Origin of the sequence: Burkholderia sp. HI4860, from assembly GCF_002223045.2 — a bacterium.
Lineage (GTDB): Bacteria > Pseudomonadota > Gammaproteobacteria > Burkholderiales > Burkholderiaceae > Burkholderia.
Genome location: NZ_NKFO02000003.1, coordinates 2594272 through 2651172 on the forward strand (window position 1 = coordinate 2594272; position 56901 = coordinate 2651172).

The 56901-nt window shown below is 67.1% G+C and carries 51 protein-coding genes (2 of these 51 cut by a window edge); 23 read left to right on the forward strand and 28 right to left on the reverse strand.

Translation table 11 applies throughout. From position 1 onward, the window contains the following. Nucleotides 1-853, forward strand: partial view of a site-specific tyrosine recombinase XerD gene (xerD, locus tag CFB34_RS27315; protein ID WP_089440875.1) — the 3' portion only. 98 nt of this gene lie to the left of the window's left edge; only the last 853 of its 951 coding nucleotides appear in the window; its start codon lies off the left edge, out of view; it ends in the stop codon at nt 851-853. Nucleotides 854-901: 48 nt separating this feature from the next. On the opposite strand, the gene CFB34_RS27320 is transcribed toward xerD, so the two are convergent. After that, complete coding sequence (locus tag CFB34_RS27320) at nt 902-2464, reverse strand: AMP-binding protein (protein ID WP_089440874.1); 1563 nt, start codon at nt 2462-2464, stop codon at nt 902-904. A 239-nt stretch (nt 2465-2703) separates the two neighbouring features. Between CFB34_RS27320 and ybaK the strand changes: the two genes are divergently transcribed. After that, a complete protein-coding gene (gene ybaK / locus CFB34_RS27325) occupies nt 2704-3195 on the forward strand; it encodes a Cys-tRNA(Pro) deacylase (protein WP_027789278.1) in 492 nt (163 codons plus the stop codon). A 108-nt stretch (nt 3196-3303) separates the two neighbouring features. Continuing rightward, complete coding sequence (gene plsY, locus CFB34_RS27330; protein ID WP_089440873.1) at nt 3304-3942, forward strand: glycerol-3-phosphate 1-O-acyltransferase PlsY; 639 nt, start codon at nt 3304-3306, stop codon at nt 3940-3942. Nucleotides 3943-4021: 79 nt separating this feature from the next. Here plsY and CFB34_RS27335 read toward each other — a convergent pair whose 3' ends face one another. Next, entirely contained in the window at nt 4022-4507 is a 486-nt protein-coding gene (locus CFB34_RS27335; protein ID WP_039368282.1) for a YajQ family cyclic di-GMP-binding protein, read from the reverse strand. Nucleotides 4508-4644: 137 nt separating this feature from the next. On the opposite strand from CFB34_RS27335, the gene murB reads away from it, so the two are divergent. After that, nucleotides 4645-5694 carry a UDP-N-acetylmuramate dehydrogenase gene (murB, locus tag CFB34_RS27340; protein ID WP_089440872.1) on the forward strand — a complete coding sequence of 350 codons (1050 nt, stop codon included), beginning with the start codon at nt 4645-4647 and terminating at the stop codon, nt 5692-5694. Between the two features lie 95 nt (nt 5695-5789). Here murB and argF read toward each other — a convergent pair whose 3' ends face one another. Next, nucleotides 5790-6719, reverse strand: a complete 930-nt coding sequence (gene argF / locus CFB34_RS27345) for an ornithine carbamoyltransferase (protein ID WP_006482207.1) — start codon at nt 6717-6719, stop codon at nt 5790-5792. Nucleotides 6720-7132: 413 nt separating this feature from the next. On the opposite strand from argF, the gene CFB34_RS27350 reads away from it, so the two are divergent. Beyond that, nucleotides 7133-7453: a DUF3579 domain-containing protein gene (locus CFB34_RS27350; protein ID WP_089440871.1), complete on the forward strand. Its 321-nt coding sequence runs from the start codon at nt 7133-7135 to the stop codon at nt 7451-7453. A 112-nt stretch (nt 7454-7565) separates the two neighbouring features. Here the strand turns inward: CFB34_RS27350 and CFB34_RS27355 are convergent, their stop codons facing one another. Next, a complete protein-coding gene (locus CFB34_RS27355) occupies nt 7566-8888 on the reverse strand; it encodes an IS4 family transposase (protein WP_242808691.1) in 1323 nt (440 codons plus the stop codon). 155 nt (nt 8889-9043) lie between these two features. Next, a complete protein-coding gene (gene rpsT / locus CFB34_RS27360) occupies nt 9044-9316 on the reverse strand; it encodes a 30S ribosomal protein S20 (protein WP_006482211.1) in 273 nt (90 codons plus the stop codon). Nucleotides 9317-9620: 304 nt separating this feature from the next. Between rpsT and murJ the strand changes: the two genes are divergently transcribed. Beyond that, entirely contained in the window at nt 9621-11171 is a 1551-nt protein-coding gene (gene murJ / locus CFB34_RS27365) for a murein biosynthesis integral membrane protein MurJ (protein ID WP_069248688.1), read from the forward strand. Between the two features lie 8 nt (nt 11172-11179). Further along, nucleotides 11180-12022, forward strand: a complete 843-nt coding sequence (locus CFB34_RS27370) for a SirB1 family protein (RefSeq protein ID WP_089426643.1) — start codon at nt 11180-11182, stop codon at nt 12020-12022. Between the two features lie 64 nt (nt 12023-12086). On the opposite strand, the gene CFB34_RS27375 is transcribed toward CFB34_RS27370, so the two are convergent. The 5 genes from CFB34_RS27375 to lpxK all read right to left on the reverse strand — a co-directional run bounded on the left by CFB34_RS27375 (nt 12087) and on the right by lpxK (nt 16114). Then, the gene (locus CFB34_RS27375) at nt 12087-12845 is read right to left on the reverse strand and encodes an SDR family NAD(P)-dependent oxidoreductase (RefSeq protein WP_089440870.1); all 759 of its coding nucleotides are present in this window, start codon (nt 12843-12845) and stop codon (nt 12087-12089) included. A gap of 296 nt (nt 12846-13141) precedes the next feature. Then, nucleotides 13142-13804: an adenylate kinase gene (adk, locus tag CFB34_RS27380; RefSeq protein WP_011352990.1), complete on the reverse strand. Its 663-nt coding sequence runs from the start codon at nt 13802-13804 to the stop codon at nt 13142-13144. Nucleotides 13805-14012: 208 nt separating this feature from the next. Beyond that, complete coding sequence (kdsB, locus tag CFB34_RS27385; protein WP_089440869.1) at nt 14013-14798, reverse strand: 3-deoxy-manno-octulosonate cytidylyltransferase; 786 nt, start codon at nt 14796-14798, stop codon at nt 14013-14015. Between the two features lie 112 nt (nt 14799-14910). After that, nucleotides 14911-15105: a Trm112 family protein gene (locus CFB34_RS27390; protein WP_010090898.1), complete on the reverse strand. Its 195-nt coding sequence runs from the start codon at nt 15103-15105 to the stop codon at nt 14911-14913. Next, nucleotides 15086-16114, reverse strand: a complete 1029-nt coding sequence (gene lpxK, locus CFB34_RS27395; RefSeq protein WP_089440868.1) for a tetraacyldisaccharide 4'-kinase — start codon at nt 16112-16114, stop codon at nt 15086-15088. The genes CFB34_RS27390 and lpxK overlap by 20 nt, the downstream gene beginning before the upstream one ends. Before the next feature lie 450 nt (nt 16115-16564). Between lpxK and xseA the strand changes: the two genes are divergently transcribed. Next, nucleotides 16565-17947, forward strand: coding sequence for an exodeoxyribonuclease VII large subunit (xseA, locus tag CFB34_RS27400; protein ID WP_089440867.1), 1383 nt, complete (start codon nt 16565-16567; stop codon nt 17945-17947). Between the two features lie 227 nt (nt 17948-18174). Next, nucleotides 18175-18753, forward strand: coding sequence for a superoxide dismutase [Fe] (sodB, locus tag CFB34_RS27405; RefSeq protein ID WP_089440866.1), 579 nt, complete (start codon nt 18175-18177; stop codon nt 18751-18753). Nucleotides 18754-18857: 104 nt separating this feature from the next. Here the strand turns inward: sodB and chrA are convergent, their stop codons facing one another. Beyond that, nucleotides 18858-20069, reverse strand: a complete 1212-nt coding sequence (gene chrA / locus CFB34_RS27410; RefSeq protein ID WP_089440865.1) for a chromate efflux transporter — start codon at nt 20067-20069, stop codon at nt 18858-18860. Nucleotides 20070-20155: 86 nt separating this feature from the next. After that, a complete protein-coding gene (locus CFB34_RS27415) occupies nt 20156-20863 on the reverse strand; it encodes a Crp/Fnr family transcriptional regulator (RefSeq protein WP_089440864.1) in 708 nt (235 codons plus the stop codon). An 81-nt stretch (nt 20864-20944) separates the two neighbouring features. Here CFB34_RS27415 and CFB34_RS27420 point away from each other — a divergent pair, with 81 nt between their 5' ends. From CFB34_RS27420 to CFB34_RS27430, 3 genes are all read left to right on the forward strand, one after another. Then, complete coding sequence (locus CFB34_RS27420) at nt 20945-21469, forward strand: Mpo1-like protein (RefSeq protein ID WP_046544574.1); 525 nt, start codon at nt 20945-20947, stop codon at nt 21467-21469. Next, on the forward strand, nt 21462-22508 hold the full coding sequence (locus CFB34_RS27425) for a 2-dehydropantoate 2-reductase (RefSeq protein WP_089440863.1): 1047 nt from the start codon (nt 21462-21464) through the stop codon (nt 22506-22508). Before CFB34_RS27420 ends, CFB34_RS27425 begins: the two co-directional genes overlap by 8 nt. 101 nt (nt 22509-22609) lie before the next feature. Continuing rightward, entirely contained in the window at nt 22610-23248 is a 639-nt protein-coding gene (locus CFB34_RS27430) for a methyltransferase domain-containing protein (RefSeq protein WP_089440862.1), read from the forward strand. On the opposite strand, the gene CFB34_RS27435 is transcribed toward CFB34_RS27430, so the two are convergent. Next, nucleotides 23235-24509: an EAL domain-containing protein gene (locus CFB34_RS27435; RefSeq protein WP_089440861.1), complete on the reverse strand. Its 1275-nt coding sequence runs from the start codon at nt 24507-24509 to the stop codon at nt 23235-23237. The genes CFB34_RS27430 and CFB34_RS27435 overlap by 14 nt on opposite strands. Nucleotides 24510-24701: 192 nt before the next feature. Next, complete coding sequence (gene mdtD / locus CFB34_RS27440) at nt 24702-26138, reverse strand: multidrug transporter subunit MdtD (RefSeq protein WP_089440860.1); 1437 nt, start codon at nt 26136-26138, stop codon at nt 24702-24704. Between the two features lie 220 nt (nt 26139-26358). On the opposite strand from mdtD, the gene CFB34_RS27445 reads away from it, so the two are divergent. Together CFB34_RS27445 and CFB34_RS27450 are read left to right on the forward strand one after the other, a co-directional pair. Next, nucleotides 26359-26682 (forward strand): DUF2917 domain-containing protein, encoded by a 324-nt coding sequence (locus CFB34_RS27445; protein ID WP_089440859.1) that lies wholly within the window; start codon nt 26359-26361, stop codon nt 26680-26682. 450 nt (nt 26683-27132) lie between these two features. Then, on the forward strand, nt 27133-28524 hold the full coding sequence (locus tag CFB34_RS27450) for a CoA transferase (RefSeq protein WP_089440858.1): 1392 nt from the start codon (nt 27133-27135) through the stop codon (nt 28522-28524). A 36-nt stretch (nt 28525-28560) separates the two neighbouring features. On the opposite strand, the gene CFB34_RS27455 is transcribed toward CFB34_RS27450, so the two are convergent. Then, nucleotides 28561-29307: a GntR family transcriptional regulator gene (locus CFB34_RS27455; protein ID WP_089440857.1), complete on the reverse strand. Its 747-nt coding sequence runs from the start codon at nt 29305-29307 to the stop codon at nt 28561-28563. A 166-nt stretch (nt 29308-29473) separates the two neighbouring features. On the opposite strand from CFB34_RS27455, the gene CFB34_RS27460 reads away from it, so the two are divergent. After that, nucleotides 29474-30319 (forward strand): aldo/keto reductase, encoded by an 846-nt coding sequence (locus CFB34_RS27460; protein WP_089440856.1) that lies wholly within the window; start codon nt 29474-29476, stop codon nt 30317-30319. Nucleotides 30320-30346: 27 nt separating this feature from the next. On the opposite strand, the gene CFB34_RS27465 is transcribed toward CFB34_RS27460, so the two are convergent. The 6 genes from CFB34_RS27465 to CFB34_RS27490 all read right to left on the reverse strand — a co-directional run bounded on the left by CFB34_RS27465 (nt 30347) and on the right by CFB34_RS27490 (nt 37496). After that, entirely contained in the window at nt 30347-31957 is a 1611-nt protein-coding gene (locus CFB34_RS27465) for a hypothetical protein (RefSeq protein WP_242808706.1), read from the reverse strand. Between the two features lie 298 nt (nt 31958-32255). Then, entirely contained in the window at nt 32256-33266 is a 1011-nt protein-coding gene (locus CFB34_RS27470; protein ID WP_179243655.1) for a HoxN/HupN/NixA family nickel/cobalt transporter, read from the reverse strand. Nucleotides 33267-33427: 161 nt separating this feature from the next. Next, complete coding sequence (gene fusA, locus CFB34_RS27475) at nt 33428-35539, reverse strand: elongation factor G (protein ID WP_089440853.1); 2112 nt, start codon at nt 35537-35539, stop codon at nt 33428-33430. A 217-nt stretch (nt 35540-35756) separates the two neighbouring features. After that, nucleotides 35757-36257, reverse strand: a complete 501-nt coding sequence (locus tag CFB34_RS27480; protein WP_089440852.1) for a DUF192 domain-containing protein — start codon at nt 36255-36257, stop codon at nt 35757-35759. Between the two features lie 163 nt (nt 36258-36420). After that, nucleotides 36421-36636: a hypothetical protein gene (locus CFB34_RS27485; protein WP_011352970.1), complete on the reverse strand. Its 216-nt coding sequence runs from the start codon at nt 36634-36636 to the stop codon at nt 36421-36423. 281 nt (nt 36637-36917) lie between these two features. After that, the gene (locus CFB34_RS27490) at nt 36918-37496 is read right to left on the reverse strand and encodes a pseudouridine synthase (protein ID WP_046544582.1); all 579 of its coding nucleotides are present in this window, start codon (nt 37494-37496) and stop codon (nt 36918-36920) included. Between the two features lie 277 nt (nt 37497-37773). On the opposite strand from CFB34_RS27490, the gene icd reads away from it, so the two are divergent. Both icd and CFB34_RS27500 read left to right on the forward strand, forming a co-directional pair. Continuing rightward, the gene (gene icd, locus CFB34_RS27495; RefSeq protein ID WP_006478026.1) at nt 37774-39030 is read left to right on the forward strand and encodes an NADP-dependent isocitrate dehydrogenase; all 1257 of its coding nucleotides are present in this window, start codon (nt 37774-37776) and stop codon (nt 39028-39030) included. A 282-nt stretch (nt 39031-39312) separates the two neighbouring features. Further along, the gene (locus CFB34_RS27500) at nt 39313-41541 is read left to right on the forward strand and encodes an NADP-dependent isocitrate dehydrogenase (RefSeq protein WP_089440851.1); all 2229 of its coding nucleotides are present in this window, start codon (nt 39313-39315) and stop codon (nt 41539-41541) included. A 123-nt stretch (nt 41542-41664) separates the two neighbouring features. Here the strand turns inward: CFB34_RS27500 and CFB34_RS27505 are convergent, their stop codons facing one another. Beyond that, nucleotides 41665-41889, reverse strand: coding sequence for a hypothetical protein (locus CFB34_RS27505; RefSeq protein WP_006490888.1), 225 nt, complete (start codon nt 41887-41889; stop codon nt 41665-41667). Nucleotides 41890-42559: 670 nt separating this feature from the next. Between CFB34_RS27505 and CFB34_RS27510 the strand changes: the two genes are divergently transcribed. After that, nucleotides 42560-44176, forward strand: coding sequence for a multicopper oxidase family protein (locus CFB34_RS27510; RefSeq protein ID WP_089440850.1), 1617 nt, complete (start codon nt 42560-42562; stop codon nt 44174-44176). 184 nt (nt 44177-44360) lie between these two features. Here the strand turns inward: CFB34_RS27510 and CFB34_RS27515 are convergent, their stop codons facing one another. Continuing rightward, nucleotides 44361-44564: a cold-shock protein gene (locus CFB34_RS27515; protein WP_006478030.1), complete on the reverse strand. Its 204-nt coding sequence runs from the start codon at nt 44562-44564 to the stop codon at nt 44361-44363. 545 nt (nt 44565-45109) lie between these two features. Between CFB34_RS27515 and clpS the strand changes: the two genes are divergently transcribed. The 4 genes from clpS to CFB34_RS27535 all read left to right on the forward strand — a co-directional run bounded on the left by clpS (nt 45110) and on the right by CFB34_RS27535 (nt 50113). Further along, nucleotides 45110-45424, forward strand: a complete 315-nt coding sequence (gene clpS, locus CFB34_RS27520; protein ID WP_006398529.1) for an ATP-dependent Clp protease adapter ClpS — start codon at nt 45110-45112, stop codon at nt 45422-45424. Next, nucleotides 45421-47721 (forward strand): ATP-dependent Clp protease ATP-binding subunit ClpA, encoded by a 2301-nt coding sequence (gene clpA, locus CFB34_RS27525; protein ID WP_089440849.1) that lies wholly within the window; start codon nt 45421-45423, stop codon nt 47719-47721. Before clpS ends, clpA begins: the two co-directional genes overlap by 4 nt. A gap of 104 nt (nt 47722-47825) precedes the next feature. Then, nucleotides 47826-49205 (forward strand): amino acid permease, encoded by a 1380-nt coding sequence (locus CFB34_RS27530; RefSeq protein ID WP_089441318.1) that lies wholly within the window; start codon nt 47826-47828, stop codon nt 49203-49205. Between the two features lie 137 nt (nt 49206-49342). After that, complete coding sequence (locus tag CFB34_RS27535) at nt 49343-50113, forward strand: hypothetical protein (RefSeq protein WP_089440848.1); 771 nt, start codon at nt 49343-49345, stop codon at nt 50111-50113. A 52-nt stretch (nt 50114-50165) separates the two neighbouring features. Here CFB34_RS27535 and dut read toward each other — a convergent pair whose 3' ends face one another. From dut to CFB34_RS27560, 5 genes are all read right to left on the reverse strand, one after another. Beyond that, nucleotides 50166-50612 (reverse strand): dUTP diphosphatase, encoded by a 447-nt coding sequence (gene dut / locus CFB34_RS27540; protein WP_057926079.1) that lies wholly within the window; start codon nt 50610-50612, stop codon nt 50166-50168. Between the two features lie 55 nt (nt 50613-50667). Next, nucleotides 50668-51879, reverse strand: coding sequence for a bifunctional phosphopantothenoylcysteine decarboxylase/phosphopantothenate--cysteine ligase CoaBC (gene coaBC / locus CFB34_RS27545; protein WP_089440847.1), 1212 nt, complete (start codon nt 51877-51879; stop codon nt 50668-50670). A 67-nt stretch (nt 51880-51946) separates the two neighbouring features. Next, nucleotides 51947-52447 (reverse strand): signal peptidase II, encoded by a 501-nt coding sequence (gene lspA, locus CFB34_RS27550; protein ID WP_039368190.1) that lies wholly within the window; start codon nt 52445-52447, stop codon nt 51947-51949. A gap of 2 nt (nt 52448-52449) precedes the next feature. Continuing rightward, a complete protein-coding gene (gene ileS, locus CFB34_RS27555) occupies nt 52450-55287 on the reverse strand; it encodes an isoleucine--tRNA ligase (protein ID WP_089440846.1) in 2838 nt (945 codons plus the stop codon). Nucleotides 55288-55391: 104 nt separating this feature from the next. Continuing rightward, nucleotides 55392-56384: a bifunctional riboflavin kinase/FAD synthetase gene (locus tag CFB34_RS27560; RefSeq protein WP_089440845.1), complete on the reverse strand. Its 993-nt coding sequence runs from the start codon at nt 56382-56384 to the stop codon at nt 55392-55394. A gap of 122 nt (nt 56385-56506) precedes the next feature. On the opposite strand from CFB34_RS27560, the gene purN reads away from it, so the two are divergent. Continuing rightward, nucleotides 56507-56901, forward strand: the 5' portion of a protein-coding gene (gene purN, locus CFB34_RS27565) for a phosphoribosylglycinamide formyltransferase (RefSeq protein ID WP_089440844.1). It continues 268 nt past the right edge of the window; the window shows 395 of its 663 coding nt (coding positions 1-395); the start codon lies at nt 56507-56509; its stop codon lies beyond the right edge, outside the window.

Genomic DNA, 56901 nt, shown 5'->3' on the forward strand with positions numbered 1-56901 from the left:
TGCGCTATGGCTCGAGCACGGGCTGGCGCGCAACACGCTCGATGCGTACCGGCGCGATCTGGTGCTGTTTTCACAATGGCTGGCCGAGACGCACGACGCGTCGCTCGATTCGGCCGACGAAGCGATGGTGACGGGCTACATCGCCGCGCGCAGCGACGGCAAGGCGACGTCGTCGAACCGGCGGCTGTCCGTGTTCCGGCGCTATTACGGCTGGGCCGTGCGCGAGCATCGCGCGAGCGCCGACCCGACGCTGCGGATCACGTCCGCGAAGCAGGCGGCCCGGTTTCCGTCGACGTTGTCGGAGGCGCAGGTCGAGGCGCTGCTCGGTGCACCCGACATCGGTACGCCGCTCGGCCTGCGCGATCGTACGATGCTCGAGCTGATGTATGCGAGCGGGCTGCGCGTGAGCGAGCTCGTGATGCTGAAGACCGTCGAGGTCGGGCTCAACGAGGGCGTCGTGCGCGTGATGGGCAAGGGCTCGAAAGAGCGGCTCGTGCCGTTCGGCGAAGTCGCGCAAGGGTGGATCGAGCGCTACCTGCGTGAGGCGCGGCCGGCGCTGCTCGGGGCGCGCGCGGCCGACGCGCTGTTCGTGACCGCGCGCGGCGACGGGATGACGCGCCAGCAGTTCTGGAACATCATCAAGCGCCACGCGCAGCACGCGGACGTACGCGCGCACCTGTCGCCGCACACACTGCGGCACGCGTTCGCGACGCACCTGCTGAACCATGGCGCCGACCTGCGTGTCGTGCAGCTGCTGCTCGGTCACAGCGATATCTCGACCACGCAGATCTACACGCACGTCGCACGCGAGCGGTTGAAGACGCTGCACGCGGAACACCATCCACGCGGTTAGCGCATCCGGCGCGGCGCGGGTCGAGTCGCACGCACCGGCCCGCGTGCGTCAGATCAGCTCGCGCAGCTTGTGCTTCAGCACCTTGCCCGTCGATGCGGCCGGCAGCGCGTCGAGTACGCGGATGTGTGCGGGGCGTTTGTAAGGCGCGAGCCGCTCCGCACACCACGCGTGCAACGCCGCTTCGTCGGCCGTCGCGCCGGGCACTAGCTCGACGAACGCGAGCACTTCCTCGTTGCCTTCGACCGCGCGGCCGATGACGGCCGCCTGCACGACGTCGGGATGCGCGTTCAGCACCTGCTCGACTTCGACCGGATAGACGTTGAAGCCCGACCGGATGATCAGCTCCTTGCTGCGGCCCGCGATCGTTACCGCACCGTCCGCCTCCTGCCGCGCGAGATCGCCGGTGCTCAGCCAGCCGTCCGGCGACACGGCCGCGTGCGTGGCGTCCGCGTTGCGGTAGTAGCCGAGCATCACGTTCGGCCCGCGCACGCGGATCTCGCCGACTTCACCCGGCGGCACGTCGGTGCCGTCCGGTGCGACGATCCGCATCTCCACGCCGGGAATCGGCACGCCGACCGAGCTGTCGGTGCGCGGCGCGTCGAGCGGCGTCTGCGTGATCGTCGGGCTGCTTTCGGTCATCCCGTAGCCGTTGTGCAGCGGCACGCCGTACAGGCGCTCGACACGCGCCTTCAGGTTCGCGTCGAGCGGCGAGCCGCCCGAGTACGCGAAGCGCAGGCGCGGTGCGCGCCACGCGTGGCCGTGCGTGTGCAGGTGTTCGAGCAGCTTCGCGTGCATCGCGGGCACGCCCTGGAAGATCGTGACGCCTTCGTCGGCGAGCGCGACGCGCACGGCTTCCGGCGAGAATCGTGGCGCGAGCCGCAGCGTCGCGCCCGCATACAGGCTGCCGAGGCAGACCGACGCGAGCCCGTACACGTGCGACACGGGCAGCACCGTGTAGACGACATCGTCGGGCGACACACGGCGCAGCATGCTCGACGTCGCCGCGATGAACAGCAGGTTGCGATGCGACAGCATCACGCCCTTCGGCGTGCCGGTCGTGCCGGTTGTGTAGATCAGCGCCGCGCATTGCGCGGCGCCGTCGGCGGCGACCGGTTCGCCCGGCGCGCTCGCGTCGACGTGGTACGACCACGCGCCGATGTCGACCGGCAGTGCGCTGGCGGGTGTCGCACCGTGCCGTTCGGCATGCGTGCGCGCGTCGGGCGAGGCGTCGGTGGTGAACGCGATCAGCTTCGGCCGTGCGTGCGCGGCGATCGCGTCGAGCTCGCTGGCGGACAGCCGCGCGTTCGACACGAGCGCCCACGCGTCGAGGCGGGCGGCCGCAAACAGCAGCACGATCTGCGCGACGCAGTTTTCGGCGACGATCATCACGCGGTCGCCGCCTTGCACCCCGAGGTTGGCGAGCAGCGCGGCGGCTGCATCGACGGCCTGCGACAGCTCGCCGTACGACAGGCGGCGCGCGTCCTCGATCAGCGCCGGATGCGCGGGCGCCAGCGCGGCCCGGCGTGCGGGCACGTCGGCGATGCGGCGAGGCAGCGCGGCGAGCAGGGCGTCGACGTCGAGCGGCTCGGATGAACGGCGGGACGAGGGCATGGCGTCTCCAGAAGAAGGGCGGGCGGCGGCTGACGAGGTTGGCGAACGATCGTGCCACGGCGGCGCGCGCGCCACAATCGGCCATTCGGGCAATAGCGCTTCGCGATGTCCGCAATGATGATGGACGGAATCGTTGCGGCGACGCAGCAGGCCGCCCGGCGAAAAACGGGCCGCGAGTATACCGCCGGTGCGAGCGCACGATTGCGCGCGCGCCGGTCGTTCACCCTTAAAATGCCGCCATGAGCAAATCCAGGCATGTGTCCGAAACCCCCGCGACCCAGTTGCTGCGCCGCCACGGCGTTGCATTCGGCGAGCATCCGTACGACTACGTCGAGCACGGCGGCACCGGCGAATCGGCGCGCCAGCTCGGTGTCGACGAGCACAGCGTCGTGAAGACGCTCGTGATGGAAGATGAACACGCGAAGCCGCTGATCGTGCTGATGCACGGCGACCGCACCGTATCGACGAAGAACCTCGCGCGGCAGATCGGCGCGAAGCGCGTCGAGCCGTGCAAGCCCGAGGTCGCGAACCGCCATTCGGGCTATCTCGTCGGCGGCACGTCGCCGTTCGGCACGCGCAAGACGATGCCCGTCTACGTCGAGGCGACGATCCTCGAGCTGCCGACGATCTACCTGAACGGCGGGCGTCGCGGCTACCTCGTCAGCCTCGCGCCGGCCGTGCTCACGTCGCTGCTCGGCGCGCAGCCCGTGCAGTGCGCCAGTGTCGACTGAGGGTTTCACCTTCGTGGCAGGCGGCGCGCGTTCGGTAGAATGGGCGCCGTTTCGGCGTGCCGCGCGCAGCCGTCCCTTTACCGATACGTTGAAAGAAGAGTCCTCCGCATGCAGATCCTGCTCGCCGCCCTCGTTGCCTACCTGATCGGTTCGGTGTCGTTCGCCGTCGTCGTCAGTGGCGCGATGGGCCTGGCCGACCCGCGTTCGTACGGGTCGAAGAATCCCGGCGCGACCAACGTGCTGCGCAGCGGCAACAAGAAGGCCGCGATCCTGACGCTCGTCGGCGATGCATTCAAGGGCTGGATTGCCGTCTGGCTCGCCCGGCGCTTCGGCCTGCCGGACGTCGCGGTCGCATGGGTCGCGATCGCCGTGTTCCTCGGCCACCTGTATCCGGTGTTCTTCCGCTTCCAGGGCGGCAAGGGCGTCGCGACCGCGGCCGGCGTGCTGCTCGCGGTGCACCCGGTGCTCGGGCTCGCGACTGCGCTGACCTGGCTGATCGTCGCGTTCTTCTTCCGCTATTCGTCGCTCGCGGCGCTGGTGGCGGCCGTGTTCGCGCCGGTGTTCGACGTGTTCCTGTTCGGCACGGGCCACAACCCGGTCGCGTGGGCCGTGCTCGCGATGAGCGTGCTGCTCGTGTGGCGCCACCGCGGCAATATTGCGAAGCTGCTGGCGGGGCAGGAAAGCCGGATCGGCGACAAGAAGAAGGCGGCCGCGGACGGCGGCGCGCAGGACGGCGGGAAAGCCTGAGAAAGTGCGGCGCCTGGCCGCAGCCGGGCGCGCCGCGTATGCGGGGCCCGGCGGGATGACGTGACGGATCGTCCGGCGATTAGTCGCGGAAGTTGTTGAAGTCGAGCGGCGTGTCGGTCACGTCCTTGCGCAGCATCGCGATCACGCTCTGCAGGTCGTCGCGCTTCGTGCCGTTCACGCGCACGGCGTCGCCCTGGATACTCGCCTGCACCTTGATCTTGCTGTCCTTCACGAGGCGCACGATCTTCTTCGCGAGATCGCCGGTCACGCCCTTCTTCACGGTGACGATCTGCTTGACCTTGTCGCCGCCGATCTTCTCGACCTTGCCGTAGTCGAGGAAGCGCACGTCGACGTTGCGCTTGGCCAGCTTGCCGATCAGCACGTCCTTGACCTGGCCCAGCTTGAAATCGTCATCGGCGAACAGCGTCAGCTCGCGTTCCTTCTGCTCGACGCGCGCGTCGGAGCCCTTGAAGTCGAAGCGCGTCGAAATTTCCTTGTTCGACTGCTCGATGGCGTTCTTCACTTCGATCATGTTCGCTTCGGAAACGACGTCGAACGATGGCATGGCATTCCTCCCTTGAGATGCGGGCACCCGGCTCGCGCGCGGGCACTCGCTATAATTGCGGACTGTTTGCCATTTTACCGATGCCCCTCCGTTTGCCCAAGGCCGGCCATGCGCCGCTCGGGCGAACGTGACCGCGAATGCCGATGCCTCCTGACGATTCCGCCCTGTCGCTGTTTCCCGACCATCCGCTCGCCGCGCACAACACGTTCGGCATCGCCGCGACCGCGCGCTTTGCCGCGCGCATCACGCATGCGTCGCAGTTCGAGGCGCTCCATCGCGACCCGCGCATCGCGAACCTGCCGCAACTCGTGCTCGGCGGCGGCAGCAACGTCGTGTTCACGCGCGACTTCGACGGCGTCGTGCTGCTCGACGAGATCGCGGGCCGCCGCGTCGTACGCGAGGACGACGACGCGTGGTACGTCGAGGCCGGCGGCGGCGAGAACTGGCACGCATTCGTCGCATGGACCCTCGAGCACGGGATGGCAGGCCTCGAGAACCTCGCGCTGATTCCGGGCACCGTCGGCGCCGCGCCGATCCAGAACATCGGCGCATACGGCCTCGAGATGAAGGCGTATTTCGACTCGCTGGTCGCGGTGGAGCTGGCGACGGGGCGCAGCGAGCGTTTCGACGCCGCGCGCTGCGCGTTCGGCTATCGCGACAGCTTCTTCAAGCGGGAAGGGCGCGGCCGGTTCGCGATCGTGTCGGTGACGTTCCGGCTGCCGAAGCAGTGGGCGCCGCGGCTCGGCTACGCGGACGTCACGCGCGAACTCGACGCCCGCGGCATCGCACCCGATGCGGCCACGGCGCGCGACGTGTTCGACGCGGTCGTCGCGATCCGCCGCGCGAAGCTGCCCGATCCGTTCGTCCTCGGCAACGCGGGCAGTTTCTTCAAGAATCCGGTGATCGATGCCGCGCAGTTCGATGCGCTGCGCGCCCGCGCGCCGGAAGTCGTGTCGTATCCGCAGCCGGACGGGCAGGTCAAGCTCGCGGCCGGCTGGCTGATCGACCGCTGCGGCTGGAAGGGGCGCGCGCTGGGCGCGGCGGCCGTGCACGACCGCCAGGCGCTCGTGCTCGTCAATCGCGGCGGCGCGACGGGGGCCGACGTGCTCGCGCTGGCACAGGCGATCCAGGCCGACGTGCGCGCCCGTTTCGGCGTCGAACTCGAGCCCGAACCGGTCTGCCTGTAACGCGGGTTCAGCACCGCTTTTCCCGCGCCCAAACAAAAAGCGCCGATCGTCGATCGGCGCTTTTTTCATGGGTTGGCGGGCGGGTTGCCGGCGCGTCAGTGCTTGAGGCGGCCGAGCAGCAGGAACTCCATCAGCGCCTTCTGCACGTGCAGGCGGTTTTCCGCTTCGTCCCACACGACGCTCTGCGGGCCGTCGATCACGCCGGCCGTCACTTCCTCGCCGCGGTGCGCGGGCAGGCAGTGCATGAAGAGGGCGTCCGGGTTCGCGTGCCCCATCATTTCCTCGTCGACGCACCAGTCGGCGAACGCCTGCTTGCGGGCCTCGTTCTCGGCCTCGAAGCCCATGCTCGTCCACACGTCGGTGGTGACGAGGTCGGCGCCCTTGCACGCTTCGTTCGGATCGTCGAACACTTCGTAGAACGGCGCGCTGTCGGGCGACACGAGCTTCATGTCGAGCGCGTAGCCGGGCGGCGTGGACAGGCGCAGCTTGAAGCCGAGGATCTGCGCGGCTTCGATCCACGTGTAGAGCATGTTGTTCGCATCGCCGACCCAGGCAACGGTCTTGCCGGCGATCGGGCCGCGGTGCTCGTAGTACGTGAAGATATCGGCGAGCACCTGGCACGGGTGGTACTCGTTCGTCAGGCCGTTGATCACCGGCACGCGGGAATTCTGCGCGAAGCGCGTGATCACGTCCTGCTCGAACGTGCGGATCATGATGATGTCGACCATGCGCGAGATGACCTGCGCGGAATCCTCGACGGGTTCGCCGCGGCCGAGCTGCGTGTCGCGCGTGCTCATGAAGACGGCGTGGCCGCCGAGCTGGAAGATCCCGGCCTCGAACGACAGGCGCGTGCGCGTCGAACTCTTCTCGAAGATCATCGCGAGCGTGCGGTCGTGCAGCGGGTGATAGGTCTCGTAGTTCTTGAACTTGCGCTTCAGGATACCCGTGCGCTCGAGCACGTACTCGTAGTCTTCCAGCGAGAAATCCTTGAACTGCAGGTAGTGACGAATGGTTTTGGCGGTCATGAAGCGAAATACGGCGGGTTGCACCCGGCAGCAAGGCCGGACGGCGCCGCCGTCGGGTGTGGATAACTCAAAGCAGCATAAAGGATTTTCTGTGCTTTGACGAGCCGCGGAGAGAAGCGGGGCAGGATCGCCGCGCGCGGCAAGCGACGCAGGAGGCGGGGTGTCGGGACGGCGCGCGATGGCGCGCTGCGGTATAATTCAAAAGTTTTCTCCAGCCCGGCAGGCAAGCCTCCTCGCGCTCTGCCGGACACAAGCCGTGCGCTGCACAAATCCGGTGCAGTCCGCCGGTGGCGCGCGCCGACGTCCTGTTTTCGGGATATCGGAATGCTTGTGCCGCCGTCCGTTTCAGCTTTGTGTTCGCGTATCCAGGCGCCGTTGCCTGGACATCGCCGGGCCGTCACTTGGGTAACCACATGGCTGAAACCCCTCCGACCGAATTCTTTATCCAGGGCATCACGAAAGACGGGAAAAAGTTTCGCCCGAGCGACTGGTCGGAACGTCTGGCCGGTGTGATGGCCTGCTTCGGGCCGGGGGCGAGCGGGCCGAACGCGCGCCTCAAGTATTCGCTCTACGTGCGTCCGACGATGCTCGGCGACCTGAAATGCGTGATCCTCGACTCCCGGCTGCGCGACGTCGAGCCGATGGCGTTCGATTTCGTGCTGAATTTCGCGAAGGACAACAATCTCGTCGTGACCGAGGCGTGCGAACTGCCGGACTACGACGTGAAGAAGTGATGCCGGCGCGGGCGAGCGCGCTTGCCGCGCCCGCCCTCGTGGCAACCGTCACCGGCCCGCAAGATGCGCCGGCGACAGGCAACAAAAAAGCCCGCCTAGGCGGTAATGCCGTTCAGTTAAGGTCTTTCCGAAGATATCGAACGGCATAACGAGCCGGAAGGGATTTGACGGCCCGATCGCATTTACGATCGGGCCGTTTTACGTTGATGAGCAGTTTGAGGTGCTCACGTAGTCGTTTCAGAACGGCGGGGAGCTTTGCCAATGCTGGCGTACGCGCGGCCCACATCATCTCGTGCTGGATAAGGTGGAAGGAGCGCACGAAACTGAGTTCGGTTGGCTCGCACTTGGCCTCGAAGGCAGCGCAGGCCATTTCGCGACGGATCAGGTTGTAGGCGATCAAAGCGCCCCAGATTTCCTGATAAAGGCCTTCGACAGTCCGGCTGCGTAGCGTCAGTGCGCTGCCAAGCATGGATTGCTTGAGCTCGCGATAGCTGGTTTCAACCTGCCAGCGACGTTCGTAGCAGGCATTCAAATCCGCCACCTTGAATCGACGTCGATCGGTCAGCGAAGTCAGCAGCACCCGCTCACGGCCCGCCGCATCAAGCACGCGAATCGCGCGAGCCATCCACCATTCAGGCAACTCCGGGCACTTCTGCCGCGCCTGCGGTGAAACACGCATTCGCACCAAGGCATCCTCGGATTTGCCAGACACGACTTCCCAGCGCGTATTGGATTTGGCGGGAATCAGGAAGTGGCGATTACGTTCGCCTGCGCTCAGGCCGCACAGGATCTCGGCGGATAGAAAGCCCTTGTCGAAGACCGTCAGCGAATGATCCGGAATCTGTTCCAGCAATTGCTTGGCATACAGCATCTCATTCGTGTCGTAGCGACCAAACGCAATGTTTGCAACGAGGTGAGTCGGAAGCGAGGTCAGGGTCACGGCTCGCACCTGCGGATAGCTCGCCACCTTGCCGCTGGCATAGCCCTGAGCGCCGAAGTGTTCGCGATTGGCCGGACTGTCTGGCGTGCGTAACGTGGTGCCATCCATGGCCCACAAGCTCAACCCCTTGAAGGCGTGGCGTGCCGCGTCTTGCTGGCACCAGGCTTGCGCGGTTCGCTCGAACAACCACGCCATGGGCGCATCACCCAATCGCTGCCGAGCCTGAGCGATGGCGCTCTTGCTGACGAACGTCGCTTCGTTGGGCAACACCAGATCCAGGCTATCGACCACCTCACTGATGGACCAGTGGCGGTAGATCGCCAGCGCGATGACCAACCACACGACTTGTTCGGCCGGTAAGCGTCGGCGACGAATGCTGGCCGTGCCCGTGGCATCAATGGCTTGCTCGATCCACTCCTGCGGCAGATGCTCGCCCAGCCGACTTAGGTCGGCGGGCGCTGCATCCAACAGGAAGGTCAGGTGGTCGCTTAGCATCGCGACCAAAGTTAACAGCTTGCCGCCCCGTTTACAACTCCAAACCCCGAAAACAAAAATGCCGTTCAGGTCTTAACTGAACGGCATTACCGCCTAGGCGGGCTTTTTTGCGATCGCAGGAAACAGGAACGCCCGCGTGAGCGGGCGCACCGGATTTACGCTGCTGCCTGCAGACCCTTGACGGCTGCGGCCAGGCGGCTCTTGCTGCGAGCGGCCTTGTTCTTGTGAACGATCTTCTTGTCGGCGATCGTGTCGATCGTCTTCACGGCAGCCTTGAACAGCTCGGCAGCCTTTGCCTGGTCGCCGGCTTCAACAGCCTTGCGAACCGACTTGATCGCGGTACGGAATTTCGAGCGCAGCGCCGAGTTGTGCGAGTTTGCCTTCGCGGCCTGGCGGGCGCGCTTGCGTGCTTGTGCGGAGTTAGCCATGACGGTTCCTTATCCTGTCCTGTTTCCAGAGCTTGGAGCCTGACGGCCAAGCGCTGCTTTTCGATCCGTCCCCTGAGAACGATTGCCCAGGGGCGCATAAAAAAACGGTGATTTTAACCGGGGCAGGGACATGAAAACGGCAGTTGCCGTGCATGTACGAGCCCAGAAACCGGCGATTATAGCAACAAAATCAAGCGCGTGGCAAGTTCAACGTGACACCGGCTGAGGACGGCGCCGGACGCGTGCGCGCTTTTCGGCATCGGCCGCTGGCCGGGCCACGCAACGTCCGTATAATAAGCGCCCCATGAATCTATTCCGAGCCCTGCTGACGGTCAGCGGCTTCACGCTGCTGTCGCGCGTGACCGGACTGGCCCGCGAGACGCTGATCGCCCGTGCGTTCGGCGCCAGTCAATACACCGACGCGTTCTACGTCGCCTTCCGTATCCCGAACCTGCTGCGCCGCCTGTCTGCCGAAGGCGCGTTCTCGCAGGCGTTCGTGCCGATCCTTGCCGAGTTCAAGAACCAGCAGGGGCATGACGCGACGAAAGCGCTCGTCGACGCGATGTCCACCGTGCTCGCGTGGGCGCTTGCCGTGCTGTCGGTGGTCGGGATCGCCGGCGCATCGTGGGTCGTGTTCGCCGTCGCGTCCGGCCTGCACACCGACGGGCAGGCGTTCCCGCTCGCGGTCACGATGACGCGGATCATGTTCCCGTACATCGTGTTCATCTCGCTGACGACGCTCGCTTCCGGCGTGCTGAACACGTACAAGAGCTTCTCGCTGCCCGCGTTCGCGCCGGTGCTGCTCAACGTCGCGTTCATCGCCGCGGCCGTGTTCGTCGCGCCGCACCTGAAGGTGCCGGTGTTCGCGCTCGCGTGGGCCGTCATCGTCGGCGGGGTGCTGCAGTTCCTCGTGCAGCTGCCGGGCCTGAAGAAGATCGACATGGTGCCGCTGATCGGCCTCAACCCGCTGCGCGCGCTGCGCCACCCGGGCGTGAAGCGCGTGCTCGCGAAGATGGTGCCCGCGACGTTCGCGGTGTCGGTCGCGCAACTGTCGCTGATCATCAACACCAACATCGCGTCGCGGCTCGGGCAGGGCGCCGTGTCGTGGATCAACTATGCCGACCGCCTGATGGAATTCCCGACGGCGCTGCTCGGCGTCGCGCTCGGCACGATCCTGCTGCCGAGCCTGTCGAAGGCGCACGTCGATGCCGATTCGCACGAGTATTCGGCGCTGCTCGACTGGGGCCTGCGCGTCACGTTCCTGCTCGCGGCGCCGAGTGCGCTCGCGCTGTTCTTCTTCGCGACGCCGCTCACCGCGACCCTCTTCAACTACGGCAAGTTCGACGCGCACACCGTCACGATGGTCGCGCGCGCGCTGGCGACCTACGGGATCGGCCTCGTCGGCATCATCCTGATCAAGATCCTCGCGCCGGGCTTCTATGCGAAGCAGGACATCAAGACGCCCGTGAAGATCGCGATCGGCGTGCTGATCGTCACGCAGATCTCGAACTACGTGTTCGTGCCGCTGATCGGCCACGCGGGCCTGACGCTGAGCATCGGCGTCGGCGCGTGCCTGAACTCGCTGCTGCTGTTCATCGGGCTGCGCAAGCGCGGCATCTACCAGCCGTCGCCGGGCTGGCTGCGCTTCTTCGTGCAGCTGATCGGCGCGGCGCTCGTGCTCGCCGGCCTGATGCACTGGCTGTCGATCAGCTTCGACTGGACCGGGATGCGTGCGCAGCCGCTCGACCGCATCGCGCTGATGGCCGCGTGCCTCGTGCTGTTCGCTGCACTATATTTCGGTATGTTGTGGGTGATGGGCTTCAAATACGCTTATTTCAGAAGGCGCGCCAAGTGACGACCGCAATGACCCGCGTCCTCGACTACTTCAGCACGCTCGTGGCAGACGACGACAGTCTGCCCGTCACGGAAGCGGCGCTGTCGCTGGCGCAGGACGCGTATCCCGACCTCGACCTGCAGGGCACGCTGGCCGAACTCGACATGCTGGCGGCGCGGTTGCGCCGGCGGCTCACGGACGATGCGGACCTGAAGGGCCGCGTCGCCGCGCTGAACGATTTCTTCTTCCGCGAGCTCGGCTTCGCGTGCAATCACAACGATTACTACGACCCCGATAACAGCCACCTGAACGCCGTGCTGAAGCGGCGGCGCGGGATCCCGATCTCGCTGTCGGTGCTGTACCTGGAGCTTGCCGAGCAGATCGGCGTGCCGGCGCGCGGCGTGTCGTTCCCCGGCCATTTCCTGCTGCGCGTCACGCTGCCGGACGGCGACCTGATCATCGATCCGGCCAACGGCCATTCGCTGTCCGAAGCCGAGATGGTCGAGATGCTCGAGCCGTACGTCGCGCGGGCGGCCGGCGCGGTCGACAGCGCATTGCGCGCGCTGCTGCAGCCGGCGACGAGCCGCGAGATCATCGCGCGGATGCTGCGCAACCTGAAGACGATCTATCTCCAGACGGAACGCTGGCAGCGCCTGCTCGCGGTGCAGCAGCGGCTCGTGATCCTGTTGCCCGAGCACCTCGACGAAGTCCGCGACCGCGGTTTCGCGTATGCGCGGCTCGATTACCTGCGGCCCGCGCTCGAGGATCTCGAACTGTATCTCGGCGAGCGGCCGGACGCGGACGACGCGACCGTCGTCGAGTCGCAGGTGACCGAATTGCGGCAGCGGATGCAGCGCGACGGCGAGGATTGAGCCGCCGTCACGCTGCCGGAACCCTGAATGAAACGACGCCCGCATCGCGGGCGTTTTTTCGTGCCTATTTCGGCTGCATCCGGATCGCGCCGTCGAGGCGGATCACTTCGCCGTTGAGCATCGGATTCTCGACGATCTGGCGCACCAGCAGCGCGTATTCGGCCGGTTTGCCGAGCCGCGGCGGGAACGGCACCATCGCGCCGAGCGCGTCCTGCACGTCCTGCGGCATGCCGAGCAGCATCGGCGTCTCGAACAGGCCGGGCGCGATCGTCATCACGCGGATGCCGCTGCGCGACAAGTCGCGCGCGATCGGCAGCGTCATGCCCGCGACACCGGCCTTCGACGCCGCATACGCGGCCTGGCCGATCTGCCCGTCGAACGCGGCAACCGACGCGGTGCTGACGATCACGCCGCGCTCGCCGTCCGCGGTCGGCGCGGTGGCCGCCATCGCGGCGGCCGCGAGCCGGATCATGTTGAACGTGCCGACGAGGTTCACGTTGATCGTCTTCGCGAACACGTCGAGCGGATGCGCGCCGTCCTTGCCGACGGTCTTCGCGGCGGGCGCGATGCCCGCGCAGTTCACGAGGCCGCGCAGCGTGCCGGCTTGCGTTGCGGCGCTGACGGCCGCCTGCGCGTCGGCTTCGCTCGACACGTCGCAGTGCACGAAAATGCCGCCCAGTTCGGTCGCGAGCGCGGCGCCCGCCGCGTCGTTCAGGTCGGCGAGCACGACCGTGCCGCCTGCCTGCGCGAGCATCCGCGCGGTGCCGGCGCCGAGGCCCGATGCGCCGCCCGTGATCAGAAACACGTTGCCGCGAATTTCCATGACTGTCTCCGTTGTTGAGCGCCCGTGGCGCTTCAGCGCTCAGGGCACGGCCGTCTCCAAGGTGGTCACCGCTATCGGCGCTTCGGCGCGGGTTGCGGTTCCGCGCAAAGCGGTTGCCTGGTTCAATGCCGCGCGATGGGTTGAAATGCCGGCGCCCGGGTAGCGCGCGCGCCCGCACCCGACCGATTGTACGGGGCACGCTCGCGCGACGGCGGGACCAGAACGGTCGTGCCAATTCCCACCGGGCAAAAAAATGCCGCCCGGAAAGGGCGGCTTGCGGGTGCGCGATGCGCTGCTTACTTCAGTGCGCCAAACGCGCGCTCGCGGATTTCCTCGACGCTGCCGAGGCCCGAGATCTTGCGATACTGCGGTGCCTTCAGGCCGTTTTCCTCGCCGCGCTGCGCCCAGTCGCCGTAGTACGTGATCAGCGGCTTGGTCTGCGCTTCGTACACTTCGAGACGCTTCTTGACGGTTTCTTCCTTGTCGTCGTCGCGCTGGATCAGCGGCTCGCCCGTCACGTCGTCATGGCCTTCGACCTTCGGCGGGTTGAACTTGACGTGGTACGTGCGGCCCGATGCCGGGTGCGTGCGGCGGCCGCTCATGCGCTCGATGATTTCCGAGAACGGCACGTCGATCTCGAGCACGTAGTCGATCGCGACGCCGGCTTCCTTCATGGCGTCAGCCTGCGCGATCGTGCGCGGGAAACCGTCGAACAGATAGCCGTTCGCGCAGTCGGATTCCTTCAGGCGCTCCTTGACGAGGCCGATGATCAGCGCGTCCGGGACGAGCTTGCCGGCGTCCATGTAGCCCTTCGCCTCGACGCCGAGCGGCGTGCCGGCCTTCACGGCCGCGCGCAGCATGTCGCCCGTCGAGATTTGCGGGATGCCGAATTTTTCCTTGATGAAGTTTGCCTGGGTGCCCTTTCCCGCGCCGGGCGCGCCCAACAGGATCAAACGCATGGTGATATCTCCAGTATGTAGATTCGTGTGGCGAGACGAAAAAAGCGCCGGCGACGGTGTGCGCGGGGCTTGCCTGGCGCGTGGCGGACCGGTCTGATGCGGCGCGTCGGGTTGGGCGACGCGCGGCTGCCGGCAGGGCCGCGGGCGGGGTCAAGCGAGGACGCGCTGGTCGCGGACGGCTCGCACAATCGCCTGATTATGCCACGGGTTATTTTGATGACGGCTGAAAAAGGGCCTGCACGCGTGCGAGATCGGCCGGCGTGTCGATGCCGGCTTCCGGCGCCGACTCGGTGATCAGCACGGCGATGCGCTCGCCGTGCCAGAGCGCGCGCAGCTGTTCGAGCTGCTCGGCCTGTTCGATCGGCGCCTGCGCCAACGTCGGATAGGTGCGCAGGAAACGCGCGCGATACGCATAGAGGCCGATGTGCCGATAGACCGGGAAGGCCGGTGCAGGCATGGCCGCGACGTCGGGCCAGTGCGGCTGGTACGCGTCCCGGCTCCACGGAATCGGCGCGCGCGAGAAGTACAGCGCGACGCTCTGCGCGTCGAGCGCGACCTTCACCACGTTCGGGTTGAACACGTCGGCCGCGTCGTGGATCGGGTGGGCGGCCGTCGCAATCGCGCAGCCCGGATGCGCGGCGAGGTGCGACGCTACGTCGCGCACGAGCACCGGGTCGATCAGCGGCTCGTCGCCCTGTACGTTGACGACGACGGTGTCGTCGCTCCACCCGAACGTCGCCGCGACTTCCGCGAGCCGGTCGGTGCCGGACGGATGGTCGGCGCGTGTCAGCACCGCTTCGAAACCGTGATCGCGGGCCGCATCGAGCACGCTCTGCGCGTCGGACGCGACCAGCACCTGCTGCGCGCCCGCTTCGCGCGCGCGCTCGGCGACGCGCACGACCATCGGCTTGCCGCCGAGATCGGCGAGCGGCTTGTTCGGGAGCCGCGTCGACGCGAGCCGGGCGGGAATGACGGCGATGAAGGGTTGAGTCATCGGGGAGGACGGTGAGGAAAGCAGAGCGGGCGGCGCGTCGGGTGCGGGCCGCCCGGCGGGTTCTCGGCGCCCTTGCCGCGGACACGCCGCGGCAAGGGCCGGGTCGGGCGGCTTAGCGGCCGGCCGGGTCGACCGGCGTGCCTTCGACGGTCTGGCGCGCTTCGTCGACCAGCATCACGGGGATGCCGTCGCGGATCGGGTAGGCGAGCTTGTCCGCGTTGCAGATCAGCTCCTGCGCGGCACGGTCATAGTGGAGCGGGCCTTTGCAGATAGGGCACACAAGGATTTCAAGCAGGCGAGCGTCCACGGAGTTTCTCCACAACGAGGGCAATGAGGCGAGGGTCGAGCGCGGCTTCGACGGGGACCACCCACAGTCGGGCGTCGCGCCAGGAAGCGCCCAATTTTACTGCATCCTTCTCGGTGATCAGGATCGCATCGACGGCGTCGTCGACGAACGGATTGTCGGCGAACGCGTAGTGGTCGGGCAGCGCGCGCGTCGCGGGCGCGAGACCGGCCGCGCGCAGCGTCGCGAAGAAGCGTTCCGGCGCGCCGATGCCGGCCGCGGCGAGCACGCGCTCGTTCGCGAATTGCGACAGCGGGCGGCGCAGCGCGGGCTGGTCGAGGTGCCACGCGGCGCCCGGCGTGAGCGCGAGCGAATAGGTGTCGGGCCACGGCGGCAGCGCGCCGCTGTACGGATCGTTGACGAGCGTGGCGTCGCGGTGCCGCGACAGCGGCTCGCGCAACGGCCCGGCCGGCAGCAGGAAGCCGTTGCCGCCGAGCCGGTGGTCGAACACGACGAGTTCGACCGTGCGTGCGAGGCGGTAGTGCTGCAGGCCGTCGTCGCTGACGATCACGTCGACGTCCGGATGCGCGGCGCGCAGCGCCTGCGCGGCCGCGACGCGATCCGGGCAGACCCAGACGGGCGCACCGGTGCGGCGGGCGATCAGGAGCGGTTCGTCGCCGCCCGCGCTGGCGCGCGATGCGGGCGTGACGGCGGTCGGCGCCTTCACGTTCGCGCCGTAGCCGCGCGACACGACGCCGGGCGTAAAGCCGGCCGCGCGCAACGCGTCGACGAGTGCGATCACGGTCGGCGTCTTGCCGGTGCCGCCGACAGTCACGTTGCCGACCACGACGACGGGCACGCCGACGTCGACCGGCTTCTTCCAGCCTTGCGCGTAGGCGGTGCGCCGCAATGCCGCGCACAGGCCGAACACGCACGCGAACGGCGTGAGCGCCCACGCGAGCGCGCCGCGGCGCTGCCATTCGCGCGTCAGGCGGGCTTCGAGCCGGGCGAGCGGGCCGTCGGGCGCGCTCATCGGGCCGGGCGCGGCAGGTCGTGCGCCGCGGCGTGGGACGGATTCGTCAAGGCGGATTCTCCGTTGGGCGGCGCATGCCGCGGGGTCTGCGGAAGGCGGCACTCTAGCGCGCCGCGCCCGGGCGCGGCAAGCGCGACCGGCCGCCGCGGCCTGCGGGGCCGGATCGCGGCGGCTTGTGGATAACTCTGTGAAGAACTCCCTGCTCGATGGCGTCAAACGCCCGCCGGGTGGGCTTCGAATCGGATGAGAATCATTCAGAAAGATTTAAAAATATATAAATATCAATGGGTTAGGGTGAATCGTCTGGATTTTTTAGCGGTTTTCGCGCGTTTTAGGCCGATGATTGCCAAAGTGTGGACACCTTCCGAACGTCACGGTACATGCGCCGGGCGCTGGACGTCGCGTGCGTGTCGGACTATCGTGTCGCCGCCAGCATTCATTCGACCGTCCATGCCTTCCGACTCCCCATTTGCCGCACCGGGCGCGACCCGCGGCGGCGACGAAGTGATTCCCGTTTCGGCGCTCAATCGCGCGATTTCGACGATGCTCGAGCGCTCGTTTCCGCTGCTGTGGATTTCGGGCGAAGTGTCGAATTTCACGCGCGCCGCGAGCGGGCACTGGTATTTCTCGATCAAGGACCAGCAGGCGCAGATGCGCTGCGTGATGTTCCGCGGTCGCGCGCAGTACGCGGAGTTCACACCGCGCGAAGGTGACCGGATCGAGGTGCGCGCGGTCGTCACGATGTACGAGCCGCGCGGCGAAGTGCAGCTCAACGTCGAGGCGGTGCGGCGCACCGGGCAGGGGCGCCTGTACGAGGCGTTCCTGCGGCTGAAGGCGCAGCTCGAGAGCGAAGGACTGTTCGCGCCCGAGCGCAAGCGGCCGCTGCCGGCCCATCCGCGCGCGATCGGTATCGTCACGTCGCTGCAGGCGGCAGCGCTGCGCGACGTGCTGACCACGCTCGCGCGCCGTGCACCGCACATTCCGGTGATCGTCTATCCGGCACCCGTGCAGGGCGCCGGGTCCGCCGAAAAGCTCGTCGCGGCCGTCGAGACCGCGAATGCGCGCCGCGAGGTCGACGTGCTGCTGGTCTGTCGCGGCGGCGGCTCGATCGAGGATCTGTGGTCGTTCAACGACGAGGCGCTGGCGCGTGCGATCGCGGCGAGCGAACTGCCGGTCGTCAGCGGCGTCGGGCACGAAACCGATTTCACGATCGCGGACTTCGCGGCCGACGTGCGCGCGCCGACGCCAACCGGCGCGGCCGAACTCGCGAGCCCGCAGCGCGCGCTGCTGCTGCGCGAGGTCGGCGAGCGCCAGCGTGCGCTCGCGCGCGGCATGGAGCGCCGGCTGGAGCAGCGCGCGCAGCAGCTCGACTGGCTCGCGCGCCGGCTGGTGAGCCCGGCGGAGCGGCTGCAGCGGCAGCGCACGCACGTCGAGCAGCTCGCGGTGCGGCTCGCGTCGGCGGCGTCGCGGCCGGTGCGCGACGCGCGCGCGCGGTTCGCGCTCGCACAGCTGCGCTGGCAGCGCGCACGGCCTGATCCGTCACAGGCGCGCCAGGCGCTCGCGGGGCTGTCGCAGCGTCTTGCGCTGGCCTCGCAGCGCCGTCACGAACGCGACACGGCTCGCGTGTCAGCCTGTGCGGCACGGCTCGAGGTGCTGAGCCCGCAGCGCACGCTCGAGCGCGGCTATGCAGCGCTGATCGATGCGCAGACGGGCCGTGCGGTGCGCACGCCGAACGCGCTGAAGCCGCAGCGCCGCCTGACCGTGCATCTCGCGGAAGGCTCGGCCGACGTGTCGATCGCCGACGTGCAGCCGCGGCTGACCGATACGATCTGACGTAACGGGTACGAGCGACGCGAAGGTTGTTGCAACGGACGCATCGTGCACGGGAACGGATGCTGCTCATCGTCGGGTTCGTCCTGCCGGACGTTGCGCAAACATCGCTTTTCCGCATACCGCGGATAAATGGCCCGTGAGTTTGCGGGGTTATTCGTCCTCGCCTACAATCGGACGCTCGGCAGCATCCAACACAGCCTCCCTACATACTCAACGAAGGAATCGCCATGGCTCATACGCTCCCGCCGCTCCCGTACGCTGAAGACGCACTCGCGCCGACCATCTCGAAAGAGACGATCGAGTACCACTACGGCAAGCACCATCAGGCTTATGTGACGAACCTGAACAATCTGATCCCGGGCACGGAATTCGAAAACCTGTCGCTGGAAGAGATCGTGAAGAAGTCGTCGGGCGGCATCTTCAACAACGCCGCGCAAATCTGGAACCACACGTTCTTCTGGAACAGCCTGTCGCCGAACGGCGGCGGCGCACCGACGGGCGCGCTGGGCGACGCGATCAACGCGAAGTGGGGTTCGTACGACGCATTCAAGGAAGCGTTCACGAAGGCCGCAGTCGGCACGTTCGGCTCGGGCTGGGCATGGCTCGTGAAAAAGGCTGACGGTTCGCTCGACATCGTGTCGACGAGCAACGCAGCAACGCCGCTGACGACCGCCGACAAGGCACTGCTGACGATCGACGTGTGGGAACACGCGTACTACATCGACTACCGCAACGCACGTCCGAAGTTCGTCGAAGCGTTCTGGAACATCGTGAACTGGGACTTCGCAGCGAAGAACTTCGCGTAAGGTCCGGCGCCTGCGCGCCGCTATGGCGCGCGGCACCCAGCAAAAAGCCCTCGAAACGAGGGCTTTTTGTTTTTGACGCAGTGGAACGTGCCGCGTCTACCGGGTCAGGCCAGAAGGCCGAGCCCCCAGCCGAGCGCGGCGCTCGCGATCACGACGGCCCACGGCGGTACACGCCAGAACACCAGTGCGACGAATGCGACGAGCGCGGCGGCCAGATCGCGCGGCGCCACGATCGTGTCGGTCCAGACCGGGTGATAGAGCGCGGCGACCAGCAGCCCGACGACGGCCGCGTTCACGCCCGCGAGCGCGGCGTGCATGCGCGTGCTGCGGCGCAGGCGTTCCCAGAACGGCGCGGTGCCGGCCACCAGCAGGAACGACGGCGCGAAGATCGACACCAGCGCGATCGTGCCGCCGAGCCAGCCGTTCGGTGCGTTGTGCAGCGACGCGCCGAGGAACGCCGAGAACGTGAACAGCGGCCCCGGCACGGCCTGCGCGACGCCATATCCGGCCAGGAACGCCGCATCGCCGACCCAGCCGGGCGCGACCACGGCCGCCTGCAGCAGCGGCAGCACCACGTGCCCACCGCCGAACACGAGCGCGCCCGTGCGGAAAAATGCATCGACGACGGCGAGCGTATCGGAGCGCAGCGTACGGGCCGCGAACGGCAGGATGGCGAGAAGCGCCGCGAACAGCGCGAGCCACAGCACGCCCGCGCGAGGCGACACGTGCAGCGGCAGTGGATCATGCGCACCACGCGGCGGCTGCGGCAGCAGCACGAGGCCGGCCAACCCGGCCGCGACGATCACCGCAACCTGGGTCCACGCGGCCGGTGCGAGCAACGCGACGCAGGCGGCCGCGGCCATCAGCGTGACGCGGCGGGCATCCGGGCACAGCGTGCGCGCCATGCCCCACACGGCTTGCGCGATCACGGCGACCGACACGATGCGCAGCCCGTGCAGCGCACCGGCTTCGATCGGCGCGCCTGTTGCATGCACGCCGAGCGCGAACAGCATCATCAGCAGCGCCGACGGCAGCGTGAAGCCGAGCCACGCGGCGAACATGCCCGCGTAGCCGGCGCGCGCGAGGCCGATCGCCATCCCGACCTGGCTGCTCGCGGGCCCCGGCAGGAACTGGCACAGCCCGACGAGGTCGGCGTACGTGCGCTCGGTGAGCCAGCCGCGCCGCGTGACGAATTCGGTGCGGAAGTAGCCGAGATGCGCGACCGGGCCGCCGAACGACGTGAGGCCGAGCCGCAGGAACGCGATGAACACAGGCCACGGATGGCGGGAGGGAGCGGAGACGGTCGACGTACTCAAGGCGGTGCGGGCGGATGAACGGACGAGCCGCCACGATAGCGCAACGCGGTGACGGCGGGGAGGTCGCGTGGCGGCGGTGCCGAACCTCAGCGCAGGCCGTCGGGCAACCCGCTCGCGCGCCGCAGCGCATCGACGTCGACGAGCTCGATCTCGCCGACGTGCAGCCGCACGACGCCGTCGGCCTGTAGCGCCTTCAGCAACTGGTTAGTGGTCTGTCGCGTCAGCGACAGCATCGCCGCGAGCTTTTCCTGCGACAGCCGGATACGGGTGCGGCCGGCGCTGATTCCGCCGTAGCCGTCGGAGATCATCAGCAGCCGGGCGGCGAGCCGCTGCGCGGCCGGCATCACGCTCATCGATTCGACGGTCAGGAAGCTCAGGCGCAGTTTCTGCGCCATCAGCAGCGCGAAGTGCCGCCAGTATTGCGGCGTCGCATCGAGGATCGCGAGCAGCGCGGCCTGCGGCACGTGCAGCAGCAGCGCGTCGTCGAGTGCGATCGCGTCGTGCGTGCGCGGCTGGCCGTCGAATAGCGCGATTTCGCCGAACCAGGTGACGGGCTCGGCCACCGTCAGCAGCGCTTCCTTGCCCTGCGGGTCGACCGCACCTATCGTGAGTGAACCGGCCAGTACCGCGTACAGCCCGCACGGCGGGTCGCCGCGCCGGAACAGCGCATGGCTGGCCGGCAATCGGCGCAGCGCCGCGCGGGCGAGCAGGTCCGCGCGCAACGCGGGCGGCAGCGCGGCGAACCACGGGTTCGCTTCGATCTGCGGCAGGTACGGGGCGAGCGAAGAGGGCATGGGCACGCGATGTCGGGTAGCTGACAGAGGTTCTCGGGCGTGACGCGCATCATAGCGCTCAACCATGGACCAGGAGACACGATGAAGACACTCGAAGACCATCTTGCCCAGTATGCGGCTTACCACCGCGACGCGCGCAATATCGCGACGCATCTGGTCGGCATTCCGATGATCGTGTTCGCGGTCGAGGTGCTGTTGTCGCGGCCGGCGCTCGGGATGCTGGCCGGCATCGCGCTGTCGCCGGCGCTGCTGCTGGCCGTCGCGTTCGCGGTGTTCTATCTGCGCCTCGACCTGCGGTTCGGGATCGTGATGACCGCGCTGTTCGCGCTCGGTCTGTGGGCCGCCCAGGCGCTCGCGTTGCTGCCGACCGTGCAATGGCTCGCGGTCGGCATCGGCGCATTCGTTGTCGGCTGGATCGTGCAGTTCGTCGGGCACTGGTTCGAGGGGCGCAAGCCCGCGTTCGTCGACGATCTGGTCGGCCTGATGGTCGGGCCGCTGTTCGTCGTCGCCGAGGTCGCGTTCTTCGCGGGGCTGCGCAGCGACGTGCGCCGCGAAGTCGAGCGTCGGGCCGGCCCCGTGCACGGCGGTGCGCATTCGCATGTCTGACGCGCCGGTCTGCGTGTTCGGCGCGGGTGCCGTCGGCTGCTATCTCGGCGGACGTCTTGCGGCGGCTGGCGCGAGTGTGACGCTCGTTGGCCGTGCACGGATCGGCGACGCGGTTCATCGGCACGGGCTGGCGTTGACCGACCAGCGCGGCTATCGTGCGACCCTCGCGCCGGCCGATGTCGTGTTCGAGACCGATCCGGCGGCTGCGGCAACCGCGCGGCTCGTGCTCGTGGCGGTCAAATCGGCCGCGACGCGTGAGGCCGCGGCCCAGCTTGCCGGCGTGCTGCGGTCCGGCACGGTCGTGATCAGCTTCCAGAACGGCCTGCACAACGCCGACGTGCTGCGCGAAGCGCTGCCGCACGCCACCGTGCTGGCCGGCATGGTGCCGTTCAACGTGATCGAGCGCGAGCCCGGTGCGTTTCACCAGGGCTCGGCCGGTGCGCTGGCGGCCGAAGCCTCCCCCGCGCTGACGCCGTTCGCCGGCGCATTCGCGCGTGCCGGGCTGCCGCTCGCGCTGCATCGCGACATGCGGGCCGTGCAATGGGCGAAGCTGCTGCTCAACCTGAACAACGCGGTCAACGCGCTCGCGAACCTGCCGCTGCGCGACGAGCTCGCGCAACGTGCGTACCGGCGCTGCGTCGCGCTTGCGCAGCGCGAAGCGCTGCACTGGCTGGCGCGGGCCGCGATCCGGCCCGCGCGGCTGACGCCGTTGCCGGCCGGGTGGCTCCCGGCCGTGCTCGACTTGCCCGATCCGGCGTTTCGCGTGCTTGGCGGCCGGATGCTCGCGATCGATCCGCTCGCGCGTTCGTCGATGTCCGACGATCTTGCGGCGGGGCGCGCGACAGAAGTCGAGTGGATCAACGGCGAGGTCGTGCGGCTGGCCGCGCACTTCGGCGGGCAGGCGCCCGTCAATGCGCGACTGTGCGCGCGTGTGCACGACGCGGAACGTGCGGCGGCGCGTCCGGCCTGGCGCGGCGATGCGCTGTGGGCCGAGCTGACCGCGCAGGCGCCGCACACGGGCAACGTGCGGGCTGCGTAGCGGCTGCACCACTCGCCGCGTGGCCGTGCGTGATGCCGTACGGAGTGTGCAACGGCTAAGATGCGGAGTGCGTCATACGACGCCTATGCGGAGCCGTCACCATGGTGGATCGCCCGACTCTCGATGCCTACGACGCCCATGCCGCGCAATACGCGCAGGACTGGCTCGACCAGGCTGCGCCCGACGACATGTACGCGCTGCTGGAGCAGCATTTCTCGCCGGGGCCGACTGCGGACGTCGGCTGCGGGGCCGGGCGGGATACGGGCTGGCTCGCGTCGCGCGGCTTCGACGTGCGCGGCTACGACGCGAGCGCCGCGCTGCTCGACGAGGCGCGGCGCCGCCATCCGGACCTCACCTTCGAACTGGCCGCGCTGCCGGCGCTGGCCGGCGTGCCGTCCGGCGCGTTTCGCAACGTGCTGTGCGAGACGGTCGTCATGCATCTCGAACAGGCGGAAGCGGCCGTCGCCGCCGCGCGGCTGGCCGAGCTGCTGATGCCAGGCGGCACGTTGTACATGAGCTGGCGGGTGGCCGGAAACGGCGCGTTGCGCGACGAGCGCGGCCGCCTCTACACGCCGCTCGATTCGGCGCGGATGCGGGCGGCGCTCGGTGCCGGCACGCAGGTGATCGACGAGCACGAAGTCGTCAGCGCATCGTCCGGCAAGCGCGTGCACCGGCTGATCGTACGCAGGACCGCCGCCGCCCGAGCAGGGCGGCGCGGCGGCACGCTCATTCGCGGTTGAGTGCCGCTTCCCAGTTGATGTCGACGCAGAGTACCTGCATGCCGGTCGCGACCGGCGCGGCGATCGAGGCGGTCACGCACAGGTGCGCCTCGTTGATCGACAGGTAGGGCGCCGTCAGGTGCACGCGTCCCGGCGCGCGCATCGCGTCGATGAAGTACGGGCGGCGTTCCCAGCTCGCGCCTTCGGAATGCAGCAGCGGCCGGAAGCGCTTCGCGCGCTGCGAGACGCTGCCGCGCGCGAGCACGTTGTCGCCGATCTGGCGCCCCGATGCGTCGAGCAGGAAGCAGCGTGCGGTCTCGGGCAGCCCGAGCACGGCCGCGGCCGCGTCGGTCAGCGTTTCTCCCGCGACGAGCTTCTGGCTCGCTTCCTCGAGCGCCGCGACGTACGGCGCGAGCCGTTCCGCCTGCGTGCGCTCGCGTTTCGCGACGCGCAGCCGCAACGCGGCCGACAGCGTATCCATGCAGCCCGCGGCGGCCTGCGGCTGCACCGGTTCGACGCTCGGCCCCGCGAAGTACTGGCCCTGCACGAAATCGACGTCGCACTCCAGTGCGATCAGCGCGTCGCGTTCGGTCGCGAGCCCGCCCATCAGCACGAGCTGACCGGATTCGTGCAGCAGCGACACCAGGCCCGGCAGCACGCGTTCGAGATGTGAGTGCTCGCTCGCCTGCGCGAGGATGCCGCGGTCGAGCGTGACGATGTCGGGATGCAGGTGCCACACGCGGTCGATGTTCGAATGCTTCGCGCCGAACCCGACCAGCGCGATCAGGAAGCCGGCCTTGCGCAGCCCGTCGACGATCGCCGCGTAGCGCGGCGTCTCGCCGCCCGCCTGTTCGGGCACCTCGAGCACGACGCGATGCGGCGGCAGCCCGAGCGCCTTCAGGTTCGCGAGCATTGCGTCGCTGTAGACGGTGTCCATCAGCGCGGCCGGATGCAGGCTCAGGAAGAGCCATTCGTCGTGGCTGTCGAAGGCGTGGAAGTTGCCGAGATGCAGCGATTCGGCGAGCCGGCCGAGCTCGAGCAGGTCACCGCGCCGCGCCGCCTGCGTGAATACCTCGTGCGACGCCACCTGGCGGCTTTCCTCGTCGTGTGCACGCAGCGACGCGTGATAGCCGATCGCGCGGCGGTGCGACACCGAGAAAACGGGCTGGAACACGCTGAACACGGTGTAGCCGCCGTACAGCACGGTGCGCCGGTTCCCGTCGTCGCCCGCGACGGGGCGGGGCGGCTGAAAGCCGGGGGGATCGATTTCGATCATGCTCATGATGTCGGCCGAAGGAGGACTGCCAGTTTACCTAGAGAATAGGCGAGCAAGAAGCGTGCACGGCATCGTGCCCCGTGCGGCGGCGCGTCGCGGCCAAGCTCCGCGGGGCATTACCGGTGTTTCAGATGCGCCTCGCAGGGCCGTGCTGCACCGTGATGGTGCGCGCCGACCCGGTTCGGCGCGCGCCCCGCATCACGCGCGCTCGGACGGGTCGGTCTTGCGCGCGGTGCTGCGGATCTCGGGCGCGAGCTGCGCGAAGATCCACGCGGAAGCCGCCGTGATGATCCCGACGCAGATGAACGTCGCATGGAACGCCGGCAGCGTGTTGCTCGGCGTCACGGTGCGCAGCATGCCCGTGAACGTGGCGAGCAGCGCGCCTGCGACCGTGACGCCGAGGCTCATCGACAGCATCTGCACGAGCGAGAACAGGCTGTTGCCGCTGCTCGCGCCGCCCGTGCCGAGATCCTTCAGCGTCAGCGTGTTCATCGCGGTGAACTGCATCGAGTTGAAGCCGCCGAACAGCGCGAGATGCACGACCTTCACCCAGACGGGCACCGTGTCGCGCATCAGCGCGAAGCTCGCCATCATCACGCCGACCATGATCGTGTTCGCGAGCAGCACCTTGCGGTAGCCGTGCCGCGTGATCAGGCGCGTGATGATCCGCTTCGAGAACATCCCGGCGGCGGCCACCGGCAGCATCATCAGCCCGGCCTCGAACGCCGAGTAGCCGAGGCTCACCTGCAGCAGCAGCGGGATCAGGTACGGCATCGCGCCGCTGCCGATCCGCGCGAACAGGTTGCCGAGCAGCCCGACGCTGAAGGTATGGATCCGGAACAGTTCCAATGAAAAGATCGGTTGCGGCGCGCGCACCGCATACAGCCCGTACGCGACGAAGCACGCGAGGCTCAGGATCAGCAGCACAAGTACGGCCGCGTGCTGCATCCCGAGATCGGCGAGCCCGTCGAGCGACAGCGAGATCGCGACCATGCCGATCGTCAGCAGCAGGTAGCCCTTCAGGTCGAAGCGGCCGACGGCCGGGTTGCGCGAATCGGGCATCGAGTAGAAGGTCGCGATGCAGCCCGCGACGCCGACCGGCACGTTGATCAGGAAGATCCAGTGCCACGACGCGATCTTCACGAGCCAGCCGCCGAGCGTCGGCCCGATCAGCGGGCCGATCAGGCCGGGAATCGCGACGAACGACAGCGCGGCCAGGTAGCGCTCGGCCGGAAAGGTACGCAGCACCGCGAGCCGTCCGACCGGCAGCAGCATCGCGCCGCCGACCCCCTGCACGACGCGGAACGCGACAAGTTGCGTGAGCGTATGCGCATTCGCGCACAGCAGCGAGCCGAGCGAGAACACCAGGATCGCGCTGAAGAACACACGCCGCGTGCCGAAGGTATCCGCGAGCCAGCCCGAGACCGGGATCATCACCGCCATCGTCAGCGAGTACGCGATCACGACCGACTGCATCCGCAGCGGCGATTCGCCGAGGCTCGCGGCCATCGACGGCAGCGCCGTGTTCACGATGGTCGCATCGAGCGTCTGCATGAAGAAGCCCGTTGCGACGAGCCAGAGCATCACGGTGAGATTCTTTTCGCCGGGGGCGGCGGCAGGCGGGCGCTGGAACATGGGGGCGGGAGGGTGGCGCGGGACAGCCGACATTGTAGGGAAAGCCGTCGCGTCGTGCCGGTTCGGCGCAAGGACGGCGCGAAGTCCGCGGACAGGCGCCTCCCGTCCCTGTCGATCGGCCAGTACAGTTCGGCCAAAAGTGTCTGCAGCCGTATCTGTCCGTGTGCTGCCACTGTCCGAAATACTGATGCCATCGGATCCGTGCGACCAGGAGGCTGCCATGCGCGAACTGCGACTTTATGTGATCGATGGCGACGAGCCGGCCGGTCGGTGGCGGATCGTCGATCGCACCTCGCTGGAGGTGGCCGACGGCGAGGTCTGGGTGACGATCGAGGGCTTGCCCGATGATCACTGGCTTGGCGCCGGGGCTGCGCTGATGTTGACGCCCGGCATGCGCGTATGGGTCAGCGCGGGGCCGCAGGGTGCAACGTTCGCGTTCGGTCCGCTCGAAGTGCCGGCAAGGCGAGCCGCGCAGGCGTGGTGGAGGCCGCTCGTCGCGTGGCGCGACGGCCGGCGCCATGCGGTCGTATCGCTGCCGACTTAGCGCGGCCGGCGCGGGGTCAGCGTTCGGTCCGTGCATTGTTCGAGCGCATACGTGATCCAGCCGGCCGTGTGGTCATGCGACGATCTGCATGATCCGCGAATCCGGCTCCGGTACGTCCTGGTCAAGCGAACGTTCGACGCTCGCGCGCGAGCGTTTCGCGTCGGCACGGCAGCGTGCGGGCAGCCGCGCTGGATTCGCGTGGGGGTATCGGTACCCGGTTGCGCGATCCGGTAGTGAGCGCAGCAGGTCGCGGTTCACAGATGCAGGGGTTCACGCCGGTATCGAGGATACCGGCAGGTTTCCTGCGCACTGGAAGGTGTGAGGTTGGCCGTTTCCGCCGGAACGCAGGGAATACGACCGTGCGTGATGTGAGGATTCATGCAATCAGGATTGCTCGCGACTGCCGCCGATCCTAGACTCGATGTTGTCTTCTTCACCGCCCATTCCGCCATGACCCCCGAACTTGCTTTGGCGCATCTGTGGCGGCTCGCACACGGCGACCCCGGCGCGCTCGCCCGTGCGACCGTAACGGGGCAGGACCCGACGTTGCCTTCGACCTTCCGGGTCGGCACGCTGGCCGCGGCGACGATCGCGGCAGCCGGGCTCGCGGCGGCCGAATGCCACCGGCTTCGCACGGGCGTCGCACAATCCGTCGACGTATCGGTGCGCGATGCACTCATCGCCTTCCGCAGCGAACGCTACCTGCGCGTGGACGATGGTCCGCCGCCGGAGTTGCGTCATCCGGTGACGGGCTTCTCCGAGACGGGCGACGGACGCTGGATCCAGCTGCACGCTAACTTCCCGCATCACCTGAGCGGCATTCTCGACGTACTCGGCTGCGGCGCGCAGCGGGACGATGTCGCCGCGGCGATCCGCACGTGGGACGGTGCGGCACTCGATACCGCGCTGGCCGATGCCGGGCTGTGCGCCGCATTGATCAGAACACCTGACGAGTGGGCGTCGCTCGAGCAAGCGCGCGCGATCGAGTCGCTGCCGCTGTTCGAGATCGAGCGGATCGGCGATGCGCCGCTCGAGCCGATCGGTCGCGGCGAAGCCGGCCAGCCGCTCACGGGTGTGCGTGTGCTCGATCTCACGCGCATCATCGCGGGGCCGGTCGCGGGCCGCACGCTGGCGTCACATGGCGCGCAGACGCTGCTCGTCAACGGCCCGCACCTGCCGAACATCGCGCCGCTCGTGATCGACAACGGGCGCGGCAAGCGTTCGACGTGGATCGACCTGCGCGATGCGGCCGGTGTCGATACGCTGCACGCGCTCGTGCGCGATGCGGACGTGTTCCTGCAGTCGTACCGCCCCGGCGCGCTCGCGGCCCGCGGATTCGCGCCGCACGCGCTGGCGGAGCGGAGGCCCGGCATCGTGTACGTGTCGATCTCGGCGTACGGACATGCGGGGCCGTGGGCGCAGCGGCGCGGCTTCGACAGTCTCGTGCAGTCGGCGAGCGGGATCGCGTGGCAGGAGCAGCAGGCCGCGCACGCGGACGCGCCGCGCCACCTGCCGTGCCAGGCGCTCGATCACGCGACGGGGTATCTCGCGGCGTTCGGTGCGATGATCGCGCTCGCGCGGCGGGCGAGCGAAGGCGGAAGCTGGCACGTGCGGCTGTCGCTCGCGCAGACGGGACGCTGGCTGCAGTCGTTCGGCAACGTGCCGGATGGCCTGGGTGCGCCCGATCTCGCGGCCGCCGACGTGCGCGACCGGCTCGATCGCGTCGCATCGCCGTTCGGCATGCTCGATACCGTGCGACCGGCCGAGCGCCTGTCGGCCACGCCGCCGGCGTTCGAGCGGCCGCCCGTGCCGCCCGGCACCGACGTCGCGCGCTGGCTGTAAGCGGTAAGCAGGTAAGCAGTGGCCGCGCGGTCGGCGTTACTTGCGCAGCTCGACGACGAAGTCGTAGTAATCGTTGCGGCAGTAGGTATCGGTCAGTTCGATCGCGCGCTGGTCCGACGTATAGCCGATCCGCGTGATCAGCAGCAGCGCGTCGTGCGGCGCGATGCCCATCTGTTCGGCGATTTCGTCGGTCGCGTTGACCGCGCGGAAATGCTGCAGCGCGCGCACGATCGGCGTGCCGCGCGCTTCGAGATAGCTGTACAGCGAACCGCCGATCGCCTGCGGATCGGGAATCAGCGTCGCGGGGAACGTCGAGTTCTCGACGGCCATTACGATGCCGTCGGCGAGGCGCAGGCGTTTCAGGCGTGTAACGGATGCAGCCGGCGACAGTCCGAGCTGGATCACTTCGTCGCGGTTCGCCGGCTGAATTTCGCGTGCGAGCCATTGCGAACTCGGCTTGAAGCCGCGGCGCTCGAGCATTTCGCTGAAGCTCGACAGTCGCGACAGCGGATCCTCGTAGCGCGGCTGGATGAAGTTGCCGGCGCCCTGCGTGCGGCGAATCAGGCCTTGCTCGACGAGCAGCGCGATCGCCTTGCGTGCGGTGATGCGCGACACGCCGAGCGCATCGGACAGCACGCGCTCGGAGGGCAATGCCTCGCCGGCTGTCCAGCGGTTGTCGTGGATCGCGTCACCGAGCTTGCGGGCGAGCTGCAGGTACAGCGGCGTGTCGTTGTCCGGGTCGGGGCGCAGGTCCTGCCACCGGTCGTCCGTGGGTGCCTTCATGGAATGGGTATCGATCAGGTTGCGGCCATTCTAAGTCATCATGCGGTGCCGTTATAGCCGGTTTTTGCCGTGCAATAGGCCGTCGGCGTGCCGATTGACTACACTGACACGTCGTATTCCATGCTTCGGCCGCGCTGCGCGGCCACGAACCCGCAACGAGGAACGCATGACAGACACGATCGCCACGGTCGTCCTGCCGGACGGCGAGACGATTCCGAAGCTCGGTCAGGGCACCTGGGAAATGGGTGAGCGGCCGGCCCGCCGAGCGGACGAGATCGCCGCGCTGCGCGAAGGCATCGAACTCGGGATGACGTTGGTCGATACGGCCGAGATGTACGGCGACGGCGCGACCGAGGAGCTGGTCGGCGAAGCACTCGCGGGCCTGCGCGACGACGTGTTCCTCGTCAGCAAGGTCTATCCGCACCATGCGAGCCGGCGCGGCGTCGTCGCCGCGTGCGATGCGAGCCTCAAGCGCCTGCGCACCGATCGTCTCGATCTGTACCTGCTGCACTGGCGCGGCTCGGTGCCGCTCGAGGAGACGGTCGAGGGCTTCGAGGCGCTGCAGCGCGCGGGCAAGATTCGTCGCTGGGGCGTGAGCAACTTCGATACGGCCGATATGGAGGAACTCGTCGACGACGCGGGCGGCGGTGCCTGCGCGACCAACCAGATCCTCTACAACATCGCGCGGCGCGGCCCGGAATTCGACCTGCTGCCTTGGCTCGCCGATCACCGGATGCCGGCGATGGCGTACAGCCCGGTCGACCATGGGCGGCTGCCGAAACGTTCGCCGCTCGACGAGATCGCGCGGCTGCGCGGCGTGTCGGTGATGCGCGTCGCGCTGGCATGGGTGCTCGCGCAGCCGGGCGTATTCGCGATCCCGAAGGCATCGAGGATCGAGCACGTGCGCGACAATCGCGCCGCGCTCGATTTCGTCTTCAGCGATGACGAGCGCGCGCAGCTTGACGCGTATTTCCGTCCGCCGCGCAGCAAGCGCGCGCTCGAGATGCTCTGACGGCATCCGGTCAGGCAACGTGTCCGGTCAGTGGTTGCCGCCGGACGAGCCGCCGTTGCCGGTACCGTGGCCATTGCCATTGCCATTGCCATTGCCGTTGCCGTTGCCGTTGCCGCCGCCATCGCCGTGGCCACCGTTGCCTTCGCCGTTGCCCGAGCCGCCGTTGCCACCGCCATTTCCTTGACCACCGTTGCCATGGCCACCGCCGTCGCCATGGCCACCACCGTTGCCGTGGCCACCACCGTCGCCGTGACCACCACCGTCGCCGTGACCACCGCCGTTGCCGTGGCCACCGCCGTCGCCATGGCCGCCACCGTCGCCGTGGCCACCACCGTCGCCGTGACCACCGCCGTTGCCGTGGCCACCACCGTCGCCGTGGCCACCGCCGTCGCCATGGCCACCACCGTTGCCGTGGCCGCCACCGTCGCCGTGACCACCGCCGTCGCCGTGGCCACCGCCGTCGCCATGGCCACCACCGTTGCCGTGGCCGCCTCCGTCGCCGTGACCACCGCCGTCGCCGTGACCGCCACCGTCGCCGTGACCGCCGCCGCCGTGGCCACCGCCGTCGCCATGACCGCCGCCGTCGCCGTGACCACCACCGTTGCCATGGCCGCCACCGTCGCCGTGACCTCCACCATCGCCATGGCCACCGCCGTCGCCGTGGCCACCACCATCGCCGTGACCACCGCCGTCGCCATGGCCGCCACCATCGCCGTGACCTCCACCGTCGCCATGGCCACCGCCGTCGCCGTGGCCACCACCATCGCCGTGACCACCGCCATCGCCGTGACCACCGCCGTCACCATCGCCACCGCCTCCGTGTCCGCCATGGCCTCCGCCGCCGGAAGTGCCGCCGCCCGAAGTACCGCCACCGGAAGTGCCGCCACCGGAAGTGCCGCCGCCGGAAGTGCCGCCGCCGGAAGTACCGCCTCCCGATGTACCGCCACCCGAAGTACCGCCACCCGAAGTACCGCCTCCCGAAGTACCGCCACCGGAAGTACCGCCACCCGAAGTACCGCCACCCGAAGTACCGCCCCCCGAAGTACCACCACCCGAAGTACCACCACCCGAAGTACCACCACCCGAAGTGCCGCCACCCGAAGTGCCGCCACCCGAAGTGCCGCCACCCGAAGTACCACCACCCGAAGTACCACCACCCGAAGTACCACCACCCGAAGTGCCGGCACCACCGGAACTACCGTTACCACCGTTGCCGGACGAGTTGCCTCCGCGACCCGTGCCGCTCGTCCCGCCGGACGTTCCGCCTGTCGTTCCACCGACACCCGCAGGTCCGACGGCACCGTTGCCGTTATTTCCCCCGCCACCGTTGCCGCTGCCACTACCGTTGGCCGGCCCAGGGCTGCCGCTACCATTGCTGCTCGGGCCGGCCCCATTCCCGCCGATACCATGACCGGCATAGACCCGCACCGCACACCCAGCCGGATTGGCTGCGCATGACGTAGCGTCCGCGACCAGCGTCATGATGGTGTCCGCGCCGGCGTTCGCGCCGGGCGCGGAATCAGGCGTGGTGGTTTGTGCGACGGCATACGAGCAGCAGCACGCAAACGCGGCCGCGGCCAGTAAGGTCGCACGAGGGCACCGTCCCGCCGGACGGGACGGTTGTTTCGTCTTATGCATGATGGCCTCCCCTTGCGCGCGACGCCTCGTTGCCGCGCGGCTAGCTACGTGTAATGCAGGGAGCCATAAAAGATTCGTTATCCTATCGGTGACCGATTGCCTTGGGGCCGGCGCTTGACGCCAGCCGCGAACGCGGATCGGCACGCGGGCCCGCCGTGCGAATCCCTATGTGCGAGATTCGTGCCATCGGCCGCTTGTGCCCGTCGCGCAAGGCGCGTGCGGACACGCGGCGCACGCACGCAGCATCGTCGGGGGGATTTTGTTTCCGGAATGAAACGTCCGGGCGTTCGCGCGTGGCTCAGCGCGCCGGCGCATCGGCCGCGCGCTGCCAGCGGTGGAACAGGATCGACGCGATCCAGCACACGAGGAACAGCGCGACGATGCCGTAGCCGATCGAGCCGAAGCGTTCGCCGAGCGCATCGAGCGTGTCGCGCACGGGGCCCGTCAGCGCCAGCTTGTCGGCCAGCAGGCCGGCTGCCTCGATCCCGCCGATCGCCAGTGCGACGGCCGCCGACACGAACGTGATGCTCGCGTTGTAGAGCAGCTTGCGCTGCGGATCGTCCATCGCCCAGCCGTACGCATGAATCATCAGCACGTTGTCGGTCGAGTCGATCAGCGTCATGCCGGCGGTGAAAAGCGCGGGAAACAGCATGACCGTGTAGACCGGCAGCCCCTGGCTTGCCTGCGCGGCGGCGATCGCGAGCAGGCCGATTTCGGTTGCAGTATCGAAACCGAGCCCGAACAGCACGCCGACCGGATACATGTGCCAGCTCTTCGACACGAACCGGAACAGCGGACGCAGCAGCCGGGATACGAGCCCGGCAGGGCGGTGCACATGCGCGCCATCGTGTGCATGCCCGTGCGTGCCGCGATAACGCCGCCACACGTCGCGCAGGATCACCAGGTTCACGCACGCGAGCACGAGCAGGAAGGTGGCCGACACCGCCGTGCCGATCGTGCCGCCGATCTCGCGGAATGCGTCGAACCGGTCGCGCAGCGCGAACGCGGTCAGCGCGATGCCGAGCGTCGCGGCGATCACGATCGTCGAATGGCCGAGCGAGAAGAACAGGCCGACGCTCACCGGACGCTGGCCGTCCTGCATCAGCTTGCGCGTGGCAACGTCGATCGCGGCGATGTGATCGGCGTCGACTGCATGACGCAGCCCGAGCCCGTACGCGATCGCCGCGGTGCCGAGTAGCAGCGGATGGTCGCGCAGCACCGCGAGCGCCCACAGCCACACGGCGACGTTCGCGGCGATCAGGCCGGCGTAGAGCATCAGCAGGCGGCGCAGGGCAGGGGTGGGCGGCATCGGGCGGGTTCCATCTGACGAGTCGCGGTCCATTGTGGCATGTGAAAAAAATGCCGGCGATCAAAAAGCCGCAATCGCGGCAGCGAGCGCCGAATGAAAAAAGGCCCGTCCGGAACCGGACGGGCCTTGCCTGCAAGCAGCAGCGCTTGAGCGCGCCGCGCTTACTTCACTTTCGCGCTGATCACGCCTTCCGACACGTTCGCCGGCGTTTCCGCGTAGTGCTTGAACTCCATCGTGTACGTCGCGCGGCCCTGCGTGGCCGAACGCAGCGACGTCGAATAGCCGAACATCTCCGCGAGCGGCACCTCGGCGCGCACGAGCTTGCCGCCGCCGCCCGCGATGTCCTCCATCCCCTGCACGATGCCACGCCGGCTCGACAGGTCGCCCATCACGTTGCCCATGAAATCCTCGGGCGTCTCGACCTCGACGGCCATCATCGGCTCGAGCAGCACGGGCTTCGCGCGGCGCATCGCTTCCTTGAACGCCATCGAGCCGGCCATCCGGAACGCGTTTTCGTTCGAGTCGACGTCGTGGTACGAGCCGAACGTCAGGTGAACCTTCACGTCGACGACCGGGTAGCCCGCGAGCACGCCGCTCTTCAGCGTCTCGGTGATGCCCTTGTCGACGGCCGGGATGAATTCGCGCGGAATCACACCGCCCTTGATCTCGTCGAGGAACTCGTAGCCCTTGCCGGGGTTGGGCTCGAGCGTGATCACCGCGTGGCCGTACTGGCCGCGACCACCCGACTGCTTGACGAACTTGCCCTCGACGTCGGACGCCGTCGTGCGCACCGTCTCGCGATACGCGACCTGCGGCTTGCCGACCGTCGCCTCGACGCCGAATTCGCGCTTCATCCGGTCGACCAGGATTTCGAGGTGAAGCTCGCCCATCCCCGAGATGATTGTCTGGCCGGATTCTTCGTCGGTCTGCACGCGGAACGACGGATCTTCCTGCGCGAGGCGGTTCAGCGCGAGGCCCATCTTTTCCTGGTCGGCCTTCGTCTTCGGCTCGACGGCCTGCGAGATCACCGGTTCCGGGAATTCCATCTTCTCGAGGATGATCGGCTTCGCCGGATCGCACAGCGTGTCGCCGGTGGTTGCTTCCTTCAGGCCGACGGCCGCCGCGATGTCGCCCGCGCGCACTTCCTTGATTTCCTTGCGCTCGTTCGCGTGCATCTGCAGGATCCGGCCGAGCCGTTCCTTCTTGTCCTTGGTCGCGTTGAGCACCGTGTCGCCCGATTCGACCACACCCGAGTACACGCGGAAGAAGATCAGCTGGCCGACGAACGGGTCGGTCATGATCTTGAACGCGAGCGACGAGAACGGCTCGTCATCGCTCGGATGGCGTTCCGCCGGCTTTTCCGGATCGGCGAAGTCGTGGCCGAGGATGGCCGGCACGTCGACCGGCGACGGCAGATAGTCGATCACCGCGTCGAGCATTGCCTGCACGCCCTTGTTCTTGAACGCGCTGCCGCACAGCATCGGCACGATCTCGTTCGCGATCGTGCGCTTGCGCAGCGCGGCCTTGATCTCGTCCTCGGTCAGCGATTCATGGTCGTGCAGGTACTTCTCGAGCAGTTCCTCGCTCGCTTCCGCCGCGGCCTCGACCATCTTTTCGCGCCATTCGTGCGCGAGCTCGACGAGGTTTGCCGGGATGTCCTCGTACGAGAACTTCACGCCCTGGCTTTCGTCGTCCCACACGATCGCCTTCATCTTCACGAGATCGACGACGCCCTGGAAATGATCTTCCGCGCCGATCGGAATCTGGATCGGCACGGCGACGCCTTTCAGGCGCTCGCCGATCTGCTTCTGCACGCGGAAGAAATCGGCGCCGATGCGGTCCATCTTGTTGACGAACGCGATGCGCGGCACCTTGTACTTGTTGGCCTGGCGCCAGACGGTCTCGGACTGCGGCTGCACGCCGCCGACCGAGTCGTAGACCATGCACGCGCCGTCGAGCACGCGCATCGAGCGCTCGACTTCAATGGTGAAGTCGACGTGGCCCGGGGTGTCGATGATGTTGATCCGGTGCTCGGGATAGTTGCCGGCCATGCCCTTCCAGAAGGCCGTGGTCGCGGCCGACGTGATCGTGATGCCGCGTTCCTGCTCCTGCTCCATCCAGTCCATCGTGGCCGCGCCGTCGTGCACTTCACCGATCTTGTGGCTCACGCCGGTGTAAAACAGGATGCGCTCGGTCGTCGTGGTTTTGCCGGCATCGATGTGAGCGCTGATCCCGATATTGCGATAGCGCTCGATGGGGGTTTTGCGGGGCACGTGAACCTCCTTAGGTTCGGATGTAAGCGGGCCGACAGTGGCGGCCCGGGCTGGTCAAGCGAGACTTAAAGCATAGCGCTTGCGCGTGGCTTTTGCAGATGCGGCCGGCGGCGGCGGAATCAAGCCGGGCGCCACCGCCGGCGGGCGAAAAAAAAGCCGGCGCGCAACGGGCGGCCGGCTTCGGTCGGTGCGCGGCACGACGCCGCGGCAATGGCCGTTACTGGGCCTTCGGCAGGCCGTCGAGCTTCATGCCGGGCTTGATGCCCTTCGCCGCGAACCAGCCCTTGCTCATTTCGAGCGCATAGACGCCGTTGTTGCGCGGGCAGTGGTTGTCGGTCGTCTCGGCCTTCATCTCGTCGATGTCGGTGATCGTGCCGTCCGCGCGGATGAACGCGATCGACAGCGGGATCAGCGTGTTCTTCATCCAGAAGCAATGCACCGCGTTCTCGTTGAACACGAACAGCATGCCTTCGTTCGGCGCGAGCTGCGAACGGTACATCAGCCCCTGTTCGCGGTCGGGGTCGTTCGCGGCGACGGCTGCGTCGATCACGTACATGCCGGCGCGCAGCTTCACGCGCGGGAATTCGCTCGGCTGCTTGGCGCCGGGCGGCACTTGCGCGCTGGCGGCCTGCATGCCGAACGCCATGACGGCGAGCGCGGCGGGAAACACGGCGGCGCGCGCAAGGCGGCCGAGCGACGAGCGCAGGGAGAATTGCACAGCAAGGCTCCTATCTGGAAAACAAGACCCGCATGGTACGCGATGCGTGTCGTCGGGCACAAAAAGAAAAAGGCAGATCGCCTTGCGGTGATCTGCCTTTCAACGCCGTAAGAACGGCAAGACTGCGTGTTCTTGACTGCGTTATTTATTACAGCAAGCTTACTTAGTTCGAAGCAGCTGCCGGTGCTGCTGCGTCGCTCGCTGCAGCCTTCTTCGATGCCTTGTGGTGCTTCTTGGCTGCGTGGTGCTTCTTGGCAGCGTGCTTAGCCGGTGCCGAAGCAGCTTCAGCAGCAGCCGGAGCAGCTTCCGGAGCCGATGCTTGTGCGAAAGCAGCCGTTGCGAAGAGACCAGCGACCAGAGCAGCGATCAGTTTGTTCATGTTGTGTTCCTCAGCTTTAGTTAATTAACCAAATGACCCGGCAATAGGAGTCATGTCGTCTAACGGTGCCATCCACCTTTCGGTTGACAGACGCTTCGAGAAATTTCTCATTGCGCTGCGGGCGCCGAATCGTATTCGATAAAAACGTCGCTTTCGTGACGCAAACACGGGTTCGGCTGCCAATGCCGGATAGCTAAGGTTGGCATCTGCGTGGTTTAACGCGCGATCTTCGCAGCCGGTTGACGAAAAAGATGACGAAAAATTCGCCCGTCCCGAATTCGTCATCCGGCGGGCGCGAAACCCTCCCACGGTGCGCGCGGCGGCAGGGCGATTGTTTCTCCCGGTGCAATGCCGAGCGCGAATATATCCAGTGCGCCGATGCCGACACGCACCAGGCGCAACGTCGGGAAGCCGACGGCCGCCGTCATCCGGCGTACCTGCCGGTTCTTGCCCTCGGTGATCGCAAGCTCGATCCACGTGGTCGGGATCGCGGCACGGTAGCGGATCGGCGGATTGCGCGGCCACAGCGTGTCGGGCGGTTCGATGAATTCGGCGCGGCACGGGCGTGTCACGTAGTCGCCGAGGTCGACGCCGCGCGCGAGCGCCTTCAGGTCGGCGGGGCCGGGCGCGCCCTCGACCTGCGCCCAGTAGCGCTTGACGAGCTTGTGGCGCGGCTCGGCGATGCGCGCCTGCAGCGCGCCGTCGTCGGTGAGCAGCAGCAGCCCCTCGCTGTCCGCGTCCAGCCGGCCGGCCGCGTAGACGCCGGGCGTTTTGACCCAGTCGCCGAGCGACGGGCGCGTCTCGTGCGCGGAAAACTGGCAAATCGTGCCGAACGGCTTGTTGAGGGCGATCAGGTTCATGGCGGGGCGTCCGCCCGGCGCGCCGCGGGAAGCGGGGGCGGGCGGTCTATGGCAAATGGCGGAATCTTAATGCATAATACGGAACGGCAAGTCCTCTGTCTTATATAAGACATAAGTGGGGTCTTGATACGCAGTGCCGCGCTTCATGCCGAAGTGCCCGGTTGGGGCGCTAGAATAGCGGCTCGCTGTTGCCGTCACGGGGTGGCCATGCCGCGCCCCCGCCGCGCGCGCAGCTTCGACCAGCATCACCTGCTCAGCCACGTCACTGGAGTCGATCATGCCGTATCAGCACATCAAGGTTCCGGAAGGCGGTGACAAGATCACCGTCAACAAGGACTTCTCGCTCAACGTTTCCGATCAGCCGATCATTCCCTATATCGAAGGCGACGGTACGGGCTTCGATATCACGCCGGTCATGATCAAGGTCGTCGACGCGGCGGTCGCGCATGCGTACAAGGGCAAGCGCAAGATCCACTGGATGGAGATTTTCGCGGGCGAGAAGGCGACGAAGGTGTACGGCCCGGACGTGTGGCTCCCGGACGAAACGCTGCAGGTGCTGAAGGAATACGTGGTATCGATCAAGGGGCCGCTCACGACCCCGGTCGGCGGCGGCATCCGTTCGCTGAACGTCGCGCTGCGCCAGGAACTCGACCTGTACGTGTGCCTGCGCCCGGTGCAGTACTTCAAGGGCGTGCCGTCGCCGGTGCGCGAGCCGCAAAAGATCGACATGGTGATCTTCCGCGAGAACTCGGAAGACATCTACGCGGGCATCGAATGGGCCGCGGGCTCCGAGCAGGCGAAGAAGGTGATCAAGTTCCTGCAGGACGAGATGGGCGTGAAGAAGATCCGCTTCCCGGAAACCTCGGGGATCGGCGTCAAGCCCGTGTCGACCGAAGGCACCGAGCGTCTCGTGCGCAAGGCAATCCAGTATGCGATCGACAACGATCGCAAGTCGGTCACGCTGGTGCACAAGGGCAACATCATGAAGTTCACGGAAGGCCTGTTCCGTGACGCCGGCTACGCGCTCGCGCAGAAGGAATTCGGCGGCGAGCTGATCGACGGCGGCCCGTGGATGCGCGTGAAGAACCCGAAGACGGGCAACGAGATCGTGATCAAGGATTCGATCGCCGATGCGTTCCTGCAGCAGATCCTGCTGCGTCCGGCCGAATACGACGTGATCGCCACGCTGAACCTGAACGGCGACTACATCTCCGACGCGCTGGCCGCGCAGGTCGGCGGCATCGGGATCGCGCCGGGCGCGAACCTGTCCGATTCGGTCGCGATGTTCGAAGCGACGCACGGCACCGCACCGAAGTACGCAGGCAAGGATTACGTGAACCCCGGTTCCGAGATCCTGTCGGCGGAAATGATGCTGCGCCACCTCGGCTGGACGGAAGCAGCCGACACGATCATCGCCGCGATGGAGAAGTCGATCCTGCAGAAGCGCGTCACGTACGACTTCGCGCGCCTGATGGAAGGTGCGACGCAGGTGTCGTGCTCGGGCTTCGGCGAAGTGCTGATCGAGAACATGTAAGGCCCCTTCCGGGGTGGGCCGGCAGGTTGCCGGCCGCCCCGGCGCCTACTGCCGGCGCCGGAGCATTTCGTGGATGGCAGGTTTGTTGGCAGGGCGGTCCGGCATGCGGGCCGCGGCGCCGCGATGCGGCCCGGAGCCCCTGCAAGGTAGAACATGACGGCCTTCGCAACACCACCGCCCGGCTGAGCCGGCGCGCCCCTTTCGCGACCGACCCGGTCGCTCCCCGCCGGTTACCCGCCGGCGCTCCCTGTTCAACAATCACGTAGCAATGCTTTGACCACCATGTCCACTTCGCCCAAGATCATCTACACCCTCACCGACGAAGCGCCCGCGCTCGCGACCTATTCGCTGCTGCCGATCGTCAAGGCCTTCACGCGCTCGTCCGGCGTCGCCGTCGAAACGCGCGACATCTCGCTCGCCGGCCGCATCATCGCCGCATTCGCGGACGTCCTGCCGCCCGAGCAGAAGGGTTCCGACGATCTGGCCGAACTGGGCCAGCTCACGCTGAAGCCGGAAGCGAACATCATCAAGCTGCCGAACATCAGCGCATCGGTGCCGCAGCTGAAGGCCGCGATCGCCGAACTGCAGGCGCAGGGCTACAAGCTGCCGGCCTACCCGGAAGATCCGTCGACGGACGAAGAGAAGGCGGTCAAGGCCCGCTACGACAAGATCAAGGGCAGCGCGGTGAACCCGGTGCTGCGCGAAGGCAACTCCGACCGTCGCGCGCCGCTGTCGGTCAAGAACTACGCACGCAAGCATCCGCACAAGATGGGTGCGTGGAAGGCCACGTCGAAGGCCCACGTCGCGCACATGACCGAAGGCGACTTCTACGGCAGCGAGAAGTCGGCGCTGATCGCCGATGCCGGCAGCGTGAAGATCGAACTCACGACGACCGACGGCGCGAAGAAGGTGCTGAAGGAAAAGACGGCCGTGAAGGCCGGTGAAGTCATCGACGCTTCGGTGATGAGCCACAATGCGCTGCGCAGCTTCATCGAAGCGCAGATCGCCGACGCCAAGGCGCAGGACGTGCTGTTCTCGGTGCACCTGAAAGCGACCATGATGAAGGTCTCGGACCCGATCCTGTTCGGCCACTTCGTGTCGGTGTTCTACCGCGACGCGCTCGCGAAGCACGCGGACGTGCTGGCGAAGGTCGGCTTCAACCCGAACAACGGCATCGGCGACCTGTACGCGCGCCTGAAGGACCTGCCGGCCGATACGCGCGAAGCGATCGAAGCCGACGTCAAGGCCGAATACGCAGTGCGTCCGCGCCTGGCGATGGTCAACTCGGACAAGGGCATCACGAACCTGCACGTGCCGAGCGACGTGATCGTCGACGCATCGATGCCGGCGATGATCCGCGATTCGGGCGGCATGTGGGGCCCGGACGGCCAGCTGTACGACGCGAAGGCCGTGATTCCGGACCGCTGCTACGCCGGTGTCTACCAGGCCGTGATCGAGGACTGCAAGCAGCATGGCGCGTTCGATCCGGTCACGATGGGCAGCGTGCCGAACGTCGGCCTGATGGCGCAGGCGGCTGAAGAATACGGTTCGCACGACAAGACGTTCCAGATCCCGGCGGACGGCGTCGTGCGCGTCACCGACGAAGCGGGCAACGTGCTGCTCGAGCATGCCGTGGAAGCGGGCGACATCTGGCGCATGTGCCAGACGAAGGACGCACCGGTGCAGGACTGGGTCAAGCTCGCGGTCAACCGCGCGCGCGCGACCGGCGCACCGGCCGTGTTCTGGCTCGATCCGGCGCGCGCACACGACGCGCAGATCATCGCGAAGGTCGAGCGTTACCTGAAGGATCACGACACGAACGGCCTCGATATCCGCATCATGACGCCGGTCGAAGCCACGCGTTTCTCGCTCGAGCGCATCCGCGCGGGCAAGGACACGATCTCGGTCACCGGCAACGTGCTGCGCGACTACCTGACCGACCTGTTCCCGATCATGGAACTCGGCACCAGCGCGAAGATGCTGTCGATCGTGCCGCTGATGGCCGGCGGCGGGATGTTCGAAACGGGTGCGGGCGGCTCCGCGCCGAAGCACGTGCAGCAGTTCGTCGAGGAAGGCTTCCTGCGCTGGGATTCGCTCGGCGAATTCCTCGCGCTGGCCGCGTCGCTCGAACACCTCGGCAACGCGTACCAGAACCCGAAGGCGCTCGTGCTCGCGAAGACGCTCGACCAGGCGACCGGCAAGTTCCTGGACGAGAACAAGTCGCCGGCGCGCAAGGTCGGCGGCCTCGACAACCGTGGCAGCCATTTCTACCTGTGCCTGTACTGGGCGCAGGCGCTGGCCGAGCAGACCGAGGACGCGGCGCTGAAGGCACAGTTCGAAGGCGTGGCGAAGGCGCTGTCCGACAGCGAAGCGCGCATCCTGGAAGAACTGGCGGCCGCGCAGGGCAAGGCGCAGGCCATCGGCGGCTACTACCGTCCGAACGTCGACCTGACGAGCCAGGCCATGCGCCCGAGCGCGACGCTGAACGGCATCGTCGACGCGGTCGCCTGACGCAGGCCGCGCGATCGCGCGGGCCGATGCGCATGCCGGCGCGGCGGGCATTGCTGCCTGCCACCGGCTACAAAAGAAAAACGCCCCGGACGCCCGGGGCGTTTTTTGTTGCGGGTTTGTCATTCAGACGTGAACGATTTCCCATTCGGCGATTTCGTGCGGCACTTCGAGCGTTGCCGTGTCCAGCTCGGACAGTTGCTCGCAGTCGCCACGGGAGATGTGGTCGGCTGCCACTTCGGGGCACGAGAACGCGCCGAGCAGGGCGTTGCCGAACGTCGCTTCCCAGCCGCCGTTACCCGGCAGGATGTAGAACGACCCGAGCGCTGAACCAAAGCGAAATCCCTTCATTTCCGTTCTCCCTTTCTGATCACAAGCGATTCTGGTGTGCCGCCTGCCGGCTTGGCCGGCTGTGGCCCGACTGGCTGCTTGCGCCCGGTTCCGTATCGAACGTCGTGGCGAAGCGGCAGTGCATGGAACAAAGTCTACGTCCGCGGCCCGCTCGGATGGTGCATGTAGAACGGCTTCACTAAACAAAATTTCTCTTTTAAAAACAAGTAATTATTTTCATCATTTTGTATTGCGGAACGTTTTTCGGCATCGCGAAACGGGGATTTTGTGCCCTGCACCACGAATTTTTATAACGCAGAGACTTGTTCCGCATCGTGAAATATTGGCGGGTGTGCGGATCGGCGAAGTGGCCAGCGCCGTGGTGGGCCCGCACGGCAGGCGCGAGGCGACTGCCTGGGAACTGCCAGGGGCAGGGTTGAAGGGCGCTTCGGCCGTGAGCGAAGCGCCGTGCAATGCCGATCGACGATGCGGGCCGATGCGTGCCATTCGGGTGCGGCGAGGTCGAACCCTGCGGCGTATCGCCGCCCGGCCGGCCGCGACGCGTCTCGATTTGGCCCTGCGGTTATGATGACGCGGGCATCAGGATTTGCGTCGCGCATCGGCGCTTCGGCCGGCCGGCGCGGGCGTCGCGGCGGCCGCGCGACCCAGCATGGATAACGAGGAACGATTGATGATACGGAGAACCTTCCTGTCGCGCGCCATCGGTGTCGCGGCCGCGTCGCTGTTCGCGCGCGCCGCGTGGGCGCAGCATGCAGGTCACGCCGGCATGGCCGGCATGGACTCGATGGACGACATGTCGGGCATGTCCGGCATGTCGGGCATGTCAGGGATGGCGGAGCACGGGCAGCACGGCAAGTCCGCACCGGCTGCGCTCGCGGCCGCCGACGCGCTGCCGGCCGGCGCGCCGCTCGCGGCGCTGCGCACGCTGGCGAACGAAAGCCGCGAGCCCGGCATGTTCCGGGCCACGCTGGTGGCGCAGCCCGTGGCGCGCCCGATGCTCCACGGTGCACGGCCGACCACGTTCTGGCAGTTCGGTGCGGGCACGCAGGGCCCCGTCGTCGGTCCGCTGATCGACGTGCGCGAGGGCGACACGGTCGAGATCAAGTTCGTGAACAAGCTGCCGCAGCCGTCGACCATCCACTGGCACGGCCTGCCGGTGCCGCCCGACCAGGACGGCAATCCTTCCGATCCGGTCGCGCCCGGCGCGTCGCGCGTGTACCGCTTCACGTTGCCGAAGGGGAGTGCCGGCACCTACTGGTACCACCCGCATCCGCACATGATGACGGCCGAACAGGTCTTCCGCGGGCTGGCCGGCCCGTTCGTCGTGCGCGCCGTGGACGATCCGCTGGCGGGCTGGCCCGAGCGCAACCTGTTCGTGTCGGACCTGAAGCTTGCGCGTGACGGCACGATTGCACCGAACGACATGATGGACTGGATGAACGGTCGCGAGGGCCAGTTCGTGCTGGTCAATGGCGCGCGCCGGCCGCGGATCGATGTCGCGGGCGACGAGCGCTGGCGCGTGTGGAACGCGTGCAGCGCGCGCTATTTGCGCGTCGCGTTCGACGACGGCCGCGCGTTCGAGCATGCAGGCACCGACGGCGGCCTGTTCGACGCGCCGCGCCGCGTCACGTCGCTGTTGATCGCGCCGGGCGAACGGGCGGAGCTGCTGGTCCGCGCCGGCGACCGGGCGTCGCGCGCCGTGCTGCAGGCGGCCGAATACGACCGCCGCAAGATGTCGATGTCGCACGATGACGGGCACGGCAGCCTGCCGCCCGATCCGGCGCTGGCGCTGGCCGACGTCGCATTCGCGCCGGCCGCCGCACGCGCGCTGCCGGCGACCCTGCGCGCGGTGCCGTCGCTCGGCGAACCGGTCGCGCACAAGACGGTCGCGTTCGGCGAGGAGATGGACATGGACGCGATGATGAAGGGGGCCGCGCACGGCCGTCCGGCGGGCATGCGCTTCACGATCAACGGCGACACCTACGCGCCGCATCGCGCAACGCTGACCAGCCGCCGTGGCGACGTCGAGCGCTGGACGATCCGCAACGGCACCGACATGGATCACCCGTTCCACCTGCATGGCACGCAGTTCCAGGTAATCGAGCGCGAGTCGGGCGGTTCGCGCACGAGCGAACCGTTCCGTGCATGGCGCGATACGGTGAACGTGCGCAGCGGCGAAACCGTGACGATTCTCGTCACGCAAGACATGCCCGGTGAGCGCATGTTTCATTGCCACATTCTCGAACACGAGGATCTCGGCATGATGGGCACGCTGAAGGTCGTGTAACGAGGTGGTGATTATGTTTCACGCGCCGGATGAGTATCGGATCTGCGCGCGTGACAAGACAATGTGTGTTCAATTATCGGGATTGAACGAAAAGGCCGGCCAATCGATTATCGATTGGCCGGCCTCAAATAAAGAAACCCGGCGCAAACGATGCGCCGGGTTTCTTCGTCTGATATCCGGTGCCTTATGCGGCCTGGATGTTCGACGCTTGCTTGCCCTTCGGTCCTTGAACGACGTCAAAGCTCACCTTCTGGCCTTCCTTCAGCGTCTTGAAGCCATTCATGGTGATAGCCGAGAAGTGCGCAAACAGATCCTCACCGCCCTCGTCGGGAGTGATGAAACCGAAGCCCTTCGCGTCGTTGAACCACTTAACGATACCAGTTGCCATTTCCTACTTCCCCTGTCACACAGTCGCTGCTACTTACCACGAGCACGCTCGAAAAGCTAAACGACCGGAAAACACAGCCGTTCCCCCCTCACAAGCTCACCTTCGGCCTCTTTCATTTTGCCAACCGGCAAATTGAAAAAAGTGCCAGCTTGATTGTTGGCGCTCTTTATTGGAGTGTCAAGTGGAATTTTTAGACGTTTAGAGGGACGTTGTAAAGAACCCATTTTCAGGGTTTTTCCGGCTTTGCTTAGCAGCACGCGGCCAAGCGCGCGGTCTTGAAAAGCCGCATAATCGGCTCATATACCAGGCTCGAGTGACACGCGTTCGAGTCGTCCCGGCTTGTGGGATACTGGATGCGGACACGACGTTCCGGTGCGGTTCCCCTGACGGTTCGTGTTCCGCGCCACGCGTGAAAGCCGGCACCGCAGCCGGCTTTCGTATGGCACGAAGAAGATCGCGTGTTCCGGGATTCCGGGGAGGGCGCCGGCCGGTCGGTCGGGTAATGGCAGGATTGCGGGCCTGTCCGAGTTGTTTAGAATGGGTGTATGGCGATTATCCCGGACAAGCAGGACAGCACCGTCCTGGAACGCAAGCAGCAGAAGCTCAAGCCGCCTTCGATGTACAAGGTGGTGCTGCTGAACGACGACTTCACGCCGATGGAATTCGTCGTAATGGTGGTCCAGGAGTATTTCAAGAAGGATCGCGAGACGGCCACTCAGATCATGCTGAAGGTCCATCGTGAAGGGCGAGGGGTTTGTGGGGTCTATACGCGGGACATCGCGTCGACCAAGGTTGAGCAAGTCGTTACCCATGCGCGGCAGGCCGGGCATCCGCTGCAGTGCGTGATGGAGGAAGCATGATTGCCCAGGAATTGGAAGTCAGCCTGCACATGGCGTTCATGGAAGCACGCCAGGCGCGCCATGAGTTCATCACGGTCGAGCATTTGCTGCTGGCCTTGCTGGATAATCCGACGGCAGCCGAGGTGTTGCGCGCGTGCGCGGCAAACATTGAGGACTTGCGTCAGAACCTGCGCAATTTCATCCACGACAACACACCTACCGTCCCGGGTACCGACGATGTCGATACCCAGCCGACGCTCGGTTTCCAGCGCGTGATCCAGCGCGCGATCATGCACGTCCAGTCGACGTCGAACGGCAAGAAGGAAGTAACCGGCGCGAACGTGCTGGTCGCGATCTTCGGCGAGAAGGATTCGCATGCCGTGTACTACCTGCAGCAGCAGGGCGTCACGCGCCTCGACGTCGTGAACTTCATTTCGCACGGCATCGCGAAGACGAACAGCGGCGAAGCCGCGAAGTCGTCCGATGCGAATGCGGAAAGCGAAGACGCGAATGCGCAGAAGGAAACGCCGCTCGCGCAATTCACGCAGAACCTGAACCAGATGGCGAAGGACGGCCGCATCGATCCGCTGATCGGTCGCGAGCCCGAGGTCGAGCGCGTGGTCCAGGTGCTGTGCCGCCGCCGCAAGAACAATCCGCTGCTCGTCGGCGAGGCCGGCGTCGGCAAGACCGCGATCGCGGAAGGGCTCGCCTATCGCATCACGCGCGGCGAAGTGCCGGACATCCTCGCGAACGCGCAGGTCTACTCGCTCGACATGGGCGCGTTGCTCGCGGGCACCAAGTACCGCGGCGACTTCGAGCAACGGCTGAAGACGGTGCTGAAGGAACTGAAGGAGCGTCCGCACGCGATCCTGTTCATCGACGAGATTCACACGCTGATCGGCGCGGGCGCCGCGTCGGGCGGCACGCTCGATGCGTCGAACCTGCTGAAGCCGGCGCTGTCGTCGGGCGTGCTCAAGTGCATCGGCGCGACCACGTTCACCGAATATCGCGGCATCTTCGAGAAGGACGCGGCGCTGTCGCGGCGCTTCCAGAAGGTCGACGTGACGGAGCCGAGCGTCGAGCAGACGGTCGCGATCCTGCGCGGGCTGAAGTCGCGCTTCGAGGAGCATCACGGCGTCAAGTATTCGTCGGGTGCGCTGTCGGCCGCGGCCGAACTGTCGGCGCGCTTCATCACCGACCGTCACCTGCCGGACAAGGCGATCGACGTGATCGACGAAGCGGGCGCGGCGCAGCGCATCCTGCCGAAGTCGAAGCAGAAGAAGACGATCGGCAAGAGCGAGATCGAGGAAATCATCTCGAAAATCGCGCGCGTGCCGCCGCAGAGCGTGTCGCAGGACGATCGCAGCAAGCTGCAGACGCTCGACCGCGACCTGAAGAGCGTCGTGTTCGGCCAGGATCCGGCGATCGACGCACTGGCTGCCTCGATCAAGATGGCGCGCGCGGGCCTCGGCAAGATGGACAAGCCGATCGGCGCGTTCCTGTTCTCCGGCCCGACGGGCGTCGGCAAGACCGAGGTGGCGCGCCAGCTCGCGTTCACGCTCGGCATCGAGCTGATCCGCTTCGACATGTCGGAATACATGGAGCGTCACGCGGTGAGCCGCCTGATCGGCGCGCCGCCGGGCTATGTCGGGTTCGACCAGGGCGGCCTGCTGACCGAAGCCGTCACGAAGAAGCCGCACTGCGTGCTGCTGCTCGACGAAATCGAGAAGGCGCATCCGGACATCTTCAACGTGCTGCTGCAGGTGATGGACCACGGCACGCTGACGGACAACAACGGCCGCAAGGCGGATTTCCGCAACGTCATCATCATCATGACGACCAACGCGGGCGCCGAGTCGATGCAGAAGGCGACCATCGGCTTCACGACGCGCCGTGAAACGGGCGACGAGATGACCGACATCAAGCGTCTGTTCACGCCGGAGTTCCGCAACCGCCTGGATGCGATCATCAGCTTCCGCTCGCTCGACGAGGAAATCATCATGCGCGTGGTCGACAAGTTCCTGATCCAGCTCGAGGAACAGCTGCACGAGAAGAAGGTCGACGCGCTCTTCACCGACGCGTTGCGCAAGCATCTCGCGAAGCACGGCTTCGACCCGCTGATGGGCGCGCGGCCGATGCAGCGGCTGATCCAGGACACGATCCGCCGTGCGCTGGCCGACGAACTGCTGTTCGGCAAGCTGCTGAACGGCGGTCACGTGACGGTCGACGTCGACGAAGGCGACAAGGTGCAGTTGTCGTTCGACAAGCTCGGGAACCCGCCGCACAAGCCGAACGAAGAGGCGGTCGAAGTCGAGTAAGCGATAATCGGGTAGTTCATGCGAACGGCGCGGGATGTTTTCCGCGCCGTTTCGTTTTATCTGGCGCCGGCGGCGCGATGGTGGTGCAGGGGAGTGGCAACGCAGTGACACAACAACAACGGACGTTCGACGACATCGTCGCGCGCGAACAGGGTTTGCGCCATGCGCTGACGTCTGGGCAGATGGCGATGATCGCGATCGGCGGCGCGATCGGCACGGGGCTGTTCCTCGGCAGCGGGTTCGCGATCGGGCTCGCCGGCCCGAGCGTGCTGATCTCGTATGCGATCGGCGCGCTGATCGCGCTGCTGCTGATGGGCGCGCTCGCGGAAATGACGGTCGCCCACCCGACGGCCGGCTCGTTCGGCGCATATGCCGAGCACTATGTCGGCCCGCTCGCGGGTTTCCTGGTGCGCTATGCGTACTGGTTCGCGGTCGTGTTCGCGATCGGCACCGAGATCAGCGCGATCGCCGTGTTCATGAAGTACTGGTTCCCGGCCGTGCCCGGCTGGTACTGGGTGATCGGCTTCTCCGCGCTGCTGATCGCCGTGAACCTCGCGAGCGTCACGCTGTACGGTACGGTCGAATACGCGTTCTCGCTGCTGAAGATCGCGGCGATCGTCGTGTTCATCGTGCTCGGCGCCTATCTCGTGTGGTCGGCGCCGGCCGCATCGGGCGTCGGTTTCGCGAACTACACCGCGCACGGCGGCTTCATGCCGAAGGGGCCGTGGGGCACCTGGGTCGCGGTGATCGTCGCGATCTTCAGCTACATGAGCATCGAAGCCGTCGCCATCGCGGCCGGCGAGGCGCGCGATCCGCAGCACGCAGTCACGCGCGCGTTCCGCTCGACCGTGTTCCGGCTCGTGCTGTTCTACCTGCTGACACTGTCGCTGATGCTCGCGATCGTCCCGTGGACGCAGGCCGGCACCGACGAAAGCCCGTTCGTGAAGGTGATGGCCGCGACTCATGTGCCGTACGCGGCAGGCGTGATCAACTTCGTGTTGTTGATCGCGGCGCTGTCGGCGATGAACAGCCAGCTTTACGTGACGACACGGATGATGTTCAGCCTGTCGCGCGCGCGGCTCGCGCCCGCGGTGTTCGGCCGGCTCGGCACGAACGGCGTGCCGCGCGCGGCGTTGTGGATCTCGACGAGCGGCGTCGCGGTGGCAGCCGTGCTGGTCGCGCTGGCGCCCGACACCGCGTTTACCGTGATGATGGCGATCGCGATGTTCGGCGCCCTGTTCACGTGGCTGATGATTTTCGTCACGCACCTGCGCTTCCGTTCGCAGTATCGTGGCCCCGCGCTCGCGTTCCGGATGTGGGGGCACCCGTTCGGCAGCCTGCTCGGCGCGGGGCTCGTCGCGGCGATCCTGCTCACGACCGCGTTCACGCGCGAATTCCGGATGACGATGGTGGTCGGCGTCGTGTTCGTCGTGCTGCTCACGCTTGCGTACGCGCTGCATTACCGCCACCAGCACGCGCGTTGAGGGGCGCGGCGCGGCCCGCACGCGCCGATTTCCTGTTCGCTAAGGTTGCGTTAAGCCCGCGGCGATTAAATTCGACCCTGTCTGCAAGGCCGGCCGGCATGCGCCGGCTTGCCGCTTTCCTGCAAAAAGGGGTTCGAATGAACAAACTTCCCGAAATCACGCTCGCGTTCTGGATCATGAAGATCTGCGCGACGACGCTCGGCGAAACCGGTGGCGACCTGCTGTCGATGACGCTGAACGTCGGCTACGCGGTGAGCTCCATCCTGCTGTTCGGCTTCTTTCTCGTGACGCTGGGCGCGCAGCTCAGGACGACCCGCTATCGCCCGGCGATCTACTGGGCCGTGATCGTTGCGACGAGCACGGCCGGCACGACGATGTCCGACTTCATGGACCGCACGCTCGGCCTCGGCTATGCGGCCGGCTCGTCGATCCTGGTCGCGATCCTGCTGGCGATCTTCGCCGTGTGGCGACTCAGCGGCGAATCGCTGTCGGTCGACCTGATCCGCACGCGCAAGGTCGAGCTGCTGTACTGGATCGCGATCCTGTTCTCGAACACGCTCGGCACGGCGCTCGGCGACTTTCTCGCGGACAGCTCGGGGCTCGGTTTCGGTGGCGGCGCGCTGCTGATCGGCGGGCTGCTCGCGGTGATCGTGCTGGCGCACTATTTCACGCGGATCTCCGGCGTGCTGCTGTTCTGGGCTGCGTTCGTGCTCACGCGCCCGTTCGGCGCGACGGTCGGCGACCTGTTGACGAAGCCGGTGGCGAAGGGCGGCCTCGCGCTGGGCACGATCGGCTCGTCGGCCGTGCTGCTCGGCGTGCTGGTCGCGATGGTGATCTATGCGATCGTGGCTCAATCGCGGCAGCGCGACCTGGCGCCCGCGCGGATCGCGCAAGCCGTCGAGGAATGACGGCGAAGGAATGGAAAAAGGGGCCGCGAGGCCCCTTTTTTCGCTGCGTCGTTCAGTGACGGCCGGTGCTGCCGAAGCCGCCCTCGCCACGATCGCTTTGCGCGAAGTCGTCGACGATGTTGAACTGCGCCTGCACGACCGGCACGATCACGAGCTGGGCGAGCCGCTCGAACGGATTCAGCACGAACTCGGTCTGGCCGCGGTTCCACGTCGAGACCATCAGCTGGCCCTGGTAGTCGGAATCGATCAGGCCGACGAGGTTGCCGAGCACGATGCCGTGCTTGTGGCCGAGGCCCGAGCGCGGCAGGATCAGCGCCGCGTAGCCGGGATCGGCGAGATGGATCGCGAGGCCGGTCGGCACGAGCGTCGTCTCGCCCGGCTGCAGCGTGACCGGTGCATCGAGGCACGCACGCAGGTCGAGGCCCGCGCTGCCGGTGGTTGCGTAGGCGGGCAGGTAGTCGCGCATGCGCGCGTCGAGGATCTTCAGGTCGAGTTTCATGCGGTCGTCGGATGAGTCGGGAAGGGCGCGGCGGTAATGGCCGCCGCGCGGGAGATCAGATCAGGCGGTTGTCGGGCAGGCGCTTCGCGATTTCCGCGACGAGCGTGTGCGCGAGTTCGTCCTTCGGTGCGCGTGGCAGGCGCGTGAGACCGGCCGCCTCGAACAGCACGACTTCGTTGTCGTCGCGACCGAACGTCAGCGGGCCGAGGTTGCCGACCAGCAGCGGCACGTTCTTGCGCTTGCGCTTCTCGTCGCCGTGCACGTCGAGGTCGCCGCTTTCGGCCGCGAAGCCGACGCAGAACGGCGGATCGGGCAGCGCCGCGACCGACGCGAGGATGTCCGGGTTCTCGACGAACGCGAGCGCGGGCACCTTGTGGTCGGCCGTCTTCTTCATCTTGTGCTCGGCCGGCTGGGCAACGCGCCAGTCGGCGACTGCAGCCACCGCGATGAAGATGTCGGCATCCGCAACGGCATGCATGACCGCGTCGTACATCTGCTGCGCCGTCTGCACGTCCTGGCGGTAGACGCCCCACGGCGTGTCGAGCGCCACCGGCCCCGCGACGAGATGCACGTCGGCGCCGGCCTGCTGCGCGGCGCGCGCGAGCGCGAAGCCCATCTTGCCGCTCGAGCGGTTCGTGAGGCCGCGCACCGGGTCGAGCGGTTCGAACGTCGGGCCGGCCGTGATCAGCACGCGCCGGTGCGCGAGCACCTTCGCCGCGAAGTGCGCGACGATCGCTTCATAGATCGCCTCGGGCTCGAGCATGCGGCCGTCGCCGACTTCGCCGCACGCCTGCGCGCCCGAATCCGGGCCGAGTACCGACACGCCGTCTGCGCGCAGCTGCGCGGCGTTGCGCTGCGTGGCCGGGTTTTGCCACATCTGGCGGTTCATCGCGGGAACGACGAGCAGCGGGCAATCGCGCGCGACGCACAGCGTCGACAGCAGATCGTCCGCGAATCCGTGCGCGAGCTTCGCGAGGAAGTCCGTCGACGCGGGCGCGATCACGATCGCATCGGCTTCGCGCGACAGGTCGATGTGCGCCATGTTGTTGTCGACGCGCGGATCCCACTGGCTCGTGTAGACGGGCCGGCCCGACAGCGCCTGCATCGTGACGGGCGTGATGAACTGGGTGGCTGCTTCGGTCATCGCGACCTGCACGGTCGCGCCGGCCTTCACGAGCAGCCGCGTGAGCTCGGCGATCTTGTAGCAGGCGATGCCGCCGGTCAGGCCGAGAACGAGGTGTTTTCCTGCGAGTTCTGCGTGTGCCAACTCAGGCCTCCAAGGGTCAAACGGAACGGCCGGCGCGAAGCCGGCCGTCGACGCCGAGTATGCGCGCTTAGCGCGAGCCGCGCACGCGACGCAGTTCGTCGTAGATCAGCAGCACCGCGCCGACCGTGATCGCGGAATCGGCGAGGTTGAACGCCGGGAAGTGCCAGGCGCCGAGATGGAAATCGAGGAAGTCGATCACGTGGCCGTAGACGAGCCGGTCGATCACGTTGCCGAGTGCACCGCCGAGGATCATCGCGAGCGACAGGCTGAACAGCCGCTGCTGGCCGTGACGCTTCAGCAGGAAGCAGATCACGAGCGTCGCGCCGATGCCGAGCGCGGTGAACGCCCAGCGCTGCCAGCCGCCCGCGGTCGACAGGAAGCCGAACGCGGCGCCGCGGTTGTACACCAGCACGAGGTTGAAGAACGACGTCAGCTCGTGCTGCGCGCCGTACGCGAACGTCTTCAGGATCGCGATCTTCGACAGCTGGTCGAACAGGATCACGATCAGCGAAATGCCGAGCCAGGGCGCAAGCGCGCCGCTGGCCGGTTTCGACAGGGTCTTCGCCATGGTTAAGCAGCGCTCCGGATTTCGCCGTTTTCGAACAGGTTGGAGAAGCAGCGGCCGCACAGCGTCGGATGATCGGCATGCGCGCCCACATCTTCACGGTAGTGCCAGCAGCGCTCGCACTTCTGGTACGTCGATGCAGCCACGTCGACGCTTTCCTGCGCTTCGTCGTCGACCTTGACGACCGTCGCCGCCGACGTGATCAGCACGAACTTCAGATCGTCACCGAGGCTCGTGAGCGCGTCGTAGCGTGCGCCGCTCGCGTGCACCGCGACTTCGGCCTGCAGCGACGAACCGATGCGGTTCGCGGTGCGTGCCTCCTCGAGCGCCTTCGTCACGTTGCCGCGCACCTCGCGCAGCAGCGCCCACTTCTCGATCAGTGCGGCCGAGCCGTCGACTTCCGGATACGCGTAGTAGGTTTCCGTGAAGATCGTGTCGCTGGCCGGCTGGAACACCTTCCACGCTTCTTCCGCCGTGAACGACAGGAACGGTGCGAGCACGCGCAGCAGGCCGTGCGTCAGGTGGTACAGCGCCGTCTGCGCCGAGCGGCGTGCACGCGAATCGGCCGCGCTCGTGTACAGGCGGTCCTTCAGCACGTCGAGGTAGAAGCCGCCGAGATCTTCCGAGCAGTACGTCTGCAGCTTCGCGACGACCGGGTGGAATTCGTACTTCTCGTAGTGGCCGAGCAGCTCAGTCTGAAGCTGCTGCGAGAACGCGACCGCATAGCGGTCGATCTCGAGCCATTCGTCGACCGGCACGGCATGCTGCGCGAAGTCGAAGTCCGACAGGTTCGCGAGCAGGAAGCGCAGCGTGTTGCGGATGCGGCGATAGCCTTCGGTCACGCGCTTCAGGATTTCCTCGGAGATCGCGAGCTCGCCCGAGTAGTCGGTCGACGCGATCCACAGGCGGATGATTTCCGCGCCGAGACGGTTCGCGACTTCGTGCGGGTCGATGCCGTTGCCGAGCGACTTGCTCATCTTGCGGCCTTCGCCGTCGACCGTGAAGCCGTGCGTGAGCAGGCCCTTGTACGGCGCGCGGCCGTCGATCATCGACGCCGTGAGCAGCGACGAGTGGAACCAGCCGCGGTGCTGGTCCGAGCCTTCGAGATAGAGGTCGGCCGGGAACTGCAGCTGATCCTTGTGCGAGCCGCGCAGCACGTGCCAGTGCGTCGTGCCCGAATCGAACCACACGTCGAGCGTGTCGCGGTTCTTTTCGTACAGGTTGGCGTCGTCGCCGATCAGCTCGCGCGGGTCGAGCGTCTGCCACGCCTCGATGCCCGACTGCTCGACGCGCTTCGCGACTTCCTCGAGCAGTTCGAGCGTGCGCGGATGCAGCTCGCCGGTTTCCTTGTGCACGAAGAACGCCATCGGCACGCCCCACTGGCGCTGGCGCGACAGCGTCCAGTCAGGACGGTTCGCGATCATGCTGAACAGGCGCTGCTTGCCCCACGACGGGTAGAACGCGGTCGCGTCGATGCCTTCGAGCGCGGTTTCGCGCAACGTCTTGCCGCCGTCGCGCGGCGTCACGTCCATGCCGGCGAACCACTGCGACGTTGCGCGGTAGATGATCGCCGTCTTGTGGCGCCAGCAGTGCATGTAGCTGTGCTTGTAGTGCTCGCTGCGCAGCAGCGAGCCGGCCGCGTTCAGCGCGTCGACGACCTTCGGGTTTGCGTCCCAGATCGACAGGCCGCCGAACAGCGGCAGCGATTCGATGTAGCGGCCGTCGCCCATCACCGGGTTGATGATGTCCGAGTCGGTCATCCCGTGCGCCTTGCAGGACACGAAGTCCTCGATACCGTACGCGGGCGACGAGTGCACGACGCCGGTACCCGTGTCGGTCGTCACGTAGTCGCCGAGGTACACGGGTGCGGTGCGCTTGTAGCCGGGGTGAGCCGACGCGAGCGGGTGGTGGAAGCGCAGGCCCGCGAGCTTCACGCCCGGCGCGGTCGCCACGACGCGGCCCGTCAGCTTGAAGTCGGTCATGCAGGCTTCGACGCGCTCTTGCGCGATGATCAGCAGCCCGCGCTCGGTGTCGACCAGCGCGTAGACGATTTCCGGATGGAGGTTCAGCGCCTGGTTCGCGGGGATCGTCCACGGCGTGGTGGTCCAGATCACGATGCCGCCTTCGGCGCGCGGCAGCGCCGGCAGGCCGAACGCCTGCGCGGTCTTTTCCGGTTCCGCGAACGCGAACATCACGTCGATCGTCGGATCGGTGCGGTCCTTGTACTCGACTTCCGCTTCCGCGAGCGCCGAGCCGCAGTCGAAGCACCAGTTCACCGGCTTCAGCCCACGATACACGTAGCCCTTCTCGATGATCTTGCCGAGCGCGCGGAGCTCTTCCGCCTCGTTCACGAAGTTCATCGTCTTGTACGGGTTGGCCCAATCACCGAGCACGCCCAGACGCTTGAAGCCGACCTTCTGCTTCTCGATCTGCTCGGTCGCGTACGTGCGCGCCTTGCTCATCACTTCGGCCGCCGGCAGCGACTTGCCGAACTGCTTCTCGATCTGGATTTCGATCGGCATCCCGTGGCAATCCCAACCCGGCACGTACGGCGCGTCGAAGCCGGCCATGTTGCGCGACTTGACGACGATGTCCTTCAGGATCTTGTTGACGGCGTGGCCGAGGTGGATGTCGCCGTTCGCATACGGCGGGCCGTCGTGCAGGATGAACTTCGGCCGGCCGGCGCTGGCCGCGCGGATCTTCTCGTAGATGCCGCGCTCTTCCCATTCCTTGACCCACTGCGGCTCGCGCTTGGGCAGGTCGCCGCGCATCGGGAACGGCGTGTCGAGCAGGTTGACCGGATACTTGGCCTGCGGTTTCGAATCGGCTTTCTTGTTGCTCATGATGGAATCGCTATCTCAATCTCGGGGGACGCGCGAGCGTCGTGAATCGGGGATGCGCGCGACTGGGCGGCGCGAGGGTGCGGCGCGGGGCGCCGCCGTCCGGATCAGCTAATTCGGTCGGTGGCCGACGTCGCGAAGCCCGTGGCGCGGCTGCCCGGCGCACGGTCGCGCTCGATGAAGTACGCACGCGCATTCGCGACGTCGAGCGCAATCGCGCGCGACAGCGTCTCGAGATCGTCGAATTTCGCCTCGTCGCGCAGCTTCTTCAGGAATTCGACGCGGATGAGCTTGCCATAGGCATCGCCGTGCCAGTCGAGCAGGTGAACTTCGAGCAGCACGCGGCCCGAATCGTCGACGGTCGGGCGCAGGCCGAGGCTGGCGACGCCCGGCAGCGGGGCGGGGCCGAGGCCGTGCACCTGCACGACGAAGATGCCCGCGAGCGCCGGCCGCTTGTGTGCGATCGGCAGGTTCAGCGTCGGAAAGCCGAGGTCGCGGCCGAGCTTCAGCCCGTGCGCGACGTGGCCGCTGATCGCATAGCCATGGCCGAGCGCCTGCGCGGCCGCATCGAGATCGCCGGCCGTGAGCGCGGCGCGCACGCCCGAGCTCGAGATGCGCGTGCCGTCGCTGCCGGCCACCGTACCCATCTGCTCGACCTCGAAGCCGTACTGCGCGCCGGCCGCCTGCAGCGTGTCGAAGGTGCCCGCGCGTTTCGCGCCGTAGCAGAAATCGTCGCCGACCATCATCCAGCGCGTGTGCAGCCCGTTCACCAGCGTGCGTTCGACGAACGCCTGCGGCGACTGGCTCGCGAACGTGTGGTTGAAATGCTCGACGACCACGCGGTCGACGCCGTGATCGCGCAGCGCCTCGAGCTTGTCGCGCAGCATCGCGATGCGCGGCGGCGCGCCGGCCGGGTTGAAGAATTCGCGCGGGTGCGGTTCGAACGTCATCACGCACACGGGCAGGCCGCGCGCGTCCGCTGCCGCGCGCACGCGCGCGAGCAGGGCCTGGTGGCCGCGATGGACACCGTCGAAGTTGCCGATCGTCAGCGCGCACGGGGCGCGGCTCTCGGCGTTGGGCAGGCCGCGGAAGACTTTCACGATAGCGGATGCAGCGTCGGGGAATGGGCGGTGGGATGCCGCAAAGCAAAAGATTATAAACGTTCGGGCGCGCGGGCGGCCGAGAAGGGGGGAAACGCGGGGGCGAATGGTAAAATTCGCGGATGAAAAAACTCGTGATCCTGATTTCCGGTCGCGGCAGCAACATGGAGGCCATCGTCCGCGCGTGCGCGCAGGAACGCTGGCCGGCCGAGATTGCGGCCGTGATCGCCAACCGGCCCGACGCGGCCGGCCTGGCATTTGCCGCGTCGCACGGGGTGGCGACGGCGGTGGTCGACCACCGGTCGTTCGACGGCCGCGACAGCTTCGATGCGGCGCTCGCCGCCGAGATCGACCGATTCGCGCCCGATCTCGTGGTCCTCGCCGGCTTCATGCGCATTCTCACGCCCACATTCGTCAGACGATACGAAGGCCGGCTGCTGAACATCCATCCGTCACTGCTGCCGAGCTTCAAGGGCATCCACACGCACCAGCAGGCGCTCGACGCGGGGGTCGCGCT

Bases quoted from the DNA above. Each gene is read 5' to 3' on its own strand.
- CFB34_RS27320 (WP_089440874.1), bottom strand. From the start codon at position 2,464: ATGCCCTCGTCCCGCCGTTCATCCGAGCCGCTCGACGTCGACGCCCTG.
- ybaK (WP_027789278.1), top strand. From the start codon at position 2,704: ATGAGCAAATCCAGGCATGTGTCCGAAACCCCCGCGACCCAGTTGCTG.
- plsY (WP_089440873.1), top strand. From the start codon at position 3,304: ATGCAGATCCTGCTCGCCGCCCTCGTTGCCTACCTGATCGGTTCGGTG.
- CFB34_RS27335 (WP_039368282.1), bottom strand. From the start codon at position 4,507: ATGCCATCGTTCGACGTCGTTTCCGAAGCGAACATGATCGAAGTGAAG.
- murB (WP_089440872.1), top strand. From the start codon at position 4,645: ATGCCGATGCCTCCTGACGATTCCGCCCTGTCGCTGTTTCCCGACCAT.
- argF (WP_006482207.1), bottom strand. From the start codon at position 6,719: ATGACCGCCAAAACCATTCGTCACTACCTGCAGTTCAAGGATTTCTCG.
- CFB34_RS27350 (WP_089440871.1), top strand. From the start codon at position 7,133: ATGGCTGAAACCCCTCCGACCGAATTCTTTATCCAGGGCATCACGAAA.
- CFB34_RS27355 (WP_242808691.1), bottom strand. From the start codon at position 8,888: ATGCTAAGCGACCACCTGACCTTCCTGTTGGATGCAGCGCCCGCCGAC.
- rpsT (WP_006482211.1), bottom strand. From the start codon at position 9,316: ATGGCTAACTCCGCACAAGCACGCAAGCGCGCCCGCCAGGCCGCGAAG.
- murJ (WP_069248688.1), top strand. From the start codon at position 9,621: ATGAATCTATTCCGAGCCCTGCTGACGGTCAGCGGCTTCACGCTGCTG.
- CFB34_RS27370 (WP_089426643.1), top strand. From the start codon at position 11,180: ATGACCCGCGTCCTCGACTACTTCAGCACGCTCGTGGCAGACGACGAC.
- CFB34_RS27375 (WP_089440870.1), bottom strand. From the start codon at position 12,845: ATGGAAATTCGCGGCAACGTGTTTCTGATCACGGGCGGCGCATCGGGC.
- adk (WP_011352990.1), bottom strand. From the start codon at position 13,804: ATGCGTTTGATCCTGTTGGGCGCGCCCGGCGCGGGAAAGGGCACCCAG.
- kdsB (WP_089440869.1), bottom strand. From the start codon at position 14,798: ATGACTCAACCCTTCATCGCCGTCATTCCCGCCCGGCTCGCGTCGACG.
- lpxK (WP_089440868.1), bottom strand. From the start codon at position 16,114: ATGAGCGCGCCCGACGGCCCGCTCGCCCGGCTCGAAGCCCGCCTGACG.
- xseA (WP_089440867.1), top strand. From the start codon at position 16,565: ATGCCTTCCGACTCCCCATTTGCCGCACCGGGCGCGACCCGCGGCGGC.
- sodB (WP_089440866.1), top strand. From the start codon at position 18,175: ATGGCTCATACGCTCCCGCCGCTCCCGTACGCTGAAGACGCACTCGCG.
- CFB34_RS27415 (WP_089440864.1), bottom strand. From the start codon at position 20,863: ATGCCCTCTTCGCTCGCCCCGTACCTGCCGCAGATCGAAGCGAACCCG.
- CFB34_RS27420 (WP_046544574.1), top strand. From the start codon at position 20,945: ATGAAGACACTCGAAGACCATCTTGCCCAGTATGCGGCTTACCACCGC.
- CFB34_RS27425 (WP_089440863.1), top strand. From the start codon at position 21,462: ATGTCTGACGCGCCGGTCTGCGTGTTCGGCGCGGGTGCCGTCGGCTGC.
- CFB34_RS27430 (WP_089440862.1), top strand. From the start codon at position 22,610: ATGGTGGATCGCCCGACTCTCGATGCCTACGACGCCCATGCCGCGCAA.
- CFB34_RS27435 (WP_089440861.1), bottom strand. From the start codon at position 24,509: ATGAGCATGATCGAAATCGATCCCCCCGGCTTTCAGCCGCCCCGCCCC.
- mdtD (WP_089440860.1), bottom strand. From the start codon at position 26,138: ATGTTCCAGCGCCCGCCTGCCGCCGCCCCCGGCGAAAAGAATCTCACC.
- CFB34_RS27445 (WP_089440859.1), top strand. From the start codon at position 26,359: ATGCGCGAACTGCGACTTTATGTGATCGATGGCGACGAGCCGGCCGGT.
- CFB34_RS27450 (WP_089440858.1), top strand. From the start codon at position 27,133: ATGACCCCCGAACTTGCTTTGGCGCATCTGTGGCGGCTCGCACACGGC.
- CFB34_RS27455 (WP_089440857.1), bottom strand. From the start codon at position 29,307: ATGAAGGCACCCACGGACGACCGGTGGCAGGACCTGCGCCCCGACCCG.
- CFB34_RS27460 (WP_089440856.1), top strand. From the start codon at position 29,474: ATGACAGACACGATCGCCACGGTCGTCCTGCCGGACGGCGAGACGATT.
- CFB34_RS27465 (WP_242808706.1), bottom strand. From the start codon at position 31,957: ATGCATAAGACGAAACAACCGTCCCGTCCGGCGGGACGGTGCCCTCGT.
- CFB34_RS27470 (WP_179243655.1), bottom strand. From the start codon at position 33,266: ATGCCGCCCACCCCTGCCCTGCGCCGCCTGCTGATGCTCTACGCCGGC.
- CFB34_RS27485 (WP_011352970.1), bottom strand. From the start codon at position 36,636: ATGAACAAACTGATCGCTGCTCTGGTCGCTGGTCTCTTCGCAACGGCT.
- CFB34_RS27490 (WP_046544582.1), bottom strand. From the start codon at position 37,496: ATGAACCTGATCGCCCTCAACAAGCCGTTCGGCACGATTTGCCAGTTT.
- icd (WP_006478026.1), top strand. From the start codon at position 37,774: ATGCCGTATCAGCACATCAAGGTTCCGGAAGGCGGTGACAAGATCACC.
- CFB34_RS27500 (WP_089440851.1), top strand. From the start codon at position 39,313: ATGTCCACTTCGCCCAAGATCATCTACACCCTCACCGACGAAGCGCCC.
- CFB34_RS27505 (WP_006490888.1), bottom strand. From the start codon at position 41,889: ATGAAGGGATTTCGCTTTGGTTCAGCGCTCGGGTCGTTCTACATCCTG.
- CFB34_RS27510 (WP_089440850.1), top strand. From the start codon at position 42,560: ATGATACGGAGAACCTTCCTGTCGCGCGCCATCGGTGTCGCGGCCGCG.
- CFB34_RS27515 (WP_006478030.1), bottom strand. From the start codon at position 44,564: ATGGCAACTGGTATCGTTAAGTGGTTCAACGACGCGAAGGGCTTCGGT.
- clpS (WP_006398529.1), top strand. From the start codon at position 45,110: ATGGCGATTATCCCGGACAAGCAGGACAGCACCGTCCTGGAACGCAAG.
- clpA (WP_089440849.1), top strand. From the start codon at position 45,421: ATGATTGCCCAGGAATTGGAAGTCAGCCTGCACATGGCGTTCATGGAA.
- CFB34_RS27535 (WP_089440848.1), top strand. From the start codon at position 49,343: ATGAACAAACTTCCCGAAATCACGCTCGCGTTCTGGATCATGAAGATC.
- dut (WP_057926079.1), bottom strand. From the start codon at position 50,612: ATGAAACTCGACCTGAAGATCCTCGACGCGCGCATGCGCGACTACCTG.
- lspA (WP_039368190.1), bottom strand. From the start codon at position 52,447: ATGGCGAAGACCCTGTCGAAACCGGCCAGCGGCGCGCTTGCGCCCTGG.
- ileS (WP_089440846.1), bottom strand. From the start codon at position 55,287: ATGAGCAACAAGAAAGCCGATTCGAAACCGCAGGCCAAGTATCCGGTC.